Source organism: Brevibacterium aurantiacum (assembly GCF_003932995.1).
Lineage (GTDB): Bacteria > Actinomycetota > Actinomycetes > Actinomycetales > Brevibacteriaceae > Brevibacterium > Brevibacterium aurantiacum.
The window spans coordinates 3,567,797-3,625,467 of record NZ_CP025333.1 but is presented as its reverse complement, the minus strand read 5'-3'; the positions used below and the strand labels follow the sequence as shown (position 1 = coordinate 3,625,467).

Sequence of the window (57,671 nt, the reverse complement as noted above, 5' to 3'; positions counted from 1 at the left end):
TCAGGGTTCTTGAACACGTCGGTGCGGGCATTGATGACCACATGCACTCGCTGCGCATCGGCGGCCCGACGGAGATCACCGATGTATTCGGCATGTTCCTCGGTACTGCGCATCCGACCCTCACTGTGCACCGTGTCCTCGATGTTCACGCCCACCGCTCCCGCCTCGAGGAGGCCAGCAATGAGGTCCGGCGCCGAGGTGTCGTAGCCGGATTCCAGGTCAGCAGAGACCGGGACATCGACAGATCCGCACACACGGGCGATGCCCGCCAACGCTTGGCTCAGGCTCATCGCCTCACCGTCCGCGGCACCCAGAGAATCGGCGAGCGGGTGGGAGCCGATGCTTAAGGCCTCGAAGCCCGCTTCCACCATTGCACGAGCCGACCAGGCGTCCCACACCGTCGGCAGAACGAGGGGACGATTCTGCTGGTGGGCTTCGAGCAGAGTGGAGGCGCGTTCGGCGAGAACAGAGAAATCGGTCATGTCCAACACTGTGGCACCGATTGATGGCTACGATCCAGTAACCTGGCGATTTCACCCGAAGGTTTCAGACTTATTCACCCTGCGTGGACAGCCGGTTTCACCGCCTCGACATGATCACAGCCGTGGCGTGCGGGGAGGCTCCTCACGCCGGTCGCCGGTGGCTTCGAAGGCCGCGGCGAGTTCGATGAGCTTCGTGTCATCCCAGCCGCGGCCCGAGATCGTCAGCCCGATGGGAATGCCGGTGTCGGTCATCGTGCCCATCGGCACCGTCACCGAGGGGATGCCCAGATGCCGGGGCACCAGGTTGCCGTTGGCGACCCAGGTGCCGTTGCGCCAACCCAGATCGGCCGAGGCCTCGTTGACATCCATATCGGCCGGTCCCACGTCGGCCATCGCCGGGTAGACGACGGCGTCGAGTTCGTTGGCGTCCATCCACTCTTCGAGGTCGATCCGTCGTGTGACTTCGAGGCCTCGAACACCGTCTTCGAGCTCAGGGATCTCCGTCACCGAGGTGTAGGGGCGGTCCGCAGCCAGCTGCGGGTATTCGGCGATGTCGTCGTCGAACCCGGTGTAGCGGTCCGGCAGGGCACCGTCCGGGTGGGGGAAGATCCTCGTCCCGTCCACCTCAGCGAGGGAGGACAGCTTCGGGTCACCGTTGGCGGCGAGGAAGTCGTCCCAGGCCCACGCGGAGAGATCATTGATCTCGCGATCGAGGTAGTCGGCGCTGACGATGCCGCGCGTCTTGATGGTCGGAGCACCGTGGCGATCGCCTTCGTAGTTGCTCACGACGGGGAAGTCGGTCTCGACCACCTCTGCACCGGCGGCCTCAAGGTCACGGCGGGCGGTCTCCCAGGCAGCGATCACCGAGGCTCGGGTCTCGACCCGCTGTCCCGTCGGTCCGCCGATGCCGCCCTCGGGGTTCGTTCCGGCCTCGGGGTCCGCGTTGATGTACATCTTCGGGATGCCGAAGCGTTTGCCGGCCAGAGTCGAGCGTGCCGCCTCGGCATCGGTGGGAAGCAGTGTGGCATAGGAATCGGGGCGGATGGCAGAAGCGGCGGGAATCTCGACCCAGGGCTGGACTCGCCAGAAGTCGCCGCGAGTCTCGGTGTCGTCGGCGACGATGATGTCGAGAACCTCGCAGAGGTCGGCCATCGATCGGGTGTGGGGGACGACGACGTCCATTGTCGGCACCAGGGGCCAATTGCCGCGCACCGAGATCACTCCGCGAGAAGGGGTGTAGGCGACGAGTGCGTTGTGTGAGGCCGGAGCCCGTCCCGAGGACCAGGTCTCTTCGCCGAGTCCGAAGGCGGCGAAGTTCGCAGTCGTCGCTGTACCGGAGCCGTTCGACGATCCCGAGGCGAAGGCGCTGGTCAGCCATTCGGGGTTATAGGGGCTTTCGGCTCGACCGTAGAGACCGCGCTGCATGCCGCCGTTGGCCATCGGCGGCATGTTGGTCAGCCCCAGACAGATAGCCCCGGCGCCGCGGAGGCGTTCGACGGTGAAGGCGTCTTTGCCCGCGATGAGCTCCGCGAACGCGGGGGAACCGGCGGCCACAGTCAGGCCGGTGACCATATAGCTGTCCTTCGCGGTGTACGGGATCCCGTCGAGGGGGCCCAGCGCGTGACCGCGGGCACGTCGCTCGTCGGAGGCGGCCGCCTCGGCGAGAGCCTCCGGGTTGGCTACGATCACGGAGTTGAGCTTCGTCTCGGTGTCGGGGCCGTCGAAGGCGGCGATGCGCGCCTGGTAGGCCTCGACCAGCCCCACCGAGGTGGCGGTTCCGTCCTCGAGTGCCTGTCGCAGTGAGGCGATGGATGCTTCGACAACATCGAACTTCGTCATTCGCGATTCCTCCGTGCAATTCGAGCGCTGGTCCGCGGTTGCGGATGTGTTCGTGCCTACCAGTATGTCCCAGAGCTCGCGGGATCTGACTTCGAATTCCGTTGCTCGCCGCCGCGGAACCTGTCATCCACGCGTAGCATCGGGGGTATGACGATCAGCGCGATCATCCTCAGCGGCGGCCGCTCGAGTCGATTCGACGGAGCCCACAAGCCCGCAGTCGAACTCGGCGAGGCGACCGTCATCTCCCGCATCCTCGGCGCTGTCCGGACGCTCGATCCCACCGCGGAGGTGTGGGTTGTCGGATCAGTGGAGGGGCTCTCAGCTGGGGAGGAGAAAACAGTGCATCACATCCGTGAAGAGCCGGAGTTCGCCGGACCCCTCGCCGGTATCGCCGCTGCCGGTGAGAGGATGCATAGCGCGTCGTCGACAGCCGATGCGGTCGACACGAATCCTGTGGCTCTGACGCGATCGCAGCCCTCCCTGGCCCGAGATGCCGCGAGTGTGACCCTCGTGCTGGCGGGCGACATGCCTCTCATCACCCCCGGCCACCTCCGAGAACTCGTCGACTACTGCCGGGGAACCGGGCTGCCGGCGGCCGGAAGCGATGATCGGGGCAAGACCCAGTTCCTCTGCGCCGCGTGGCCGCGCGGGCTCCTCCTCTCACGCCTCGCTGAGGTCGGCGACCCCGTGAACGCGGCGGTGAAGCTCCTATACGCCGGTGTCGAGACAACCAGGGTCCACGTCGACGCGGAGGTCATCGCCGACTTCGACACCGTGGAAGAACTCGACCGCATCCGCGCCCGATTCGACTCAGAGCTCTGAGACGCACTCGATTTGATCAGAATGGGCAGAGTCGAATCAACTCGCCTGCCCCTGTTCTCTGATCTCCTTGATCCGCTCGAGGACTTGTTCGGGCACGGCGTCGGCGGGAACCTCCGAGAACAGTGCCTGAGCGGTCGGGACATCCCCGGATCCGTCCCAGAAATCTGCTCCGACGACCGGAACCGTCGGGATGTCCTCACCAAAGTCCAGTGAGTCTTCCCCTCGATGCCCGATCAGCCAACCATAGTGTTCGGCGGTATTGCGGATCGGCTGGTATGCCTCATCCGTTGTCAGTTCTGTCCGTTCGTCGAAGATGATGCCGGCGATTCTGTGTTCCGCAAAGATGCGTACCCAGTCCGCGTAGTAGACGGCCGCGAATTCGGCCGAATCATCGTCGAAGCTCTTGTCAGAGTCCGGATTGGCCGCGCGATCGGCCGTAATGAGCAGAGCCTTCGGTGACGAGAGATGGAGTAAGACTGGTGCGTTCTGCGTCTTGGACGCAGTGAAGACAAGATCGCGCACCTTTTCTTTGAGCGCCTCGTCGCCCAGCATTGTCCTCGTTGCGTACCCGGTTCGGGTCTTCGCCGCCATCGTCTCGAGCAGTGTCGTGTTGTGCGCCAGCTCGTCCTGTAGCAGCTGATCGATCCGGATGAGGGCGACGTCCGGTTTGAGCAGCATCTGAATGCTAGAGAGGTGATTCGAGAAGGCGGTGGCGTCGCTCCAGGGGACATCTTTGTCTTGGAGCAGAACTCGCTTGGCGTAGTCGGCCGCGTCGAGGAGTAGCCGAGGTGTTTTGTCGTTGCTGGTGAGCAGTGCTGTGAGCCGGTCTGACATCATTCTTCCTAACGCTTGTGGGTGTGACGATGGGTGTTGCAGTGCCTATTGTGGTTGTGGTGATCGGGGATGCCCGGAACCCGACTCTGGAGCAGAGCCGGGTTCCGGGCATCCGTTCCGCTGGTCCACGGCTCTCGATGGGCCAGCGGCCTCAACGAGGCTGGGGTCCCAATGGGCCCGGGCCCGGCGTGCGGGCGTCAGATCCGATGCGGAATGACTTCGTTGTATTTCTCTTCCAGCTCCCTGATTCGGCTCTCGAGGTTGTTGATCTTCACAACGTGCCTGTTCGGCATGAAGATGATCGGTATCTCTTCGAGTCTTCCTTGCACCTGCGTCGCGCCATGATGATCCCAGACCGTGGCGAACAGGTGTTCGTTGTTCTCCTGCCCCCAGGAGCCGAAATAGGGCACATCCGTCGGCGGCTCTTCGGTGACGAACTCCTTGACGAACTCGGCGTAGGGTTTGCTCCGTTTGATCCGGGCCCGACGCTCATCCGCGCGAAGCTGCTCCGTCTGCTCCACGTCGACGACGAAGGTCTCCGGGTTCCACGAGATTCGGTAGATGTCGCGAGCCACCTGTTCCGAGATGCGATCGAGCTGTAGATCCTCGACGACGAGTTCCGGGTCGCGTTCCAGCACATCCCCGTAGCCGCCTCCCGCACCTTGGGCGATCATGTAGAGTTCGCCTTCCTGTGCGATGTCGAACTGCAGGCCCATGTGATAGGTCGAATAGGTCCCACCTTCGAAGGGCTGCTCGTTCATCACCCGTTCCATGGACAGATCGAACTGCGAGGGATCCTTCTTCACGATGTCGAAGATGTTGATTCCTTTGACCATCGCGAGTGGGTAAGTGGGGCATCCGTACCCGCCGAAGAGCCCACACACGGAGGAGAATTTCGCCCCCGAGGTCACCGTCATGAATCCCCAGCTCGGAGTATTGCGGGCCGCGACGATCATTTCGTAGCCCATTCCGCTCCGGTACTTGCCGAACCCCTGGTTGTCACGGACGACGCGCTTGCTCACCAGCTGCAGGAACGGTACTTCCTCTTCCATCACCTCCTGCTCACCGGTATCGGCCATGGCGCAGAACAGCGGAGCGACCGAGTCCTCTCCGTCTTGGAAGGGCTTGGCACCGCCGCTCATGCCGTTGAGATCCGCGCAGAGGTTTCCGACTTGCTCCCCGTGCTGCGTGGTCCCGCCCCAGAGGAAGTCGTTGATCTGGTTGAACCAGGGGGCGAGCACGTTGGAATACTTCTCGGGCACAGAGAATTGGAGCTTGGCGTAGGCAATCTGCAGAGCGCTGAATCCACGGAACGAAGCCTGCAGGTTCTGGCCCGTCGGAGCGTCATAGCTGCAGTCCCCCCAAGTGCCCTCATCCGAGATGATCTCGATGGGGGATAGGGCACCAGTCGAACGCGGCAGGTCGGGCCACCAGTACGACAAAATCGCTTGTGAGACGAAGGCCTTCGTCGACGCCAGCGGAGAATTGATGGCCCGGTTGATGATCTCCGGTCCCGTTCCTCGCAGATCCACGATGAGCCGCTCGCCCTTGACCGTGATCTTGCAGGCGAACTTGATGAGGATGTTCTCCTTCAGGGTCGAATCGACGAACTGGTTGACGGTGACCGTGCCATCGGGCATCTCCAAGACGCGACGGCGCACCTCCTGCTCGACGTCTTCGACCGTCATTCGGATCGAGCCGACGAAGGTTTCGACCCCGAACTCACCGATGGATTGATCGACGATGTCCATCACGCGCTTGACCGCGCCCATCTTGACTTTGATGTCGGCGAGCATGAGCTTCGGATCACGAGTCGAATGTTGAAGGAAGGTGAGCAGATCGCGACGCAGCCTACCTTTTTCGACGATCTTCATCGGCGACCCGCGCAGACCGTCGTCAAAGGGCGTCTCCGAGCCGGACGGCATGCCGCCGGGCTCGCAGGCGCCGTTCTCGCCCTCGTGGATGGTCGCACCGACCCAGGCGATGATTTCACCTTCGCGCATGACGGGAACGAGCATCGACTGGTCGGTGTTGTGCACCATTCCGAAGCGAGCATCATTGTGGAAGAAGCCGTCGCCGGGATTGATACCGACTGAGGGCTCGTCCTTCCAGTACTTCATGATGTGTCGGATCGGATGGTGGAGGACGGCGGAGAATGCGATGACGCCGCGATTCGACATATAGGCAACATCCCCTGCCGCGGTGTATACGGCGACGGAGAGGTCCGCCCACTTTGCGCCCGGTGCGGCACCCATGCTCTCGCACATCTCGAATGCTTCGTCGAGAGCACCGGCCAGGCGCCGGCGGATGCGGTCAGCCACCAGCGGATCGAGATCGTGGGCGAGTATGCGTTCTTCAAGAGGACTTCGCTGCGCGATGCTGTGCTCCCGCATAATCTCCGGATCCGGCCCGATGAACAGCGTTGTGTCGTTCATGAAGGCGTCGACCCACTCCTGCTCTTCGGCAGTCAGATGGGTTTCAGGGGTCGGGTGTGAGTGTGCGTGTGTCTGCTGTGATGATTCTGTGGTGGTCATGGTCATTCTCCTTTATTCGATCGGCGAAGACGGGGAGCCCTGAGAGGCCGACTCATTGAGCAGCCAGACTGCGCCTTGCGGCGTCGGCTCGACGCGCCAACCGCGTTCGACCAGATAGGTGGTGTTCTCTGTGGTGATGACGGCGGGGCCGTGAACGACATAGTTCTCGTGCAGTGCCCCGGCATCGTAGATCGGTGTCTCGAGAGCCTCGTCTTCACCGACGAAGTGGACTTCTCTGTGTTCGACGGACTCTGGAACCGTGCGGTCTCCGCCATACTCGAGATCGTCGAATCGCACGACTTCTCCTTCAATGTAGGAAGCCACCCGCACCGTCTGCACCCGGACTCCTGCCTCGGGAGCTTGGGTGCCCTGTCCATATCGATCTCCGTAGATGTCAGAGAACTTGCGGATCACGCTGAGGACGTCGCCGACGCTGTCGATTCGATTGATCTTGAATGTCACGGCCGTGGTCACAAGCTGGTTTCCATAGCGCATGTCCATTTCGAGACGATGTTTGACTTCGTCGCTTGCATATCCCTGGCGGACCAGATCTTCGCGTCCGCGTCGTTCGAGCTCCTCGATGTAGCCGTTCAAACGCTCATACTCATCGAACAGCGAGCGGGTGATCGGATCGTAGAGCACCACATAGGAGCTGCGTTCGTGAATGTGCAGCGGCTTGAGGTTGCCTGCGCCAAGCGCGGAGAAGACAGACGCGAAGGGTGGGAAGAGGATGCGGGAGATACCGGCCCGGGCGGCGATGCCGCACGCGTGGAGCGGTCCATTTCCTCCGTAAGCCACCATTGTGTAATCCTCAACCGTGCCGCCGCGCGAACGCAGCTCCATCTCGATGCCGATTGCCATCTGCTCGTCGACGGTGCGCTTGATCACCTTCGCCGCGTCGACCGGTTCGAGGTCGAGTTCGTCGCAGAGAGCCTCTTCGATGGCGAAGCGGGACCGCTTCGGATTGAGCTTGATGAAGCCGTTGGCATAGTTGTCTGGATCGAGGTAGCCGAGCAAGAGGTCTGCATCGGTGACCGTCGGCGACAGACCACCTCGGTCGTAACAGGCGGGCCCGGGATCCGATCCTGCGGATTCAGGTCCGACGCTGACGGATTTGTGAATGCGGTCGTAGCTGGCGATCGATCCACCGCCTGCGCCGAGGGTGTTGAGGTGGACCATCGGAACGGAGACAAGCCAACGACCGATCGTGGGTTGGAAGTCATAGTGCTGAACTCCGCCCTCGGGTACGAGCCCGATGTCGAAGGAGGTGCCGCCCATGTCCATGGAGACGACGTCGCCGATGCCCGTGCTTTCCGACAGGTGCTGTGCTCCTCCGACGCCTGCAATCGGACCCGAGTGGATCGTCTGCAGGGCATCAGTCGAGTTCGACTGTGCCATTCCGCCGGAATTATGTATGACGAGCATCGGCTTCTCATAGCCGGCCTCGCGGAGGTTCGCGGACAGTTGGTTGAGCGCGTGGAACATCGTCTGGTGAAGGAAGGCGTCGATGATCGTCGAGTTCGCCCGGACGTATTCGCCCTTCCGGCCCGAGACCTGGCTGCTGAGCAGTACGGGGATGGACCCGAGCTCGTGCGCCGGATAGTCATCGAGGATGACCTCGAGGATCTCCTGTTCGTGTGAGCCGTTCTCGGTTGCATTCGTCAGAGCCACGACGATCGCCTCGGCTCCGTTGTCGACGAGCTCTCGCACCTGCTTGCGCACGTCATCGGGTTGGACGGCGACGAGAACGTCGCCGACGGAATCGACCCGCTCTTTCACTGCTCGCACCAGATTGCGCGGAACGAGAGGTGTCGGCCTCTCAGCGTCGGCCATATCGCCCTGTTTCTGAGGGTCGAGGCCGGCACCGTATCCCTTGGAGCGGGAGATGTGGATGGTGTCCTCAAATCCGTGGGTCACGATTGCCCCGACCCTGGGGCCTTTGGCTTCGATCAGAGCGTTGGTGCCGAGGGTGGTGGCGTACCGGACTGAGTCGACCTCTTGCAGTACGTCTTTGCGGCTGAGGCCTGCAAGGGAGCAGGCGTTCTCAAGCGCGGCGTTGAATCCGAGAGCGAGATTGTGGTGCGTGGTCAGCGCCTTGGACTCGATGTAGTGTTCGTTCCACGCGAAGAAGCAGTCGGTGAACGTACCGCCGATGTCTACTGAGATTCGTTTCATTGTTCGTCTCCGATTCAGCTCTGAGTGGTGCTCGACGAGGATTCTTCGAAACGCGGGCTCAGGTCAGCGAGTGCGTTCTCATCGGGTCCGTAGTTGATGACCTGGATTGCATTCTCTTCGACTTTGGCCCACTGCTCCTTGAGAGAATCGATGTCCCAGATCATGTCAACGGTCGGCGGATGACCCGGCGGAAGATACTCGGCCTCGATCTGCGTGCCGCAGCCCGGGCAGCAGTATTCGAGGATCCGGCAGTAGACCGGATCTGGTGAGAAGGTGTACTGATACTTCTCCCGGTCCAGCAGCGGCGGATGGATCTCCTCCGGATCGCGGTCGTGGACGAGTGTGCCTTCTTTGTAATTGCCTCGGGCATCGCCCAGGTCCTGGGCACAGACTCGGCATTGCCAGCGCTCGCTGTTTAGATCGATGTACAGGTACTCCGTCATGGGTACTTTCATTGGATTGGATCCTTTCGATTCGTCATTGAATTGATTCGATGTGATCAGACGCAATCAGGCGTGATCGGTGAGGATGAGGTCGTTTGTGTCAGAGACGACGAACTCCCACTGCTCCGGTACCCGGGCCGTGAAGAACGGGCCTTCGACGATGGCGGGACCAACCCCTGCAGCGTTCGGTGCCTGGTCCTCGAGCACGTACACGGGAGTCGACTTCCGTTCCCCGTCTGCGGTCAGCACGGAACGGGAGGCCGAGGATTCTGCAGCCCCTTCTGCCACCGGCAATGTTGCTGTCAGTGCCGGATGCGGCAGGGAGTGGCGGGCATCGAGTCGGAGGATCTTTCGCTGTCCGCTCTCCAGAGCGACGGACTCGTCGAGGTCGTGTCGCGAATGTTCGCTGCCATCCTCGTTCTCGACGATGATGCTCCAAACGAGGTCGCATTCGTCAATGGCATAGCCCTCCTGGAACATGTACCGCTCAGCTTGGTCGAGGAAGTCTGTGTGGATCGTGTCGACTTCCGAGGAGCCGAGCTCGGTGATCTCGGCCTCGTAGGACTGCGCGATATCGGAGAAGCTGATGCCGTAAGCGGAGAACACCGCTGCGAGCCGGGGTATGAGCACTTGATTCACCCCGGCCACGCGGGCCGCATGACACGCGCTCATCGGGCCGCCGCCGCCGAATGCGGCGAGCGTCGTCGTCCCATCCGTTCGCACCTGCGAGGAGAACGCCTCGGCGATCTTCTCCGAATGCGCCTGCTCCAGGCGGAGCAGAGCCTGGTCGATGTCAATGTCGAGAGGATCAGCGATGTTCTTCTGGATCACTTGCTGCGAACGTTCTGGATCGAGTCGCAGCTCCCCGTTGAGATAGGTCTCGGGGTCGAGGATGCCCAGCAGCAGATTGACATCGGTGATGGTGGCCTCGGTTCCGCCGAATCCGAAGCATGCTGGCCCGGGTGCCGCACCGACGCTTTCCGGCCCGACTGTGATTTCGCCGTCGACGACTCTGAAGATCGAGCTGCCTCCGACGCCCTTGGACTGGACGTCACTGAGTTCGAATGAGGTCGGAATCCCGTTGACTCGACCCTTTCGATCTGTGGCGATCTGCAGGTCCTCAACAGAACCGACGTCAGTGGTGGTTCCGCCGACATCGATCATGAGGACATGCGGAATGTCGTAGGCCGACGCCAGCGCGCGGGTTCCTTCGAGTCCGCCGCGAGGACCAGAGGAATAGGTCTTGAGCGCCACAGATTTTGCGACGCGAGATGAGGCACCATCATTGCGGTAGATGAGAAGCGGGTTCTTCACCTTGTGCGCACGGAGGCGATGTTCGGCGCTGTAGAGGAAGCGCTCCAGTGTCGGATGAAGGAAGGTATTGAGGATCGCCGACCACAGACGCCTTGTTCGCAGCGAATCCGCGGCGAATTCCCACGAGAAGAGAACCGGCACGGAGCCGAGCAGATGACGGGGGAATCGTTTGAGGAAGATGCGCTTGAGCTTCTTCTCATGTTCCGGATCCGAGATCGCCACCACAAGGCGCTCAGCGCCTGCCGTGGTCAGCGAGTTGACTGCCTGGACTAGAGTGGCATCCATTTCGTCGTCGCCGTCAACCGTGTCGATGACCGACACTCGTGAACCGACCAGCTCGTCGAATAGCGAACTTGTGGCATCGTCGTAGCGGATCTGTTCCATGAAGTCGGGTTCGTCGGTGACGATTCCGATGCTTGGGCCCTTGCGCTCGACCAGGGCGTTTGTTCCCTGGGTCGAGGAATAGCGGATCAAGTCCGTTTTCTGCAGCAGAGCCGAGGCGGTGGATTCGCCTGTCACCTTCTCTGCGGCCTTTGTGATTCCGGTGAAGAAGCACTCGGAGAGGTCTGCTGGCGTCGTCAGCGTCTTCGTATAGAAGAGCCCTTCTTTACCGGCGACGCAGATGTCAGTCAGCGTGCCCCCGTTGTCGATATTGATCAGATAGTCCATGAACTCCTCCTTGAGTATGCGGATCAACGGTGTAATCGGAATAACTGGTGTTCAACCGCTGTGGGGTCGAATCTACTGACCGTCTGGGAGGGCACCACAAGCCGTCCCGGGGGAGGGATACGACCTACCACCCGGGGTGGTGGTCGGACGCAGGGGTGCCCTCCCGGTAGCTGAACGGTAGGATCGGGACGTGAATCGACCGAATCAATGTCGCTTCAACCACGAGGGAGTGTCTTGATGACTCGCATGCCGCCAACAGCTTCTACCCGGTTCCGGCCGCCGACACCGGTCGGTCAGTGGCTGGCGCGTCCGCGTATGAACGCTCTGCTCGATCGGGTGGCGATGCGCAGACTTTCCTTGATCCACGCGCCGGCAGGTTTTGGAAAGTCGACTCTCGCTGCGCAATGGGTCGCAGAGCTCGAGCGACGCGGCAGTCAAGTCGTATGGTTCTCACTCGATTCTGACGACAATCACACTTTGTGGTTTCTCAGCCACCTGCTCGAGTGTCTCCAGCGCGCCCACCCGGAATTGGACCAGAGCGTCTTCCAGATCCTTGAAGAGCGGCCCGAGGACGCCGAACGTCACGTCATCCCCCTGATCATCAATGTGGTCAACAATGCACCGTCTCGCTGTGTCGTAGTGCTCGACGACTGGCACGTGATCGATGACTCACGTACACGGGACGTGCTGGCTCGTCTGCTTGAAGTCTCTGGTGACAAGCTGGGTTTCCTTGTCACCAGCAGGTCCACATCAGGGCTTCCGTTGACGTCCCTTCGCGTCCACGATCAGGTCGTCGAGGTGGCTCCGGAGATCCTGCGCTTCGATGAACGCGAATCACGCCAATTCCTCGTTGATGTCAAGGGGCTCAGTCTCTCGGGAATGGAGCTGACGGAGCTGCATACGACGACTGAGGGGTGGATCGCCGCGCTGCAGCTGACGTCGCTCTCCCTCAAGGAGAATTCCGATGTCACCGCGTTGATCGGCAACTTGGCGAGTCGCCAGCACGGAATCAGTGACTACCTTGCCGAGAACGTGCTCGACCTGCTGGATCCGAAGTTGAGACGCTTCCTTCTCCTCACTTCGGTGCTGACTCGGATCAATGCCGAACTTGCAACTCTGCTCACCGGTGAGGCCAACGCGGAACAGCGTCTCGAGCAGGTGCTCTACGGTGATCTCTTCCTGCAGCGTCTCGACGATTCGGGAGTTTGGTTCCGTTACCATCATCTCTTCGGGGATTTCCTCAAGCAGCGCCTCAAACGGGACTATCCCGACAAGGTCGGCGAGCTTCACTCGCTTGCGGCGCACTGGTTCCACGACCAGGGAATGCTCTCTCCTGCCGTCGACCATGCGATCCTAGCCGGCGAGGATGCGTTCGCCGCCGATGTCGTCGAGGAACAGTCGCTGCGGCTCGTCGAGCATTCTCAGATGGCGACTCTGCTCGCTCTGGTCGCGAAGCTTCCCGACAGCGAACTCAGAGTGCGTCCCTGGCTCCAGCTGGCGATAGCCTGGGCATACTGCCTGCTTCATTTTCCAGACGACGCGTTCTCATCACTCGAACTGCTGGCGACTGCGGCGGAGGCTGACCGTACTCTCACTGCTGCCGACCGATTCCGTCTGTCGCACGAATCACTCGTGGTGCGGGAATGCGTGGCAATGTATCAAGATCGAGTCTCCGACGACCATCGGCTCAAGGATGAGGTACTCGAAGAGAGCGAGCGGCTCCACCCCTGGACGGTCTCCGTTGCAGCGAACGTCGTGACCTTCTTCGAGATCCACCGAGGTCGCGGCCCGGAGGCGGATCGGCTGCAACGGTGGGCGCAGCAGTATCACCGTCAGGTCGTCGGCAGCTTCAGTGAGGTCTATGGTGAATGCTTCGCAGGACTCATAGCGTTTCACAACCTCGACATCGCCTTGGCACAGCATCACTGGGAGAACGCATTCCGGACGGCCTGCGAACGCTCTGGTCGACAATCCCACGCGGCGAAGCTCTCTCTCGGTCTCGTCGGGAAACTCCTCTACCATCGTGGTGAGGTCGACCGGGCCGAGGAGCTCTTCGAAGAGGCGCTGCAGCTGGGGCAACGTGCGGGGGTCGTCGATTTCATGTTCCCTGTCTATGAATCACTGGCCTATATCCGCATTCGCCGGGGAGACGCCGACGGTGCCTGGGACATCATCGAAAAAGGTGAGCAGGCCGGGCTGTCGTTGCAGCTCACTCGGCTGTGGGACCGGATGGTCGCGACCAAGGAACGGCTCGGCTTCGAAGCCAGGCGCCCAAGTCTGCCCTTGGACGCCACGGGCAGGGAGAAGGCCAACATCGAGGGCGAACTGCTTCGCTACGATCTCTCGCATTTGCTGCACACAGAAGATCCAGCAGCCGTGGCCACCATCAGGCCGCAGGCCGAAGCTCTGCTCGTTGAATTGCAAAAGCAGGGGAATCACTTCCAGTCGTTGCGCGATCAGATTCTCCTCGCCGCCGTACTCGAGGTCAATGGATTGACCGAGGCAGCCGACGAGATGCTGCGGGAGGTCCTGCCAGACTGTGAAGCAGCCGGCATCCCACAGCCGCTCGTCGAGGGTGGGCGTCCCATTCAGCGAATTGTGTCTCGGCTCATCGACTCACCCGAATCCTGGCATCCCCGCACACGCACGCTCGACTGGATGCGCAAGCTGTTCCCGACGCACGCCGCTCTTGAGGAGGAACCCTCAGCGGCGGATCCCGAAGCCGGTCGAACCTTTGCCCGACCGGACGAGATCGACAGATTCGCTACCTTGGCCCCGAAGCCCAAATCACTGAGCGAACGCGAGAGGGAGATCCTTCACCTCGTCGACGCCGGGTACACGAATCGTGAAATCGCGGAGAGACTGTTCATCGGCCGCAACACGGTGAAGTGGTACCTGCGCAAGCTCTACCGCACACTTGGTGTCTCGACGCGAGATGACTGCGTCCGACGTGCCAAGAGTCTGAAGGTCCTTCCCTGAGCCATTAATCGCCTCCAGCCCGATCCCACTTCGACCATGGCTGTTGAGACGATCGAAGTTGGATCGAAGTCGGTGATCAGTCGTCGATCTGCGTTTGCTCGATGGCTTCGACCGATTCCTCTGGAGACAGTCGGCAGCTGATGCCGACGTAGAAGACGACGACCGAGAAGATCACCGTGATGATCTCACCCCAGACGAATGCCGTGTTGTCACATTGGATCCAATGGAGCGTGGAATTCACAGGAAGCAATTCCACATTTCGGAGTGTCTCCGCGCGAGATAGTGGTGGATTGCAGTTTGATTGCAATCGGCACGGCGTGTCTCGGGGCAACGGTCGATCCGGGGCTCGGGATCAGTCGTCTCAGGGCAGCAAGCGCACTCTCTGTTGGCCTGAAGCCCGCGCTCTTCCGGCTTGAGGGCGACTAGGCTTCACGGCAGGGGGCGGATGTCTGAGAGGGCATGTCCCGAGAGCGGGTACCTGCCCGAGAGTGGGTACGGTGATGGGCGAAGGAGGTTTGAGCTGTGACACACGATCAGGCGGCCAGCGCCAGAATCGCTGCAGAGCTGAGGTCGCGGATCATCCAAGGCGCTCTCGTTCCCGGAACCAGGATCAGGCAGGAAGAGATCGCCGAGGAGTTCGGTGTGAGCAGGCTGCCGATCAGGGAGACCCTGCGAATCCTCCGGGCTGGTCACCCTTGTGGCATCGACCGGAGCATGGGTTTCCACACTCGATCTTGACGAGTGCCGGGAGATCTATCTGATGCGGGAACGGCTGGAGCCGTTGCTGCTGAGAATGGCAATGCCCACGCACACGGCGGAGTCGTTCGTCGAGTTCGAAGCCAGCGCACTGCGGGTGGAAGCGGCGACCTCGCCGGGTGAGTTCCTCGAGTGCGATCATGACTTCCACCAAGCGCTGATGGCGGGAGCGACGACGATCAGGCTCCACGACACGGTCGATCACCTGTGGAACCTCACCCACTATTACCGCAGGCAGCTGCTGGCCCCGAATGGAGTCACCCGACGCTCTCGCCGGGCAGACATCTTCGCCGAGCACCGCATGATCCTCCGGGCCGTCATCGACGGCGATGTCGAATCCGCCGAGGCGATGTTGGCGTTGCATATCCGCCACACCAGAAAGCTCGTCGAACTCTACCCCGAGGTCTTCACACACAGCCGTGCGGGTGGACCAGAGCGGACATGCTGAGCTCGACTCAGCCCTGACGGGCCTTGAAGCGGGGGTTCTTCTTGTTGATGACGAAGATGCGGCCGCGCCTGCGAACGACCTGTGCCCCCGGCTGCTTCTTAAGCGAACGCAGAGAATTTCTGACCTTCATTGCTGAACTCCTTATTGAGAACGAGTATTATTAACATTAATACTAGGTTCTTCGAGGAAAGGAAGCCAATGCCGAAGATGGAGGCCGACATCGATGTGATCGCGGTGACGGGCATGTGTGTGGAGGAGCGGAGCAGCTACGCCAGGCGTCTGGCGGCGGTGCGCGGATTCGTCCTCGTTCCCGCTGAACAGACCGCCGAGGGCGTCGAGGTGGTGGACCGCACGGTCGACCTCCTCCGCAAGGCATCTCAGGCGCATGGCATCGTGCTGGAATACCCCTTCGAGACGCCGGTGATGGAGATCGTGGGGTCACTCAATGCGACCGGTGTCGACACGCGCCTCATCGACCTTGTCTGCGTACTCGATGTCGCGCACATGCTTGTCGACATATGGTCCCCGGACTATGTCGGCCTGCCGGCCATGGGCGGCGAGTGCGAGGGCGGTATCCTCGCTGCGAGGGCAGAGCTGCTCGTGAGCCAGATCGAGTTTTCCTCAACGATCGCGATCGTCAATTCCGGGGCGCTGGAGACCGCGGAACTCGAGCAGGCTGCCGCTCTGCTCGACCATCTTGCTCCGAGTGCCGACCAGTGTCTCATCGCCGATTCCGACCGCGTCCATGGCGAGGATCGGCGGCCATTTGCGAAGCGGCCGCCGGTTGCGGGCTGGGTCTCGATCCTCAATGGAGAATTCACGCCGAAGTTCCAGTCGCGTGGAGTCGTGGCGTGCCGATATGAGCAGCTGCGACCGTTCCACCCTGGGCGACTTCACCAGGCACTGACCTCGTGCCTCTTCCAGGGGCATTGTGGTCGGATTCTGCGTTCGGCTGGTTTTGCCCGTTTGGCCACCCGGCCGCACATCACCGGCCAATGGGACCAGGTGGGAGGGTTCTTCACGCTCTCACCTCTGGCACTTGATGACAGGCTCAGTGCCGATGGCGAAGTCCTGGCCTTTGGTCAGGACGTGGCGTTCATCGGTATTGGGATCGATGAACCCTTGCTGCGACGGGTCCTCGACAATGCCGCCCTCAGTGATGAGGAGTTGGCGGCCGGACCGATGGTCTGGGCAGACTTTCCGGACCGGTTCCCAGACTGGAGCACGGCGACGATGTGATTCGACGAGGACACTATCTGCTCTGTGCAGATGCGGCGCATTCAGCACAGAGTCCGAAGATCTCGAACACATGTCGGGTGACTTCGAATCCATGAGCTTTGGCTATGGTGCTCATCCAGTCCTCGCTGGGCGGTTCGATCTCGACAGCCTTGCCGCAGTTCTCGCACACCAGATGATGGTGGTGCTCGTCCTGAGCGCAGGCGCGGAACAGCTGCTTTTCCGCGATGGTGATGGAATCGGCATGACCGGATTCGCTTAGGGCGTTGAGCTGCCGATAGACGGTTGCCAACCCGACCGTGTGACCGTGATCTTCAAGTGTCCTGTGGAGCTGTTGGGCAGAGACGAAGCGCTTCTCGTTGTCGAGCGCGGAGCTGATCACGGCCTTCTGCGCCGTGCTCCGAGTCCTCTTGGGTTCCTCAACCGTCATGTCCTTGTGCCTCCGCCTGTGCAGCCTGTGCAATGCAGTTGGTCCTATGAGCATATGCGCATACGTCGATGTGTCCTGAACTTAATGAAAAACGTTACCATTAGCGGGTGAGTGGTGGCCATGCGACTGATGCGGAGGACATGTGAGTAGGAATCAGCCCGCAGGTGCTGTTCCGGTGATCCTCCTGACCGGTTACCTGGGGGCGGGGAAAACCAGCCTCCTCAACCATCTGCTGCGCCACCCCGACGCGCGCATCGGGGTGGTCGTCAACGATTTCGGAGACCTCAACATCGACGCGGGCCTCGTCGTCGGGCAGGTCGATGAACCCTTCTCCATCTCGGGTGGATGCATCTGCTGTCTTGATGACGACACCTCTCTCGAAGACGCCCTCACAGCACTCGCGAAGCCACGATTGCGGCTCGATGCCATCATCGTCGAAGCCAGCGGCTTCGCCGAACCGCTGACCTTGGCGCGAATGGTCACTCGCATGGGCCACCACCGCTTTCACCTCGGCGGGGTCATCGATGTCATCGATGCCACCATGCATGCCGCTACGGTCGATACTGAAACCGCACCCCCGATGCGGTACGCGGCGACGACTCTGGTGCTTGTCAACAAGCTCGACCAGTTGCCGGCAGCGGAACGTGGGTCCGCTGTCGATGCGATCCAGGAGCGGGTTCATCAGCGCAATCCGCGACTGCTCGTCGTCGGCACCAGTTACGGCCGACTCGACCCGGCACTCATCTTCGATCCAGGATCCGGGGCCGGACGAAGCGGCGACGGAACCCAGCCAGGTGCCTGTTCGGGCGAAGAGCCAGGAGCGAACACGGAACCCATCCAGGCTGAACTGCCGATCCGGGACCTCATCCGGCAGGCCTACGTCGAAGCGGCCCAGGAGGGCGTCGACGGCGAGAACGTCCCAGTCCACAGGCACGCACAGTCGGTGACGGTCACCGGTCACGGGTGTGCTGACGCTGGTGCCATACTCGACGTCCTCGAAGATCTGCCGGCCGGGGTCTACCGGGTGAAGGGGTCGATCCTCGTCAACGACAGGGCCCGAAGCAGGAGCTTTGGAATCCAGGCAGTAGGACCGAATGTCTATGTGTCGACGGCTGTGCCTCAGAACTCGACGGCTGTGCCACAGAACTCGACGGCCGTCGCCCAAGACACGAGCTGGGATAGTGTGCTCGTCATCATCGGCGAATCCTTCGACGAAGACGTCGTCAAAGCGAAGCTGGAAGGCGCGTTGCACGGCGGTGGGGACCCGAGTGGCGTCGAGCGACTCCGCCACTACGTCCGCCTGCACAGCTGAAAACAACCCTGCACAGCTGAAGGCAGCTGAGTATCGCCGAATACAGCTGAGAGCACGAAGCAACCATCTGCGTCGACCCAGCGCTGTGAGGCACTGACCTGTCCCGGTGCTGGCATGGAGCGCGATTGTGGTGTTACCGGAACCCGATACGGAGGAAAACACCCGCGCCCGCAGACCACGGCGCTCATATGATCAGATTATGACCGATCTCCCCTGTCGCACTCAGCCTTATGGGGGAGGAGGAAGACAACTTTTGGGGGACGCGCTGTACGGGCTGACCTGAAAGACTGGATTCGTTCCCCTGCCCGGACCATCCCTGCTCGACCAACCCCACCCAGCACCACCGCTGAAGAACCACCGCTGAAACATCAGCGTCACCGAAACGCCCGAACACCCGCCCGCAGCTGCCCTATGCTCGAAACCCGGAGGAACACGTGTCCCTGATCACCAGGATGAGTCTGAAGAACCGCCTCATCGTCGGACTGCTCACCCTCGTGATCGCCGTCTTCGGCGTTATCGCCACCACCTCTCTCAACCAGGAGACGATGCCCTCGGTCGAACTGCCTGGCACCTCGGTGCAGGTCACGGTCCCGGGAGCCTCACCAGAGGTCGTCGAGAAGACGGTGACCGAACCGATCGAAACCGCACTTGAGGGCCTCGGTGACCTCGAGACAGTGAGCACAACCACCTCGGCGGGATCGATGTCGGCCAACATCACGTGGCCCTTCGGCAAGGACGCCGAGGAGATGACGGACTCTGTGCGCTCCGCCGTCGACTCCGCGAAGGCGGACCTGCCCGACGGCGCCGAGGCGGAGGTGCTCTCCCAGCAGATCGACGACGTTCCGGTGGTCATGTTCGCCGTCTCCGGGGGAGAAGATGCACAGAAGCTCGGTGACCTCGTCGAGAACGAGCTTGTGCCTGAACTCCAAGCCGTCGGCGGCGTCGCAGGCGTCGAGGTGGCCGGACAGACCGAGCAGCGGGTCAACATCAGCTTCCGGCCCAACGACGTCAACGACAAGAATGTCGTCACCACCTCGGTGCCAGATGAGCTCACCGCTGCGGGAACCGTCGTCCCAGCCGGACAGAGCGCAACCGGTGACAAGTCTCTGTCGGTCGAGGTGGGCGGCGAACTCGACGCCGTCGACCAGATCGAGAAGACTCCGCTGCGAACGGCCGATGGAACGGTCCTGCTGGGTGAGGTAGCCGATGTTGAGCTCGACTCGGTGGAGAAGACCTCGTATTCGCGTGCCGACGGCAACGATGCTGTGACGGTGTCCGTGACCAAGGGGCAGGATGACAATGTCGTCGAAGTCTCCCACGGCGTCAACGAGGTCCTCGACACGATGGGTCCGAAACTCGGGGACGACATCGCGTTCTCCACGATCTTCGATCAGGCACCAGAGATCGAGAAGTCGATCCACGATCTGTCCGTCGAAGGCGGGCTCGGGCTGTTCTTCGCCATCCTCGTGATCCTGGCCTTCCTCGGCTCCTTCCGCTCCACAGTCGTCGCCGCGATTTCCATCCCGATGTCGCTGCTCATTGCCATGATCGGACTGATGGTCGGGGACTACACACTCAACATCCTCACCCTGGGTGCCCTGACCATCGCTGTCGGACGCGTCGTCGACGACTCCATCGTCGTCATCGAGAACATCCGCAGACGGCAGGGCACGACCGAGCTGACGGTCGATGACATCGTCGCCTCGGTCAAGCAGGTCGCCGGGGCCATCACCGCATCGACGCTGACCACTGTGGCTGTATTCCTGCCCATCGCCTTCGTCGACGGCATCGCCGGGCAGCTGTTCCGCCCGTTCTCCGTGACCGTGACGTTGGCTCTGCTCGGCTCTCTCGTTGTGGCTCTGACCATTGTTCCCGTCTTCAGCTACTGGGTGCTGCGCAAGAGCCCGAAGCCTCTGTCCCCGAAGCGCCAGGCTGCCACCGATGCAAGCTATGAGGCCTGGGCCCAGAAGCATCGTGAGAAGGGCATCAAGCGAGCGGAGCGCCGCCAGAGGAAGATCGAGAAGAAGAACGCGAAGCGCGAGGCCAAGGGCAAGACACTGCTTCCAGCGGCGACTGCCGATGCTCCGGTGGAGCCGATGCCCGGTGACGGTGAGGCCTCCGACCGGGTCGACCGTCTCCAGCAGCGCAGCCTGCCTGCCATTCTCGCGGCACTGAGGCACCCATGGCGGACCATCGTCATCTCTGTGGCGATCTTCGCCGTCACCATGATGATGGCCAGCTTCCTCAAGACCGATCTCCTCGGATCTGCGGGACAGGGCTCCCTCTACATTTCACAGACGTTGCCCGCCGGAGCCTCGCTCGAGGCCAGCGACGAGGCGGCGAAGAAGATCGAAGACGTGCTCGCCTCCGACCCCGACGTCGATACCTATTCGACGACGGTCAATGGGCCAGAAACCGGCGCCGAGAATTCCTTCAACATCACGTTGAAGACCGACTCCGATGCGAAGGCGGCGACGAACCGGATTCGGTCCCAGGTCGAGAGCCTCGGTGAGGATATCGGTGAGGCCGATGTTCAGGACGCCTCCGGCAGCACGAATGAGGACGTCGAGATCAAGCTGGCCGGCTCTGATATGAAGGCCCTCGGCGAGGCCGCTGACGCGGTGACGAAGAAGATGAGTGAGACCGAGGGTGTGACGAACGCCCGCAACGACCTCGCCTCCGATCAGCCGATCATCCATGTCGACGTCGACCGTGAGAAGGCCGCGGACTACGGCTACAGCCAGGCTGAGGTGGGCCAGGCCATCGCCGCTGCCCTGCAGGGCAGCGAGGCCGGCACTCTGACATTGGAGGGCAAGGAGCGAGACATCTTCCTCGCACCGACCCACCCTGATGCGACACCCGATGAGATCCGAGCCTTGGAGCTTCCGGTCACCGAGGTGCAGACGCAGAACGCGCAGGAGGACGCGACCGACGCCGTTGAGGAGAAGACCGATCGCAGGGCCGACGAAGCCAAGGCCAAGGCCGAGGACGACGCGGCCGAGCAGCTCGACTCTGCACGCGAGGCCCGGGACAATGCCGCCGATCAGTTGGAAGAGGCTCGAAAAGCACTGAGGGACGCAAAGAATCCTCCACCGGCACCGAGCCCTGATGATATGGCGGCCGAGCAGGTCGACCAGGCCGAAGAAGGAGTCGAGCAGGCGCAGAAGGGTCTGAACGAAGCCAACGACGCTATCGATGACCTGGTCGATGGCCAGCGTGAGCAGGAGGAGAACCAGAACGAGGAGCAGGACCTCGCCGACGAGCAGGCAGCGATCCCCGACATCAAGGGTGAGCCGATCACGGTCGATGAGATCGCGAACGTCGATGAGACCGAGACTCCTGCCACGATCACTCGTGAGGACGGGGACCGTCAGGTCACCGTGTTCGCCACACCGGCCGAAGGGCAGCTCAATCCCGTATCCGCCGAGGCGAGTGCGCTGACCTCGAGCATGGACCTGCCCGCTGGTGTGAGCTTCGACGTCGGAGGCGCCAGCCAGGAGCAAGCTGATTCTTTCGCTCAGCTGGGATGGGCGATGCTGGTGGCGATCGCGCTGGTCTTCCTTGTCATGATCGCGACCTTCCGCAGCTTCGTGCAGCCATTGGTCCTGCTCGTGTCGATCCCGTTCGCCGCGACCGGTGCCGTGCTGCTGTTGCTGCTGACCGGAACGCCGCTGGGCATTCCCTCGCTCATCGGTCTCCTCATGCTCATCGGCATCGTGGTGACCAACGCGATCGTGCTCATGGACCTCATCAACAAGCTTCGTGAACACGGAATGGGGCTGATGGATGCGATCATCCACGGCACCCGTCTGCGTCTGCGCCCGATCCTGATGACGGCCGCTGCCACGGTCTTCGCACTCGTGCCCATGTCACTGGGGCTCACAGGTGGGGGAGTCTTCATCTCCCAGCCGCTGGCGATCGTCGTCATCGGCGGTCTGACCTCCTCGACCGTGCTGACTCTGATCCTCGTGCCTGCCCTCTACCTCCTCGTCGAGCGACGCAAGGAGCGCCGGGCCGAGCGCCACGACGCGAAGGCCGCGGCGAAGCGCGATGCCGATGAGGCAAGGATCGAAGCGGAGACCGCCGAGGTGGACGCCGGGTACAGGGAGGAGTGACCCTGACCGCGGCGGCAGGTCGATGTCAGCGTCGGCAGGCAGCCAGCCGTCCCCGTCAACCCGCTGCGAGGACGCCCTGCTCGAGCCGGACGACATGATCGGCACGCTCGGCCTGGGCGCGCTCGTGCGTGGCCATGACGATCGTGGCGCCGCGGTTGCGCTCGGAGTCGATGGCCTCGGCGATGTCCACGGCCGCGTGAATATCGATGCCGGCCAGCGGCTCGTCGAGGAGGAGCAGCTCGGGGCGCTGCGCCAAGCCCTGCGCCACGAGAGCGCGCTGACGCTGTCCGCCGGAGAGCGACCCAAGGCGTCGCGAGGCGAGGTCGCTGATCCGCAGACGTGCCAGGCAGTCATCGATGATGCGTCTGTCCTCACCGCCGAGGCGAGTCAACGGCCCGCAGGAGGCCCACCTGCCCATCGCGACAGTCTGCCGGACGGTGATCGGCAGGTGGTCGGGAGCCGTGCTGCGCTGAGGCACGAATGCGATGCTGGCCGGACGGCCGGAGATCGTGCCGCTCGTCGGCCTGAGCAGGCCGGCCAGCGCCATGAGGACGGTCGATTTGCCCGAACCGTTGGCCCCGACAAGTGCTGTGACCTGGCCCGGGACTGCTGTCAGTGACACGCCTTTCACCGCGAGATGGTCACCATGGTGGCAGGTCAGGTCTGCGACTGTGATCGGATTGCCCATTCGATAACAATAATGATTATCATCAGCAAATGGAATTCCTATTCGCGCCCTTCGAGGTGTCCTTCGTCCTCCGCGCCCTCATCGCCGGTGTGCTCGCTGCCGTGCTTTGTGGGTGCATTGGCACCTGGGTCGTCCTGCGCGGCCTGGCCTTCTTCGGGGATGCGATGTCGCACGGGATGCTGCCGGGAGTCGCAATCGCGGCGCTCCTCGGCGGTCAGCTCATGATCGGCGCGGCGGTCAGTGCGCTGGTGATGGCGGCCGGGATCACCTGGGTATCGCGCGAGTCGAAGCTGTCCCAAGACGTCGGCATCGGACTGCTCTTCGTCGGAATGCTGGCCATCGGCGTGGTCATCGTGTCCCACTCCCAATCATTCGCCGTCGACCTCACGGGCTTCCTGTTCGGTGACGTGCTCGGGGTCCGCGGCCAGGACCTGATCATCCTCACAGTCGCAGCCTGCCTCGGAGTGCTGGCCTGCATTCTGTTGCACAGGCCGTTCCTCGCGCTCGCCTTCGATGAGCGAAAAGCCGCAACTCTGGGCATGCGGCCCGGTTGGGCTCATATCGCGATGCTCATGCTCACAGCCCTGGCGGTTGTCGCATCGTTCCAGGTCGTCGGCACTCTCCTCGTCTTCGGACTCCTCATTGGACCCCCGGCCACGGCCTGCCTCCTGTTCGACCGCGTCGGGGCAATCATGGCAGCGGCCTCGGTGATCGGTGTGTTCTCGTGCTTCTTCGGGCTGCTCGTGAGCTGGTATGCCCAGACCTCTGCCGGCGCGACCATTGCGCTGCTCACCGTCCTCATCTTCTTCGCGGTGCTCGTCGCGAGGCGGGTGAAAAGTGCGCTACAATACTTTCAATACAATGAGAACCATTATCAATAGAAAGATCTCATGACGAGGACAACTGCATTCGCCGCACCGAGCGCGGCACTGATCGCACTGCTCGCCCTGACCGGGTGCCAGGGCCAACAAGCGGACAGCGGGGCCAACAGCCCCAGTCAATCGACGGCGCCCCACGGATATGTCGAAGGGGCAGAGGAGGCCGACGAGCCGCAGCTGCGGCTGGCCGTCAGTGATGCGAAGACCGGCGCGGTCTCGGTCATCGACCTGCTCACCGAGGATGTCGTGGAGAAGGTCGAAGGCTCACCATCGACGACCCTGGCGGGGGCAGATTCCCGGTACCTCTACCTCGGCGATGGTGAAGCCGGAACGGTCACAGCCGTCGACACGGGGGCGTGGACGGTCGACCACGGCGATCACAGGCACTACTACAAGGCCGAGGCGAAGACCATCGGTCAGGTCGACGGGGCCGACCCCGCGCACGTCGTCTCGACCCCGACCGAGGTCGCCTTCTTCTTCGACGGCGAGGGCCGGGCGAAGATCTATGACCGGAGCGCCCTCGGCGATGGTGAACTCACTCAGCTCGGCACCGTGAAACCGGGTGCCCACCACGGAGTGACGGTCCCCTTCGAGGATCACTTCGTGTCCACGCTTCCAGGGGACAAGGCCGATGATCTGCCTTCCGAACTCACCGTGTACGACGACAAGGGTCAGGCCTCGCCGATCGATGCGACATGCGAGGAGATCCACGGAGCCGGAGTCACTCGCGACGGGCTGGTCTTCGCCTGCGCCGACGGCGTGATCAGGGTCGATGAGGGCTTCGACGCCGAGGTGCTGCCCTACCCCGAGGACACCGATGAGCGCGCGTGGTCGATCGAGGTCGGTCGAGACCTCGCCGCGGCACCTTTCGATGATGGTGGAATCGGGATCCTCGACGCGTCGACCGATGAATGGATGTACGCCGACACCGACGCCGAGGTGGTCTCCGCCGGCATCGCCCCCGACGATTCCGTGGTCGTGGCCCTGGACGAAGACGGGACCGTCTATTCGCTGGACCCGGAGACCGGGAAGGAGTTGGCGAAGAAGAAACTCATCAAGCCCTTCGACGCCGAGGACCAAGGTCACGGAGCCGGACCCTCGGTGGCCGTGGATAGCGAACGCACCTATGTCAGCGACCCTGCGTCGGGCACAGTGCTCGAACTCGACCCGGCCGATGGGCTGCGTGAGGCACGCAGCTTCGACCTCGGCGGAGCGCCCGCGAGCCTGGCTGTGACGGGACGGTGATGAGCACACGGCACCACCTCACTGCGGTGGCACTCACCCTGGCAACGCTCGGATCACTGACTGCCTGCAGCGGGGGCGACGATGAGCCGTCGATCGTGGTGACGACGAACATCCTCGGCGATGTCGTGAGCAGTCTCGTCGCAGACCACGCGGCGGTCACGGTGCTGATGAAGCCGAACTCCGATCCGCATTCCTTCGGCATCTCGGCGAAGGAAGCCGGGGCCATGGAGAGCGCGGATCTCATCATCGGCAACGGCCTCGGACTGGAAGAGGGGCTCTCAGCCAACCTCGACAATGCGCGCAGCGAAGGGGTGCGTGTCCTCGATGTCGGTGAGAGCATCGACCCCCTCGAATACACCTCGGGCGGCAGCGCGGGCACACCCGATCCGCACTTCTGGACCGATCCCGCGCGGATGATCGCCGCCGTCGACACCATCACCTCGGCGCTGGGGGAGGAGGTCGGCGATGACCTCGCCGAGGCGATCGAACCGTCCGTGGCCTCGTATCGGGGGCAACTGGAGGACCTCGATGCCGAAATCGCAGAGATCGTCGAAGCGATTCCTGCGAAGAACCGGAAGCTGGTGACGAATCATCACGTGTTCGGCTACTTCGCACAGCGCTTCGACTTCGAGGTCATCGGAGCGGTGCTGCCAAGCGGAACCACGCTGGCCTCACCCTCGGCAGCCGACCTCGAGGAGCTCGCGCGCACGGTCGAAGACGCCGGCGTGCCCACGATCTTCGCGGACTCCTCGCAGCCGCAGAAGCTCGCCGAGGCCCTGTCTGAGGAAGTTGACCTCGACGTCGAAGTGACACCGCTGTTCTCGGAATCGCTGACCGAGGCCGACGGTGAGGCCGGAACCTACATCGACATGCAGAGAACCAACGCGAAGGCCATCGCGGACGGGCTCGCATCACCACAGATCACGGACACACCATCATGAGAATAGGGAAGAGAGAAGAATGAGAACACGACACACCCTGATCGCACCACTGGCTGCGACCGCGGCCGTCACCGCCCTCCTGCTGAGCGGCTGCGGCGGCACCGGAGCGGAGGCCGACCCCGACACCGGCGACCAGACAGATGCGGGGGAGCCCTCGGACGCCGAACAGGTCGAAGAAGCACAGTCGCGACTGGTCACCACCTACGACGGCGGCATCCTCACTCTGGATGCGAGGACGCTTGAGGTCATCGACGACACGAAGCTCGAAGGCTTCAACCGGGTCAATCCGGTCGGAGACGGACGGCACGTCATGGTCTCGGTGGCCAGCGGATTCCAGCTCTTCGACGCCGGAGTCTGGACCGAAGAGCACGGCGACCATACCCACAGCTTCGCCGGATCGCCTGAACTCACCGACAAGGTCTACGAAACCGATACCCCAGGTCACGTCGTGCGCCACGGTGGTTCGACGGTGCTCTTCGGCGACGGCGACGGACGGATGCAGATCTTCGACACCAATGCCTTCGGTGACGGCACACCCGAACCCGAGGTCAAAGAAGCAGAAGAGGCACACCACGGTGTGGCAGTGCAGTTGGAGAACGGCAACGTCCTGCACACCATCGGCAACGAAGAAGAACGCTCGGGAGCGAAGGTCATTGACGCCGACGGCAAGGAGATCGCCCGCAACGAAGACTGCCCGGGTGTCCACGGGGAAGCCGCTGCCCAGAACGAGGCGATCGCCGTCGGCTGTGAAGACGGCATCCTCTACTACAAGGACGGAAAGTTCACGAAGGTCGACGCCCCGGATTCATACGGCCGCATCGGCAATCAGGCCGGATCCGATGACTCACCGGTCGTGCTCGGCGATTACAAGGTCGACGAGGATGCCGAACTCGAGCGCCCGGAGAAGGTCACTCTGACGAACACCGAGACCGGGACGATGAAACTCGTCGACCTCGACTCCTCGTACAGTTTCCGTTCCCTGGCCCGCGGACCCGAAGGTGAGGCCCTCGTGCTCGGCACTGACGGCAAGCTCAACGTCATCGACCCGGAGTCCGGCAAGATCACTGACTCCCACCCGGTCACCGAAGCATGGAAGGAGCCCGTGGACTGGCAGCAGCCTCGGCCGACGCTCTTCGTGCAGGGGGAGAAAGCCTACGTCTCCGAACCGGACAAGAGCCAGCTCCACATCGTGGATCTGGCGACCGGCGAGGTGGAGAAGAGTGCTGAACTGCCACACGCCAGCAATGAGGTCACCGGGGTGACGGGCTGACGCCTGCGCTCAGCTGCCTGCCCGGCTCTGATTGGTCAGCTGCGGCAGGGCGGCGGTGGCCGATCGGATGTGATCCTCGGTCAGCTGCACCGCGTGATCGGTGTCGCGGTCGACGATCGCCTGCATGATCGCATGGTGCTCTTCCTGCAGCTGCGCCATCAGAGCGCGCGGATCCTCGACCTCGTGGAAGGCATCGAGGATGGGTCGCCGCAGAGAACCGCGGATGGCTTCCGTGAGATCCGAGAGCAGCTGATTGTTCGAAGCATGGGCGATGGCGACGTGGAAGGCGGTATCGGCATCGTTGAAGGTCTCCAGGCTCACGCCCGGAGTGTCCATGATCGCCAATGAGGCATTCATGCCGGCCAGCGCGTCATCGTGGACCCGTCCCGTCGCCAGCGCGGTGCTTGAGCGCTCCAGCTGGATGCGTGTTTCGATGGCCTCCTCGATGCTGAAGTTCGCCAGAGCCACGTGGAGGCGCAGGAACCGAGTCAGCGCCTCCTTGGGCATAGAGGCGATGAAGGTGCCCGCCGATTTTCCTGAGCCGACATTCGAGACGATGACGCCGAGTGACTCCATGACCCGCAGGGCCTCACGCACCGCCGCGCGACTGACCTGAAGCTTGGCAGCCAGCTCCCGTTCCGAGGGGAGCGGATCGCCGACGGTGAGGGACCCGGAGGTGATCTGCTCCTCGATCGCATTGATGACGAGCTCGTGGGTGCTCGATCGGGCAACCGGCTTCCAGCTCGGTCCCTGAGGCGCATTGACGGTGTGACCTGCGGCGGTGTCGTCGTCCTTGCGGACTGATTCACTGGGCATGAGTACTCACTTTTCGCACCTCGCCATCATCCCATGAGTAGGACCCTGCCTCATCGGGAGCAAATCCTTGACCTGGATCACATTCAGTCCTACACTCACTTTAGTGGTCTGACCACACAAAGGACATACTTAAACCAATCGAGTATGCATGTTCGGGGCGCGTTCATCGTCGAACCGCAGACGCTGGAGTCGAGCACCGACCGTGTAGGAGAAAATATGTACACTCCTGAAATCGCCCCACTTGCAGACAGCCTCATGCGGTCATCGCTGGTTGCGCTGCTGCCGCTGCTGACCATCTTCGTCACCCTCGGGTTCTTGAAGTGGAAGGCCCACTGGGCCGGGCTGGCAGCCGTAATCGTCGCCCTGATCGTTGCCATCTTCGTCTACGGCATGCCGGTCGGACTGGCGGGGCTCTCAGCCAGCCAGGGATTCGCCTTCGGGCTGTTCCCGATCATGTGGATCGTCATCACCGCCATCTGGCTCTACGAACTGACGGTGAAGTCAGGACACTTCGAAGACCTCAGGTTGGTCATCAACGTCATCTCCGATGATCCTCGCGTGCAGGCGATCCTGGTCGCCTTCTGCTTCGGAGGACTGCTCGAAGCCCTTGCCGGATTCGGTGCCCCGGTTGCCATCACCGGTGTCATGCTCATCGCAGTCGGCTTCACCGCCATGCGTGCAGCAGTCGTCGTGCTGGTGGCCAACACCGCTCCGGTCGCCTTCGGTGCGATCGCCATCCCGATCATCACCGCCGGTAACCTCACCGGGATCGATTACAAAGAGATCGGTGCCATGGTCGGTCACCAGACTCCGTTGCTGGCTGCCGTCGTGCCGCTGTTCCTCATCTTCCTCGTTGACGGCAAGCGCGGTCTGCGTCAGCTGTGGCCACTTGCTCTGGTCGTCGGGATCGTGTTCGGAGCAGCACAGTTCGTCTCCGCGAACTATCTCTCGGTCGAGATGACGGACATCGTCGCCTCGCTCATGGGCCTTGCTGCTGCCGTGGTCATGCTCCAGTTCTGGAAGCCAGTCGGCGGCCAGGACGCGCTGGACAAGATGGCAGACGAGCGCAGTAAGGAGAAGGCCAGCGCTCCCGATGCTGGTGGAGCAGCCGCAGCCGTGACGACCACGGTGGACACGAAGGCTGCACCTCTGACCGGCAAGCGCGTCTTCATGGCGCTCTTCCCCTACCTCATGGTCATCGTCATCTTCTCCGGTGCCAAGCTGATCCCAGTCATCGACAAATGGTTGGCCAGCACCGATATCAAGATTCCTTGGCCGGGGCTTGACGGGAACATCATGACCGCTGCCGGAGAGCTGTCGACGAGCACGGTCTACAACTTCCAATGGTTGTCATCACCGGGCACGATGCTGCTGGTCTCAGGCATCATCGTCGCCATCGTGTACAAGATGACCGTCAAGGACGCAGTCCAGGTCTTCGTCGACAATGTCGTCAAAATGCGATTCTCCATCCTCACCGTCGGACTTGTCCTGGCACTGGCCTACGTCATGAACCTGTCGGGCCAGACGATCACAATCGGCACCTGGATCGCCGGGACCGGGGCACTGTTCGCCTTCCTCTCGCCAATCCTCGGCTGGCTCGGCACGGCGGTGACCGGTTCCGACACCAGCGCCAACGCACTGTTCGCGACACTGCAGCAGACGGCCGCGACGAAGGCCGGAATCGATCCCGTCCTGCTGGTGGCCGCCAACAGCTCCGGAGGCGTCGTGGGCAAGATGATCAGCCCGCAGAACCTCACCATCGCAGCCACAGCGGTCGGCCTCCTCGGCCAGGAGTCCTCGATCTTCCGCCGCGTCATCTGGTGGTCGCTGGGCATGCTCGTCGTCATGTGTCTGCTGGTTGGTCTGCAGTCGACCGTCCTGTCCTGGATGCTTCCCGGTGGAGCCTGAAACTCCGTGATCTGAAGCCCGCAAGCTGAAGACAGAACACTGAAACCACCTAGCTGAAAATACGAACTGAAGAGAAAGAGGCAGTGCCCATGGTCAAGAGACAGTTGCCCAATCCGTCCGAGATCTTAGAGCTGATGAAGTTCAAGAAGTTCGAGCTCAATTCCCGGAAGCGTCGTCTCGATGCTGCATTGACGATCGAGGACCTGCGCCAGATCGCCAAGCGCCGCACCCCGGCTGCTGCGTTCGACTACACCGACGGTGCGGCCGAAGGCGAGATCTCGATGGAGCGCTCGGTTCAGTCTTTCCAGGACGTCGAGTTCCACCCCTCCATCCTCAACGATGTCTCGCACGTCGATACGACGACTCAGATCCTCGGCGGCAGTTCGGCGATGCCCTTCGGTATCGCACCGACCGGGTTCACCCGGCTGATGCAGACCGAAGGCGAGATCGCCGGAGCCTCCGCGGCCGGTGCTGCGGGCATTCCGTTCACCTTGTCCACTCTGGGAACGACCTCGATCGAGGACGTGAAGAAGGTCAACCCGGAAGGTCGGAACTGGTTCCAGCTCTATGTGATGCGCGAGCGGGAAATCTCCTATGGTCTCGTTGAGAGGGCCGCCGCAGCAGGGTACGACACTCTCTTCTTCACGGTCGACACCCCGATCGCCGGTGCACGGCTGCGCGATACCCGCAATGGTTTCGCTATCCCGCCGCAGCTGACGCCGAAGACCATTCTCAATGCCATCCCGCGTCCGTGGTGGTGGTGGGACTTCCTGACCACCCAGAAGCTCGAGTTCGCGTCCCTGTCGGAGACCGGCGGAACGGTCGGCGAGCTGCTCAACTCGGCGATGGACCCGTCGATCGACTTCGACGATCTGGCGGAGATCCGCAAGATGTGGCCGGGTAAGTTCGCGGTCAAGGGAGTCCAGACCGTCGCTGATGCGAAGAAGCTGGCCGACCTCGGCGTCGATTCGATCGTCCTGTCTAACCACGGCGGGCGCCAGCTCGATCGCGCGCCCGTGCCCTTCGAACTCCTCCCCGAGGTGGCTCGCGAGATCGGCAAGGACGTGGAGATCATCATCGACACCGGAATCCGCAACGGCGCCGACATCGTCGCGTCCCTGGCCCTGGGCGCGGACTTCACGCTCATCGGTCGCGCCTACCTCTTCGGCCTCATGGCCGGCGGTCGAGCAGGAGTGGACCGGACGATCGCGATACTCAGCGAACAGATTGAGCGGACGATGAAGCTGCTTCAGGTCTCAAGCGTCGCCGAGCTCAACCCGAGCCATGTGACCCAGCTGCGCAGGTTCAGTCGGGATGGTCAGCTGGATGGTGCGAATCCGAGGACCGACCTGTCCTGAGGCCTCGTCATCTCCACTGTGGAAGCGGTCTGCGGAATTCTCCGTGGGCCGTTTCTGCTGTGAGTCATGCGGCACCAGTGGCTGAGCTGCGACGTCAAGTGCCCTGTCGGGGAGCAGCGGAGGGCTGTCCTAAAAACTTTTTCTCCCCCGCGGAATAAACCTTCGCTCCGCAAAGTTGAGTCTAGTGTACGCAACTTTAGTGAGGCTGAGCTTGACTGCTCGAGTCACGAAGATAATACTTGAGTGCAGTTGGCTCAATGTGTGCGGTCGAGTGGGTCCACCGCTCGTCCCCGCAGCAGGAAATGCTGTGGAAGCCCGGTGGTGGATCCGCCCGATCGCACACATTCGAGTCGAGAGTACTCACGATATGTAAGGAGAAACGTTATGGCACGTGCAGTTGGAATCGACCTCGGAACCACGAACTCCGTCGTCACAGTCCTCGAAGGCGGTGACCCTAAGGTCATCGCGAACGCGGAAGGCGGTCGCACGACCCCATCCGTCGTTGCTGTCAACAAGAACGGCGACTCCCTGGTCGGCGAAATCGCCAAGCGCCAGGCCGTCACGAACATCAAGAACACCGTCGCTTCGGTCAAGCGCCACATGGGCACCGACTGGTCCACCGAGATCGGCGGCAAGAAGATGTCCGCTCCGGAGATCTCCGCCCGTATCCTGCAGAAGCTCAAGCACGACGCTGAGGAATACCTGCAGGAAGACGTGACTGACGCAGTCATCACCGTTCCCGCATACTTCAATGACGCCGAGCGTCAGGCCACCAAGGATGCCGGTGAGATCGCAGGACTCAAGGTCTCGCGCATCATCAACGAGCCCACCGCTGCAGCTCTGGCCTACGGCCTCGAGCGCGGCAAGGAAGACGAGACCATTCTGGTCTTCGACCTCGGCGGCGGTACGTTCGACGTCTCCCTGCTGGAAGTCGGCAAGGACGAAGACGACTTCTCCACGATTCAGGTCCGTGCGACCTCGGGCGACAACCGCCTCGGCGGCGACGACTGGGATCAGCGCATCGTCGACTGGCTCGTCGGTGAGGTCAAGAACGGATACGGCGTCGACCTGAGCAAGGACGCAACCGCAATCCAGCGTCTGAAAGAAGCTTCGGAGCAGGCCAAGAAGGAACTCTCCTCGGCCACCAGCACCAACATCTCGCTGCAGTACCTGTCGATGAGCGAGAACGGACCCATCCACCTGGATGAGACCCTGACCCGCGCGAAGTTCGAGGACCTGACCAAGGACCTCCTCGAGCGCACCAAGGCTCCGTTCCACGCAGTCATGAAGGACGCAGGCGTGTCCGTTAACGAGATCGACCACGTCGTGCTCGTCGGCGGTTCGACCCGTATGCCCGCCGTCTCCGCCGTCGTCACCGAACTCACCGGAGGCAAGGAGCCCAACAAGGGCGTCAACCCCGATGAGGTCGTCGCGATCGGCGCAGCCGTGCAGGCCGGTGTCCTCGTGGGTGAGCGCAAGGACGTTCTGCTCATCGACGTCACCCCGCTCTCGCTCGGACTCGAGACCAAGGGCGGCGTGATGACCAAGCTCATCGAGCGCAACACCCCGATCCCGACCAAGCGTTCGGAGACCTTCACCACCGCTGAGGACAACCAGCCCTCCGTGTCGATCCAGGTCTTCCAGGGTGAGCGTGAGTTCACTCGCGACAACAAGAACCTGGGCACCTTCGAGCTGACCGGCATCGCTCCGGCTCCTCGCGGCGTGCCGCAGATCGAGGTCGCCTTCGACATCGACGCCAACGGCATCGTGCACGTGTCGGCCACCGACAAGGGCACCGGCACCGAGCAGTCGATGACGATCACCGGCGGTTCCGCGCTGCCGAAGGAAGACATCGACCGCATGGTCAAGGAAGCCGAAGAGCACGCAGACGAGGACAAGAAGCGCCGTGAGGCCGCTGACACTCGCAACAATGCGGAGAACCTCGCCTACCAGACCGAGAAGCTCGTCACCGACAACGAGGACAAGCTGCCCGAAGAGGTCAAGACCGAGATCAACTCGGACGTTGAGGCTCTCAAGGAAGCGCTCAAGGGTGAAGACGACGATGCAGTGAAGACTGCCTACGACAAGCTCGTCGAGAACCAGCAGAAGATCGGCGAAGCCATCTACAGCCAGCAGGGTGGTGCCGAAGGCGCCGCTGGTGAAGAGACCGCAGCCGGTGCAGATGCAAGCGCTGACGACGATGTCGTCGACGCTGAGGTTGTCGACGAAGAGGACGAGGAGAAGAAGTAATGACTTCCGAGGGCAACGATCCGTCGTCCGAGGAGCCAGGCTTCACCTTCAGCGACAAGCGCCGGATTGATCCGGACACCGGTGAACTCCGCCCAGAGGCCGACTCAGCGTCGGCCTCGGCGGAGACCGGTGAGGCCGATGTCGCGAACGACGCCACCGGTGCCGCAGGCGCCGACGACGTCCAGGGCGCGGAGGAGGATCTGGCTGATGCCAGCGACCTCGGCGTCGACATCCCGGCCGACGCTTCGACGTTGAACGACACCGAGGCTGCTCAGGGCGAAGAGGCTGCCGAACCCGCACCGGGAACTGAGGCTGCAGCGCACCTGGCCGACCTCAAACGCATCAACGCCGAGTACGCCGCCTACCGGATGCGGGCCGATCGCGAACGCGAGCGGGCTGCGACCGGTGGAACGATCAAGGCCGTCGAGGCCCTGATCCCAGTACTCGACGAAGTGCGCCTGGCGCAGGAGAACGGCGACGTCACGGGGCCTTTCGAGACCCACGTGAAGAAGCTGGTCGACTCGCTGAACAAGGTCGGCGTCGAGCAGTACGGTGAAGTCGGCGACGAGTTCGATCCGCGGCTGCACGAGGCACTCATGCAGCAGCCATCGGACGACGTCGAGACTCCGACCGTCTTCCTGGTCATGCAGCCGGGCTATCGCATGGGTGACCGGGTCATCCGTGCGGCACGCGTCGGCGTGCAGCAGCCGGAAGACTGAGAACCACACCCTCGCCGAGGTGGTCCCACCACCGTGGAACCACCTCGGCGGCGGTCCGGATCACCCGGGATGACAATCCCGGGGTTGCGGATTGTGAGGAGACAATTGAATACACTGATGAAGAAGACACGGAAGGAGGTGCCAGGTGAATACCGGTCCTCAGAATGATTGGTTCGAAAAGGACTTCTACAAGACCCTCGGCGTCTCCAAAGATGCTTCCGACGCAGAGATCAAAAAGGCCTACCGCAAGCTGGCACGCAAGTACCACCCGGATGCTAACCCAGGTGACTCCAAGGCTGAAGACAAGTTCAAGGAGCTCGGCCAGGCACATCAGGTGCTGTCTGACAAGGAATCCCGCGCCCAGTATGACCAGGTCCGCGCCATGGGCGGCGGAGCCAGGTTCACCGGTTCCGGTGGACCCGCAGGCGGTTCCGGCGGCGGATTCGACGACGTATTCTCCGACCTCTTCGGCGGAGGCGGACGGACACGGACCCGCTCGCCCTACGGCGGAGGCGGGGGAGACGTGCCCCCAGATCTCGCTGACCTTCTCAACGGCTTCGGCGGAGGAGGCTACGGCGGTGGCGGTTTCGGCGGCGGCTATTCGCCACCGACCAAGGGCGGGGACATCAAGTCCAACACCACCCTGTCGTTCACCGAAGCGATCAACGGAGCCTCGGTGAAGCTGAACATGCCGGGTGGGAAGCCGCTGACCGTGCGTACACCGATCGGGGTCAAGGACGGGCAGAAGATCCGCCTGGCCGGCAAGGGCAAGACCAGTCCGAACGGCGGCGAGCCCGGCGACGTGATCCTCACCGTGCACGTGAAACCGCACCCGGTATTCACCCGTGACGGTGACAATCTGCGCATGGACCTGCCCGTCAGCTTCGACGAGGCGGCCCTCGGCGCTGAGGTCAAGGTGCCGACCCTGGGCGGAACGCCCGTCAAGGTCAAGGTCGCACCGGGGACACCCTCGGGACGGACCCTGCGCGTGCGGGGCAAAGGTGTGAAGACGAAGAAAGGCACCGGCGATCTGCTGGCTACGGTCCAGATCGCGGTGCCGAAGAACCTGTCCAAGGAGGCCAAGGCTGCGGTCGAGTCGTTCAGGACTGCGACCGAGGGTGAAGACCCCCGCGCCGGCCTCCTGGACAAGGCCAAAGCCAGTTGAGGTGATGAAACACAATGCACATGCACATTTCGTCGAGTGCTGCGGTGTATGTCATCTCGGTGGCGGCGGATCTGGCGGGTATGCACCCGCAGACCTTGCGGCAGTATGACCGACTGGGTCTCGTCACCCCCGAGCGCACGGCAGGACGCGGTCGTCGCTACTCCGGTCAGGACATCGCCGAGCTGCGCATGATCCAGCAGCTCTCGCAGGACGAAGGCGTTAACCTCGTCGGGATCAAGAAGATCATCGACCTGCAGAATCAGGTCGATGCGCTCAAGTCCCGGAACGAGGAGCTGGAGACCGAAGTCAGGTCTCGGATGTCAGCGAAGGAACGCGAAGCTCGTGTCTTCGCTGCCGGCACTGCTGGTGACGTCGTCTCGATCTCGCGTGGCAGGCGGCCCCGGGGTCGGCCCGAGCCGGGTGCGATGGTTCTCTACAACAGGTTCAGACGCCGGTAAGCAACTGAGATTGGAGGCTGCCCGCGGCGCAGCCTCTTGTAGTCGACGCCGGCATTCGTCACTACACCGACCGTGCTGTGCCAGAATGTCGTTCATGGACGAAACTGACAAGCTCAAAAGTGCCGCGGACTCGGCCGACGACGCGGCCCAAGAAGCTGCGGACAGCAAGTGGTTCGAACGGGTTGCGCGAGCTGGTTTCGTCGCGAATGGAATCGTGCACATCATCCTCGGAGCCACCGCGGTTGCCGTTGGACTCGGTCGCGGTGGCGAGGCGGATCAATCGGGTGCGGTCCAACAGATGGCCGCACAGCCGTTCGGCATGGTGCTCATCGTCCTGTGCCTGATCGGCTGTGGGCTGATGGCCCTCTGGTGTGTGTTCAACGCCTTCTTCGGTTCCGCCTCTCTGCGCGGAGCCGGCACGAATGCCCCTCAGCATCGGCAGGGACGCCGCAGATGGGTCGAATTCATCAAAACGATCGGTTCCGCTGTTGCCTATGCCGCAGTTGCCCTGACGTTCGCCCAGTCCGTCATCGGCGGCGGATCTGATTCAGGCAAGACCAGCTCTCAGGCATCGACGACCCTGGCGAAGGCCCCGGGCGGCCTGTACATCCTCGCAGCGATCGGGGTTGTGATCGTCATGATCGGCATCGGTTTCTGTATCGCCGGGATCCGCCTCAAATGGATGGACGAGCTGCGGATGCCACGTAAGGCTCCGGTGAGCACGCTGCTGATTGCCACTGGCATCATCGGATATTTGGGCAAAGGCGCGACGCTGCTGGCAGTCGGAGCGCTCGTCGTCGTCTCGGCGATGACCGGTGACCCCGAAGAGTTCACGGGAATTGACGGAGCGCTCAAAGCGATGCGCGACCAGCCGTTCGGCACTGTGCTCATGCTCGCTGTGGGTGCTGGTCTTGTGCTCTACGGAGTCTTCCTCAGTCTGCGTGCTCGGTACGACCGGATGGATTGATGCCTCGGGCACGGCACATCGGCACAATTCCTTATGCCGGGAAATAGCCGCCCAACAGGGATGTCCGAACGTGAATGCAAGAAGAGTGCGAACCCTCCACGGGCTCGCACTCTTCTTACATTGTCATCGCCGCTGCGACGGCCGACTTATCAGATCGCTGAAGGATCCTCGACGGCCTTCTTGCGACGCATGGTCATGGTGACTGCGGCTCCACCGATGAGGAGGAGAGCAGCTCCGCCGACGAGGCCGGTCAGCTCGGTACCGGTGCGAGGCAGGTCGCCGCCACCGTTTCCGTTGCCGTCATCATCGCCGCCGTTACCGCCGTCTGCGTTGCCGTCTTCATTGCCATCTTCGTTTCCGTCGCTGCCGCCGGCGTTGGCGTCATCGCTGACGGTGAAGGCTCCGGTGAGCTCGTCGTCGCCACAGGTGACGGTGACGTCGTAGTCGCCGAGGTAGGCCGATGGGTCATTGGCAGAGGTGCCGTAGACGTTGACGGAGGCATTGCCCTCGTCATCGGCCTTGACGGTGTTGTCGTAGGCGGTGACGTTCGAGTTGCCCTTGGGGGTGACGAGGTAGTGAACGTCCGAGCCTGGCTCGCAGTTCTCGACTGCCAGGGTGACACCCTTGTTCTCCACGACGAAGTCAGCGGCCTCAATGGTCTCAGGCGAGACCTTCAGCGTGGCTTCAGCGGCCGGAGTGGTGGGCTTGGGCTCTTCGGTCTCGTCTGCGGTGACGGTGAACTTGGCAGAGTTCGAGACTTCTTCGCTTTCGGCGTCGACTGCGGAGACCGAGTAGTCGCCTGGTTCGAGGCCATCTTCTGGTGCCTCGACGGTGGTGCTGATCTTGCCGTCTTCGTCGGCCTTGACCTCTTCCTGGAAGAAGGGCGACTGAGTGGCGTTGCCCAGCACAGTCACTGCGCTGTCGGGGGTGAAGCCCTCGCCGGTGACTTTGAGGCCGTCCTTTTCGAAGTCCGAGGCGGAGATCTTCTCGGTGTTGAGGGAGACCTTCGGGTCGACTGCGGGTGCTTCTGGCTCTTCGGCGTCGCCGGTGACCTTGAAGGTAGTCGTGGCTGAGTCTTCGGCGTCTTCTGGGTTAGTCACAGTCACGGTGTAGCTGCCTACGAACGCGGGGTTGGGTTCTCCTACGCCTTCGACTGCCGTCTCAAACGCACCACTTGCGTCAGTGGTGACGGTCGTTTCATATGGGTTGACGGCCTGTCCATCGGCAGGGGTTACAGCGAGTGCGTACTCGGTGTCTGGGGTCAGTCCTTCGCCCGCGATTCCGACGCCGTTTTCGGCGAATTCTTCGACGGTGACGCTGTCGGCGGAGACTCCGATGGTTCCGGCCTGAGCGTCCGCTGAAGTTGCGCCAGAGACTTTGGCCTTCTGGAGTGCGCCAGTCTGTGATGTGGGCTGTGTCTGAGCGGGGGTCTCAGGTGCAGCCATTACTGGGGATGCGGCAAGGCCGGTGATGGCCAGGGCCACTGCGGGGGCGAGTACAAGCTTCTTCATGATGTCCTTCGTTTAAGCAGCTGAGGATGATGTCCTACGAAGGTAACAATAATGAAATATTTACAACGAGCATAGTTGTGGTCGTTTTGTTCACAGTTGTCGTACAGATCAGTCACAGGCGTCGTTGACCAGTTAGAGCAATGGGCGTGTTGGACATGGGTGCGGCCCCGACCGAAGCCGGGGCCGCACCCAGTTGCAGGCTCAGATGCTCACCTATTTGAGTTGATCATCTGCAGTGTTCATCAGAAGTCGGTAGGTGACTGTCCGACCTTCTTGCGACGACCGGTCATGGCGATTGCGGCTCCACCGACGAGGAGGAGCATCGCTCCCGAGGCAAGACCACCAAGGTCTGCACCGGTGCGTGGCAGCTGGCTGCCATCGTTGCCGCCGTTGTCGCCGCCGTCGCTTCCGCCGCCATCTGCGCCGGCGGTGACTGTGAATGATTCCTTCATCGAGTCATCGCCGCAGGTTGCGCTGGCGGTGTAGTCGCCGACATAAGCTGAAACGTTGTCAGAGGTGCCGAAGACATTGACCGAAGCCTTGCCCTCGTCGTCGGCCTGGACCGTGTTCTCGTACGCGGTGACCTGGATGCCCTTAGGGGTGACTTCGAAGTGCACATCCGCGCCGGGTTCGCAGTCCTCGACGGCCAGGGTGACGCCCTTCTTGTCGTTGGCGAAGTCCGCTGCTTCGAGCGTCTTCGGCGAGACCGTGAACGATGCTTCTGCTGGCGCTTCGGGGGTATCTCCTCCGTCGCCGTCGTCGCCGTCTTCTTTGTCTTCGGCGACGACGGTGATGTTGCCATTGAGTGTCTCCGACTCGGTGCCTTCGCGGTCGATGGTGACCGTGAACGGAACCTTGCCTTCTTCGAGGCTGTCGGGGTTGCCCTGGTAGTAGAGGTGGAGTTTGTAGTCGCCGTCGGCCTCGGCTGTCTCGGTGTCTCCGGTCAGCGAGTCGGTGATCTTGTCACCCTTTTTCACGCCGGTGACGGTGACGGTGACGCCCTTGTCCTTGTTGGCGAGATCCGCTGCGGTGATCTCCTTGGGGTCAACCTTGAGCGATGCATCGATCGCCTCAACGGCGTCGTCCTCGGTGACGGTGACTTCGACCGGGGCGCTCTTTTTACCGGTCTCATCGTCGATGAAGGTGAGCGAGTACTTGCCAGCTTCGATCGATTCAGGCGCGGTCACAACTCCGCTGACATTGCCATCCTCGTCGGCAGTGGCCTTGTCAGCCTGTGGTGCGGCACTCTGTGCCGAAACGGCTTCGCCCTGGACACTGACGGTGCCGTTGGGGCTGAAGCCCTCACCGGTGAACTTGAGTCCATCCTTCTTGAAGTCCTCGACCGAGATCTCATTGGTTGAGAGCGAGACCTTCGGGTCAACGTCGGAGACCTCGTCGACGACGTTGATCTCTCCTTCGAGGGTGACCGAATCTTCGCCTTCGCGATCGATGGTGACTGTGAACGACTTCTTACCCTCGGCGAGATCTTCAGCTGCACCCTGGTAGTAAAGGTGTAGCTTGTAGTCGCCGTCTTTTTCGGCGGTTTCGGTATCTCCGGTCAGGGAGTCTTTGATCTTGTCGCCCTCTTTCACGCCAGAGACGGTGACGGTGACGCCCTTGTCCTTGTTCGCGAGATCCTCGGCGGTGATCTCCTCGGGATCGACAGTGAGCGAGACCTTGGGGTCAACGTCGGCCTTAGTGACCTTAACCTGAGTCTGCAGGCTCTCGGCCGAGACGCCTTCGCGCTGGACCTTGACGGTGAGGGCCTTCGAGCCTTCGGTGAGGTCTTCTGCATCGCCGTTGTACTTGACGTTGAGAGTTGCGGTCGAGCCGGAGGCCGTCGTGGCCGGTGCGCTCAGGCCGGAGGTTGAGAGCTTGTCACCCTTCTCCAGTCCGGTGACCGTGACCTTGACTCCCTTGGTGGCGAGATCTTCGGCCGAAACCGACGAGGCGGCGACCTTCAGCTGAGCGTTGATCTCCTCGACATCGTCCTTGTCGTCGGAGTCGTCCTTCTTCGGCTCGTCATCCTTCGGCGCAGGCTTCTTCGCGTCCTTGGCATCATCGCCGGACTTCTTGTCTGCCTTGTCGTCAGCCTTCTTCTTATCGTCGGCTGCTTTCTTGGCTGCGGCCTTCTTGTCAGCAGCCTTCTTCTCGGCTGCGTCCTTCTTCTCCTGCTCAGCCTTCTCTTTGGCTTCCTTCTCAGCAGCGGCCTTTTCCTCGTCGGCCTTCTTCTGCGCGGCCTCTTCCTTGGCGAGCTTGTCGGCCGCTTCTTTGTCCTTCTTGTCCTGCTCGGCCTTTGCTTCAGCCTTGGCAGACGCGGAATGGGTGGAGGGGGTCTCGGCGGCGGCGACTGGGGCGGCCACCAGACCTGTGAACGCGAGGGCCACGGCCGGCGCGAGAATGAGCTTCTTCATTGTCAGTGCCTTCAATCTAGAGAGTGTGAGGGGGTGCACATCTGAAACTCATACTAGGTTCGAAGGATTCTCTAAACTATTTGCGTAAGTTTTGTTCAGTGGTATTTGCAGTAACACTTTGGTGAACAAAGGGTGCGCAGTGAAACACTCCCGTGATGTAACTATTCGGTAACTACCGGGCCTTTGCCCTCAGATGGGCCAGGCCTCGGCTCGGATCTGCTTGCGCTGCTCGACCGTCGGCACACGAACGGTCAGCGCTGCGGGCATGACCTCCATCGCCAGATATCCTGACTGGCCGATCGGATCTCCGTCCAGCTGCACATCGAGTTCCTCGCCGGATTCGATGACGACCTTCTGGCACTTGCGAATGTCCGTGTGCAGACCCTTCGAGGTCTTCCGGCCCAGCACGGAGGCCAGGACGCCGACCCACTGGCCCAGGTTCTTCGGGCTGACGATGAGGACGTCGAGCATCCCGTCATCGATGACAGCCTGGGGCAGCAGCTGAATGCCGCCCTGCAACTTTCCGCAGTTGCCGCCGAGGACCGAACGCACGCGGGCCGAGACCCGATAGTCGTCGTCGAAGGTCACCTTCACCTGGCTGGGTCGACCGACGAGCTTCCGGGACCCGGCTTCGACATAGGCCAACCAGCCCAGGCGGGACTTGAGGTCGGAATTGGTGTCGGCCATGACGGCCGCATCGAACCCGAGTCCCGTCATCACGGTGAACACGTGAGTGTCCCCATCCTCGGCGGTCTTCGCGGTTCCGACGTCGATCTTCCGGTTGCGGCCCCACAGTGCGATGCGCAGCGCCCACTCGGTCTTGTCGAGGACGATGTCGAGGTTTCGCGACAGCAGATTCCCCGTTCCCAGTGGGACGATCCCCATCGGTGTCTCTGACCCGGCCAGCGCCGAGGCGACTGCGCGGACCGTGCCATCACCGCCGGCGGCGATGACGACGTCGACCCCCTCATCGAGTGCGCGGGAAGTGGCTCCCTCACCGGAATCCTCTGGTGTGGTCTCGATGACCAACGGCGGGTTCCAGCCTTCGAAACGGCAGATCGCCTCGGCGGTCGAGGATAGTCTGCTGACATCGGCCTTGGTGGGGTTGACGACGAGGGCGGCCCGGTAGCGACTGGAGAGCTCGATCTCAGTCGACTCAGAGTCAGTGCCGCGGGCATACTGTCGAACTCGGCTCAGCGCACGACGCGTCCCGATGCGGTGGCCGACGAAGAACGCGACGATCAGCACAACGATGATGCCGGCGACGACGAACCACGTCATCATGGGGTCTAAAGCAATGGTCATGCCCCAAATTTACAGTGCCCAACTCGGGTGGGAGTTGCTCACCCACCTCTGGCGCGCCGCTGACCCTCCTACGAGCCCGCCGAATATCGAAAAGACTCCCATACCGTTAAGCTGAGAGGGTGATCGATCTAGTGCTCCTCAGAGAAAACCCGGACCTGTTCAAGGCATCGCAGGAGGCCCGCGGCTCGTCCGTCGACCTCGTCGACGAAGTCCTGGCTGCGGACTCCGCACGCCGTTCTGCCATCACCGCGTTCGAGGACGCACGCGCAGATCAGAAGTCCTTCTCCTCCCAGATTGCGAAGGCACCCAAGGACGAGAAGCCTGCCCTCATCGCCGCAGGCAAAGAGAAGTCGGCCAAGGTCAAGGCGCTGCAGGCCGAGTCAGAGGAAGCCACCTTCGCGTTCGACAAGCTCGCGTCCAAGCTCCCGAACCTCATCGTCGAGGGAATCCCCTCCGGCGGCGAGGAGAACTTCGTGACCCTGAAGACCGTGGGCGAGCCCCGCGACTTCAGCAGCGACGGCTTCGAGCCTGCCGACCACCTCGAGATCGGTGAGACGCTCAAGGCCATCGATACCGCCCGCGGCACCAAGGTCGCAGGTTCGCGCTTCCACTACCTCACCGGATTCGGCGCCAAGCTGGAGATGGCCCTGCTCAACCTGGCCCGCGATGTGGCCGAAGAGGCCGGTTTCATCCCGACCATCACACCCACGCTGGTCAAGCCCGAGGTTATGCGCGGCACCGGCTTCCTCGGCGAGCACGCCGACGAGGTCTACCGACTCGAAGCCGATGACCTGTTCCTCGTCGGCACCTCCGAAGTGCCCCTGGCCGGACTCCACATGGACGAGATCATCGACCTGAGCGACGGTCCGCTGCGCTACGCCGGAATCTCCTCCTGCTACCGCCGCGAAGCCGGTTCCTACGGCAAAGACACCCGCGGAATCATTCGCGTCCACCAGTTCCAGAAGGTCGAGATGTTCGCCTACGTCGAGATCGAGAACGCCGAGGCTGAACACGAGCGCATGCTCTCTCTGCAGGAGAAGATGCTGGGCCTGTGCGAACTGCCCTACCGCGTCATCGACACGGCAGCCGGTGACCTCGGCGACTCCGCGGCACGCAAGTTCGACTGCGAAGCTTGGGTACCGACTCAGGGCACCTACAGGGAACTGACTTCGACCTCGAACTGCACGACCTTCCAGGCACGTCGCCTGCAGGTCCGCGAACGCTATGACGGAGCCACCCGCCCCGTCGCCACACTCAACGGAACCATGGCCAACACCCGCTGGCTCGTCCCGATCCTGGAAAACCACCAGCAGGCCGACGGCTCGGTCACGGTTCCCGCGGCACTGCGCCCCTACCTCGGCGGCATGACCGCACAGGGACCAGAGGGCCCGCGTTACTGAAGCCACGATCCTCACGCTTGGAGAGAAATTGCCCGAACACCTCATCGCGCTCGACATCGACGGCACCGTCGTCAACTACGACGGCTCCCTGTCCGAACCCGTCCGCCAGGTGCTGACCCAGCTTGTCGACGCCGGTCACCATCTCGTCATCTCCACTGGACGGGCGCTGCCCGGAGCACTTGAGGTCGTGCACGCACTCGGCCTCAAGGAAGGATTCGTCGTCTGCTCGAACGGATCCGTCGTCGTCAAACTCGACCCGGCCGCTCCGCTGGGGTGGGAGATGCACCACGTGGTCTCCTTCGATCCCAGGGACGCACTGGAGAAGATGCACGAGGCACTGCCCAGCGCACTGTTCCTCGTCGAGGACCCAGACCTGCACCGTTGGGCCTCGGGACCGTTCCCCATGGGTGAGCTCGCGGAATCGGACACGCTCGACATCGTCGACTTCGACCAGCTCCTGGAGAAGCGGGCCACTCGCATCGTGATGCGTGAGGTGAACGGCACTGCAGAGGAGTTCGCCGAGGCGGTTGACCGTCTCGGACTCCACGAAGTCAGCTATTCGGTGGGCTGGAGCAACTGGCTCGACATCGCCCCCGACGGTGTCTCGAAGGCCAGCGGCCTCGAACTCGTCGAATCTGAACTTGGAATCGACCATGAGCTGACCATCGGCGCCGGTGACGGACTCAATGACATCGAAATGATCGAATGGGTCCACCACGGGATCGTCATGGGCCAGTCGAAGGACGTGCTCAAGCAACATGCCTCAGTCGTGACGAAGTCTGTCGACGACGACGGCCTGGCCGTTGCCCTCGTTGACTACTTCGACCTCGACGCCAAGGTGCTCTCATTCACCGGTTCCCGCGCCACCCACGGCTGACGCTCAGCGCGAGGTGCGGGCGTCGAGCACTGCGTTCAGGTAGCGGGCGACGCCGTCCTCATCGACTGAGTCGGTGACGGTGGCCGCGCAGTCCTTGACCGACTGCAGTGCATTGCCCATGGCCACACCGTGGCCGGCCCAGGTCAGCATCTCGATGTCGTTGGGCATGTCCCCGAACGACATCACCTGCTCGCGTGCCACGCCGAGGTGCTTGCACAGTTCTTCGAGCGTCTTGGCCTTCGTCACCCCAGCCGGCGCGAGTTCGACGAGTCCGTTGACCGGGTCGGAGAACGAGGCATGGCAGTTGGCGGCGACAAGTGGGTCGAGCAGATCGTGGAGGGCTTGCGAATCGTCGGAGCCGATGCTGACGAGGATCTTCACGACGTCCCGTGTGGCCAGCTCCGACAGGTCCTCCATGACATGGGCCTGGCGCGGATTGCGTGAGATGAAGTTCTTGTCGACGAGGCCGCCGGTCAGTGTTTCGAACGCGAAGTGCGCCTCCGGGTGGGAGGCTGTGATCGCGGCGATGATCTTCTCCACCTCGGTGAACTCGATGGTGTGAGCCGAGACCACACTCGCCGAGGCGATGTCATAGACAACTGCCCCATTGAGGCAGATGACGCGGCCGAGGTCGGGGATCTGTTCCGCGATCGCTTCCAGCCATCTGATCGGCCGGCCGGTGACGAGGACGAAGGGGATGCCCATGTCCTGGCAACGATGGATCGCATCGATCGTCGCGTTGGAGATGGGTTTCCAATCGAGCAGGAGCGTGCCGTCGATATCGCTGGCCACGAGGCCCACGTCGAAGCCCTCCGGCGGTGTCATCGTTGCCTTCGTCATGCTTCGTGGCCTTCGTCGATGGCGGCCTGGGCACGTTCGAGCAGCTGTGCGGCATCGGAGATGAAACGTTCGGTCGCCTTGGCACTCGGTTCGATTGGTCTGCCGGCGATGATCTCTGTGCGGGCCATCGAGGCCGCCAGCACCGCCTCGGCGACCTTCGATGAGGCCTTGGTCAGCAGTTCGGGGGTGTCGCCGACAGCGTTGCGGGTGTGGCTGGGAACGACCTGACCGGTGACCGGATGGTGGGCGTGCAGCCACGCGGTGACCTCGTCGACGACGGGCACCAGATCGTTGAGGCGCTGCGTCCCATCGACGATCGTGTTCGCGTCGGCGGAGGTGCCCTGACCGTCGCTGGGCAGCTTGTGGATGGCCACGGAGGTGGTGTAGTAGCGGTCGACGGCGCGGATGAACCTGTCGCGGTTGTGCCGCCAGAGTCCGGTGCCGAACTGTTGGTCAGGGCCCTTGCGCGATGAGGAACCGGCCGACTTTTCCCGACGGGAGAAGATGTTCTTCACAGGTAGTTGCCTGGGCGAGGAACGTCGGAATCGTCGTGCTTCTGCTCGTTCTCGGCTGCGCCGGGAGCCGCGCCGGGGGGCACCACTCCCGGTGGCAGTTGGCCATGGCCCGCGATTCCCTGTTGTGCCATGGCCTGCTGCGCCATGATCGCGGTCTGGATGCCGTGGAAGAGTCCCTCCAGCCAGCCGACGAGCTGGGCCTGGGCGATGCGCAGTTCGGAGTTGGTCGGAGGTCCGTCACTCGTGTCGAAGGGCAGGTCAAGGCGTTCGAGTTCGTCGATGAGGTCCTTGGAGAGCCCATCTTCGAGCTCGTCGATCGACCGGCGGTGGATCTTGGCCAGGCGTTCGCGGCCCTTCTCATCCAGATCGGTGCTGCGGACCTCTTCGAGGAGCTGCTTGACCATAGTCCCGATCCGCATCACCTTCGCAGGGGAGGACACATCGGCCTGGGACGAAGACTGTGCCACGGAGTCGCCTTGCTGCTCGGATGCACTCTCGGACTGATCAGGACTGTTGATCATGATCGGATACCTTCTTCCTGCGCGGGGGCTCAGGCGAACTGGGCCCCAGCCTCAACGAACCTCAGACGCTCTGTGCCGACTTCGCGTTCTGTGCTGACTCGTCGGCGATGAGCAGCACCTTCCCGATGCTCGTGCCCTCTTCCAGCGCGGTGTGGGCCTTGGGAGCCTCGGACAGCGGCATCGTCTCATGGATGATCGGACGGATGTCACCGGAGATCACGGCCGGCCACAACTCTGCGGCCACCTCGGCGACGATCTCGATCTTCTGTTCCTTGGGACGTGCTCGCAGCGTCGTTCCCGCCACCGATTTGCGCGGCTGCATGAGGGAGGCGATGCTCAGCTCGGCCTTCGCCCCGCCCTGCATGCCGATGATGACGAGGCGTCCGTCGGTGCCCAGGGCCTTGACGTTGGACTTCAGGTACTTCGCACCGATGATGTCGAGGATGACGTCGGCGCCGGTGGAGCCGTCGGGGCGCACGCAGATCTCGTGGACGCGTTCGACGAAGTCCTCTTCGCGGTAGTTGATGACGGCATCGGCACCGAGGTTGCGGCAGAATTCGGCTTTGCGCTCGGATCCGACGGTGACGACGATCTTCACGCCGAGGTGCTTGGCGATCTGGATCGCGGCCGTGCCGATTCCCGATCCGCCGCCGTGGACGAGCAGCCATTCCCCGGCCTGGATGTTCGCGTTGCCGACGATGTTGGAATGCACGGTCGACAGAACCTCGGGCAGGCCCGCAGCCTCGGTGAGGTCGAGACTGTCAGGGACTGGAAGCAGCTGACCTGCGGGGACGGGAACCGACTCGGCGTAGCCTCCGCCGGAGAGGAGGGCGGCGACTCGGTCGCCGACCTTCCAACCGGTGACCTCGGAACCGAGCTCAGCGATCGTTCCGGAGACCTCGAGGCCCGGGATCAGAGTGGCACCGGCCGGTGGATCGTAGAATCCCTGACGCTGCAGCAGATCGGCGCGGTTGACGCCGGCAGCGTGGACGGTGACGAGGACTTCGTCGGCTGCGATGTCCGGCGTCGGCTCCTCGGTGATCTGGAGAACGTCGGGGCCGCCTGGTTCAGAAATCGTGATTGCTCGCATGATTCCACTCTAGTGGTTTGCCCGACGATCGGCCCGGGCCGCTCTGTGCTGCGAGACAGCGCTGAGTCCCGAGGCCCTCAGGCACTGAGTCCCGAGGCTCTCAGTCGAAGAACCTCAAGCGAAGAGACGGAACATCGGCGAGTTCTGGTGCACGCGTTCGATCTCGATCTGTGAGGCGTCCATGCGTTCGAGCAGGTTCGGCAGGTCCTCGGCATTGCCGAGTTCGATGCCGACGAAAGCAGGGCCGGTCTCGCGGTCGGAGCGTTTGACGTACTCGAACATCGCGATGTCGTCCTCGGGGCCGAGGATCTCGTTGAGGAAGCGCCGCAGAGCGCCGGGCTCCTGTGGGAAGTCGACGATGAAGTAGTGCTTGAGGCCCTCGTGGACAAGTGAGCGTTCGAGGATCTCGGGGTAGCGGGAGATGTCGTTGTTGCCGCCGGAGACCAGACACACGACAGTCGATCCCGGTTCGATGGTGATCGGCTTGGCAGTCCCGGGTGCCCCGATGGCCGCCGAGGCGATGGCACCGGAAGGCTCGGCGATGATGCCGTCGACCTGGTACATGTCGAGCATCTCCGTGGCGACGGAGCCCTCAGGCACGGGGCGGACATCGACGTTGAGTTCGGAGACGATGTCGTAGGTCAGGGCGCCGGCGCGTTTGACCGCGGTGCCGTCGGCGAAGGGGTCGATGTTCTCCAGGGACACCGGTCGTCCGGCCTTGAGGGCCGCGATCATCGAGGCAGCACCTGCGGGTTCGGCGCCGATGACGGTGGTGTCGGGAAGGTGCTCGGCCGCGTAGGCGGCGATGCCGGAGATCACTCCGCCGCCGCCGACGGGCACGATGATGTAATCGGGGGCGGCTTGGAGCTGGTCGGCGATCTCCACAGCCACTGTTCCCTGGCCGGCGATGGTGCGCAAGTCATCGAAGGCGGAGACGAGGAGGGCGTCATTGCGTTCGGCGTACCGGTGGGCCAGTGCCGATGCATCGTCATAGGTGGAGCCGGAGATTTCGATGGTCACCCGGTCGCCGCCGAAGTGGCGTACGCGTTCGATTTTCTGCCTCGGCGTGGTCTTGGGAACGAAGATGGTGCCCTGGATGCCCAGTTCCTTGCACGCGCGGGCGAAGCCCTGGGCGTGGTTGCCCGCCGAGGCGCACACGACGCCGCGGGCGCGCTCGGTCTCATCAAGCTGGAGCATGAAGTTGAAGGCGCCCCGGATCTTGTAGGAGCGCACCATCTGCAGATCCTCGCGCTTGAGGTAGACGGTGGAACCGGTGGCGGCGGAGAGCCGCTCCGAAATCTGCAGGGGAGACTTAATCACGGAGTCGGCAATTCGCGTCGCGGCCGCTTCGACCTCGTTCGCGAGTGTTTGCTGCTGGGGTGATTCGTCTGTTTTCAACACGACTCCATTGTGCTCCTTCTGTCTTGCGCTTGTGCAAGTCGTTCCGAGATAAGGACACTTGGCAGGCCGCTGACCGGTACGGGGACAGTGGTCTGCTGGTGCGCTGAAGGGAAGGAAAGTGGCGCTGAGTTGATGATTTCTGGTGCGCCCTGAACAGCGCGAAGGTCGTAACATGATTGGATGGAGATGCCCGTAATTCCTTCAAGGAGGCGACATGGCCATCAGCAGTGAGCTGGAGCAACTGTTAGCCGGCTGGATACCTCGGCAGTCGTGGTTTCCCAAGCTCGCCGCAGACTTCGGAACCGACCCCGATATCACCCCGATGTCGGTGGCTCGCGCCTTCGTATACAAGGCCGAGGAGCTCGGCGGTTTCGCCGGCCTCGTGACCGTGATCTCTGTCGGTGACGGACCGACCCTGCGCCGGCTCAACATTCCGCTCTCACTGCGCGGAGTCGAAGACATGCACCTGCGCAAGTCGCTGATCGGTCAGATCGACGACCTGGCCCTGGGCCACGTCTACGTCTACGACGGCGCGGCAGACCCCGTCTTCGTCAACCTCATGGCCGACGCGATCACCAAGCGCAAGGTCTTCGACGGCGGCCAGCTGAGCACCGAATCCCTGCGGCACAGCCAGGAGAAGGCAGAAACACGGGACACCCTGCCCTCCCAGTCGCCATCGACTGCCCATAGCGGTTCCCCCGCCGAGGTGGTTCCACCGAAGCCATCGAAGGCTGCCCTGGTCGCCGATACCCGTGAAGAGCTGCCCGTCGACATCCGACCCATCGAGGTCGCCGACGCCGGTGCCTCCAAGTCAACGGTCATCATCCACGACGAGTACGAGCCGATGGAGCTCAGCTTCTTCCGCGTGCTGGAGAACGGGATGCCGTCATCGCTGACGATTCCAGTCCTGCTCACCGAGGCTGGCTCCCGCAGCGTTCCCGAGGTCATCGGCTGGGGCTCGGGCCGGTGGTACGACATGTTCGAAGTCACCGAGATGGAAGCTCCGATGGCGCTGCTGTCCCATGTCGACGTCGACGCCGAACCCGCTTGGCGCGAGGCTGTCGACATCGTGTGCGCCGTTGACTCCGGTTCGATCGGTGCCTACAACGCTCAGGCCGCGGAGATGGGTCGCCGCATCGGCGAACTCCACTCGGACATGGCTGCCGAATTCGGCATCGTCGAAGGCCGTGGAGAACCGACGAAGCAGCTGGCCAAGAAGTGGATCGAACGCATCGACTGGGCGTTGGGCCGTGCCCCGCTGGCCCTGGACTCTCTGGTGCCCGAGCTGCGTGCCCACCGCGCGAAGCTGCAGTCACTCGAGACGATCGGTGTGCTGCAGAAGATCCACGGTGAGCTGACGCTCGATCACGTGGTGAGTTCCGGCACCGACGGCTATTCGGTCGTGAAGTTCACGGACTCGACGAACTCGGATCCCAAGCCGGTGGCACTGGACCTCGTAGCCCTGCTGCGCAGTATTGACTATGCCGCTGGTTTCGCTCGCCTGCAGCGGACCGGCGAGCTCGAATCCGAAGACGGCGGGCTCGTCGTCAACGGCTTCGGCAATGACGCCTCCGCGCTGCGGACCATCTACGACTCTCCGGAGTTCCTGTGGGCATCGCAGGTGCAGAACTCGCTGCTGAGCGGATACTCCCGTGCCCGGGGCGAGAGCCTGGGCCTCGGCGATCCCGTGCTGCGCGCGGCCCTCATCGACAGGCTCCTTGTGGAGGTCGTCACCGAGCTGCGCAACCGGCCCAACTGGCTCTCGGTTCCGCTGTCGACCCTAAGTCTCGTCCTCAAAGGCAAACCGGCTCGTTCCGGTGATGCCCCCGCCGAGGCTGATTCGCCATCCGAGCCTGTTTCGCCAGCTGTCCCTGCGCAGGCCCCTGCGGCTGCCGCCGACGTCGCTTCCGACGTCTCGGCTGAGGCCGATGATTCGGCTGAGCCCGACTCCGACTCTTCATCCGAGGTTGAGGCTGTGGATTCTGACAAGAAGAAAGCAGAGAAGCCTGCTGTAGTGGTCGAAGCCGACGACGCTCTGACCGACGCCGACACCACCTCGGATGCCGACACCACCTCGGTGGTGGACGACGCGGTAGAGCCGGAGACCTCGGACGACGCAGAGCCCGCCGAGCCTCAGTCGCGCCCTACCATCGAGCAGGAGCCGGCAGCACCGTCGGTCGGTGCTTCCAGACAGAGCAAGATTCGCCGTCAGAGCCCCGCTGAACTGGCTGACTCGGCCGAAGAGGAGTTCGAGGACGAAGAAGACGAATTCGTCGTCTCACCCGTGCCCGCGACCTTCGCTGCCCGCGGTGCCGCCGCGGAAGATTCGGATTCGACAGGTCGTCACATCGTGCAGGAGGGAAAGCACGAGAAGCCACAGCCTGAAGGTTCCGACAAGTCGGCGACCGATGATTCTGAGCAGTTGCCCACCGAAGTTTCTGATCAGGACACCAGCACGGGGAAGCACTGACTCCAGTCCTGCGGGAATCGATTAGCAGAAGACAATCGGTTTATGAGAAACTGTTGTGGCTCAGCCTCGCGCTGAGCAGGCCGTGGTTCATTGCGAACCATTGGAAGCGTGTCCGAGCGGCCGAAGGAGATGGTCTTGAAAACCATTGTGCGGCAACGTACCGTGGGTTCGAATCCCACCGCTTCCGCAAAGTGAAGGCCCCCGTTCGCATCGTGAAAACGATAGCGAGCGGGGGCTTTTCGCATCCCTACCCTCAAACAGACTCTGGTTTGGCCTCTGGCTCTGGTTCGGCCTCTGGTTTGGCCTCCGGCTCGGACATCTCGGCATCGGCCTCAGGATCGTCGAAGCTGCGGACTGTCCGTTTGAAGCCGCGGGTCAGCACCGCCAGGTAGATGACGCCGATGGCCAGCCACACCACTCCGCCGATGAGAGCGGTCTCGTGCAGGCTCACCCACAGAATGCCGGTGAGAATCGCACCGATGGCCGGCAGCACCACATAGTTGAATGCTGACTTGACGTCGACGACCTGCCTGGTGCGGAACGCGAAGTGCGCGATGACCGTGAGGTTGACGAAGGTGAAGGCGATAAGCGCCCCGAAGTTGATCAGCGCGGAGATGAACTCGAGGCTGAACGACATCGCCAGCAGGCAGACCGCGCCGACGAGGATGATGTTGAACATCGGGGTGTGCGCCTTCGGGTGGATGTAGCCGAAGGCCTTGCGCGGGAGCACCCCGTTGCGTCCCATCACCAGCAGCATGCGGGAGACCGAGGCATGGGAGGCCAGGCCAGAGGCGACCGTGGCAGCAAAGGCAGCGGCCAGGAAGAAGCCCATGAAGACAGGGCCGCCGGTGAGGAGTCCGATCTCCGGCAGCGGATCGTCGACGACATTGAACTGCGAATTGTCGGGGAAGAGCTGCTGGGCGAAGTAGCTGGCGACGAGGAAGATGGCGCCGCCTGCGAGGACTGTCAGCAGAATCGCCTTGGGCATGAGGTTCACATGCTTGGCTTCGTTGGTGTACATCGTCACGGCGTCGAAGCCGATGAAGGAGAAGCAGACGACGGTGGCGCCGGTCAGCAGCGCGGACATGTGCACGCCCTCGTGCATGAAGGGTTCGGCGCTGAAGACGATTCCGGATCCATCGCCGTTGGTCAGGTTGACGACGGCGACAATGCAGAAGAGCGTCACCATTGTGACGGCGAAGACCAGGAGAACACCGTTGAGGTTGGCTGTTCCGCGCATGGAGACAGCAACAATGGCGGTCATGATCACGGTGTAGAGGACCACCCACACCCACGGCGGAGCGTCGGGGACCAGGGACTCCATATACAGCCGAGCGATGAGGCAGTTGACCATCGGCAGCAGCAGGTAGTCCATGAGTGAGGTCCAGCCGACCAGGAAGCCGAGGCCGGGACTCATGGTCTCTCGCGTGTACGTATAGGCCGAACCCGCTGTGGGGAAGACCTTGACCATCCTGCCGTAGCTGAATGCAGTGAACACCATGACGATGAGTGCGATGAGATAGGCCGACGGTACCGCCCCGTTGGTTTCATCCGACACGATTCCGAACGTGTCGAAGACCACCGTCGGCGTCATATATCCAAGGCCGAGCCCGACGATGGACCACAGCCCGAGGTTGCGTTTCAGTGAGCCTGACGCGGCCATATCAATCCTCCACAATGAGTCTTGCTAGATGGTGCAGCGATCGGATCCGGACCCGTGTGAGCACAGGAATGGAAGTGATCTGCGCCATAGATGCTATCCCGTGTGCAACCGAAAACGCAATCATTCTCACGAAATGAAACGATAACTTCACCTGTATCGCGCCATTCGCAACGAATCCAGTAGCCCAGGTTGCTGATTTCCGGGCGACCCTTCACACAGGGCCTCAAGCCCATCCCGACGCCGAGGTGGTGCTGCCCCACCGCTCCTCCCTGTCCCGCCTATCGAACGACTTTTCAGTGACTGTGGAAAGAGAGTAGGTTGATCAGCATTGGCAATGATGCTCGACGAAGAGAAGGCAAGGTCGAACAATGGCGATCGAATCACTCAGCTCCGCACAGTCGAAGGCGTGGAAGGACAGAGTCCTGCCCGAAGTGGAGAACGTTGCCGAAGGTGTCTGGGCGATTCCCGTCCCGATCCCGAACAACCCGCTCGTCTACACCTACTGCTACGCCGTCGCCGACGGTTCGGGTCTGATCCTCATCGATCCCGGTTGGGATGGCAAGGACCAGTACCTGGCGCTCACCTCGGCGCTGGGATCCCTGGGATTCACTGTCGCGAACGTCCACGGGATCGCGATCACCCACTACCACCGCGACCACATCGGGCTGGTTCCGGCACTGCTGCACAAGAACCCCGACATGTGGGTCGCCATGCACGGCGAGGACCTGCGCTCGATCAAGAAGTTCTTCTCCAAGAGCGTGGACCTGGGCACCGGAGTCGACCCGAGCATCAACATCGCCCGCGCCTACGGAGTGCCCGAGGATCGCTGGGACGAGGTCGAAAGCCTCCAGGTCGGCAGCAAGAAGGGCAAGGGCGAGGCCGGGTCGAAGAATGACTTCGCACTGCTGATGAGCAATATGCCCGACACCGTGAACATCCTCGAGGACGGCTCCGAACTGCCGCTGGAGTCCGGATCGCTGCGGGCGCTGTGGACCCCTGGCCACACCTACGGGCATTCGGTGTTCGTCCGCGACGAGGGCCAGCTGCTGTTCTCCGGTGACCATGTGCTCCCGACGATCACCCCGAACATCGGACTCGACAGCGGCGCGATCACGCACAGCCTCGGCGACTATCTCGGTTCCCTGGACAAGATCGGTAAGCTCGACGCCGAGGTGGCGGTCCTGCCCGCACACGGCTTCCGCTTCCAGGGTCTCCACGATCGCCGACGCGAACTCGTCGAGCATCACCAGCAGCGTCTGGACGAGATCACGGAACGCATGGACGCCACCGACGATCACAGCGTCTACTCGATCGCCCAGGGCCTGCACTGGTCGCGCGGATTCGACTCCCTGCACAACTTCAACCTGTTCGCCGCCCTGGCCGAAACGGCCGCTCACATGCACTACCTGGACATCGACGTCGGAGTGGGGTCACTCGTCCCGCAGTCGTGAGACGAACGAGCCCGCGCGAGAAGAGGAATCGACAATGAGCACCGAATACGTTCCCGCAGCCGAGGTCAGGCCCGAGACCTTCATGGTCCGAGCCTCCGACCACCTCCGGCGCGGCACCCAGCGCGGGCGTGAGCTGCGCACGGGCATCGAGTCCGCGATCGCCGGCTACCGGCGCTACTTCGAATTCCTGTCCATCGCCGAGGCGGATGTCCGTGCCGCGGCCGCGTCGAGTCTCGCGCGTCTCCAGGCCTGGTCCCCGGAGGCCGCCGAGGAGGTGGCAGCCGTGGCGCAGGGAGCTGAGATCCCCGTCGAGGAACTCATGGAGGTCATCGCCCGCACAGAGATCATGACCCTGGCGCCGGCCTCGGCGACGGAGTGCTCGACCGTGAGCTTCACCCGCCCCGGAAGCTCGCTGGCCGCACAGAACTGGGATTGGGCCGCCGACTTCTCGACACTGTGGCACATCAACGATGTGGGTGCCGTGCCCGGGCAGCTGCGCCACGTGGGCATCGCCGAATACGGGATGCCAGGCAAGATCGGACTCAACGAGGCAGGCGTCGGCGTCCTGCTCAACATTCTCAAGCATGAGGGCGACGGGGCCGGGGGAGTGCCCATCCACATGATCCTCGAGCGGGTCCTGTCGACGGCGAGCACTCTTGCCGAGGCGCTCGAGATCATCCACTCGGCACCCACCACATCATCGTCGATCATCACGGTCGTCACCGCCGACGAGGTGGTCCAGGTCGAGATCGCCAACGCCGAGAAGCGTGAGCGTCGAGCCGGTGCGGGATTCCTGCTGCACACGAATCACTTCCTGCACCCCGAGCTCATCCCCGGCAGCCTCGAGCTCAATGCGACCTCGACCTCCCGTGCCCGTCACGCTCACCTCGAGCAGCGACTCGAGGACTACGCCAAGCAAGTGGGAACATCCGGCGGCCCCGAGTCGACGGCCGACCTCACCGACCTTCTGACCACCGGTCCGGGCGAGGCGCCGGTGTCCTGCACTCCGGATCCAGGTGCCACCTATGGGGATCGCTCGGCGACTCTGGTCACCGTGCAGATCGACCCGAAGCGCAAGCAGTTAGACCTGGCTCCGGGTTCACCGGCGGACGGGATGCAGGGCAACCGTCGCTATCAGCTCTGAGCTGTCAGCCTCAGGCCTTGTCCGTCTCGGCGCTGCCTTACTTGGTGCCGTCTGGCTCAGCGTCGTCTGACTTGGCGCCGTCACCCTCGGCGGCTGCTTCGTTCGCGGCTTCCTCTTCGCGCATCGAGATGATGGTGTCGAGGCCCGAGGCGATCGAGTTCGAATCCTCAAGCGCCGTCTGGGCTAAGCGCCAGGGCACCATGTCGAGGTTTTGGTCGCCGACGCGGAAACGCACAAAGGGCTGCCTGCTGCGGGGATCATCGGGTTCGAGGTCGGCACCGTAGCGCCACTGTCCGAAGCCGATGCGCCGAATCGTCTCACCGATGAAGCGCATCGCTCCGGCGACGAACTCGGTCTCCTCTTCCGTCATCATCTCGTCACGCGAGTCGTAGCGGGCCTTGAGCTGCTTGCCCAAGCGCACCAGCGCCTCGCGCCCGAACTCCCACGAGGACGGGTCGGCCTGTTCCTGGGTCCAGGCGGCGATGCCCGGTTCCACGGTGCCGATGAAGCGGGTGAGGAACTCGACCTCTTCCTCGCTGGAGTTCTCAGCCGTGAGCATCCCCATCGCCAGACCGGTGCAGCTGCGCTTCGGCTCACCGTCACCGCCGAGATTCTCGCGAGCCTTGCTCAGGACTGCCGTGAAGACCTCGGCAGTACGGGCGTCGACCGCGGCGAGGATGATCGCCAGAATCGGGATGGGCTCACCCTTCAGCGGCCCTTCCTCGGTATCCGGACGGATGAACGGCATCCCGTTTCCGGTCTCTTCGTCGTGGTCCCAGGCTCCGCCGATCGCACGGAGATAGGTCTCGCCGAGGTAGCGGATGAGGCCTTCGACGAATCGGCGGTTCTCCGGGTCGATCACATCGTCGGGAGTGGGGAAGCGGGAGAGGACGAAGAGTTCGAGCATCGGCAGGGATTTGGGGCCGAAGTCCTTGGGGAACTTCACCGTCTCCCCGTCTTCCTTGTCGAAGGTCTCGGGCAGGTCGGCGAGGACGAACGCGCCGAGGCGGACGTCCATGTTGTTGATGAAGGCGTAATATTCGCGCTGTAGTTCATTCACGCCAACCACCTTAGTGCCTAGCGGCCGGTCCTGGGGCTGACTAGAGGTTCAGTAGGCCGAGAGCCCGGGCTGTCGGGAGGCCAGGACGCTCAGGGCTTCTGCGAGAAGTCGAGCAGTCGGTTGAGGATGCGCACCATCTGCGTGGAATCGATCTCGACGACCTCGTGCAGATCCTTCCCCGCAGCTGCGCGCAGGGATGACTGCGTGTGGATGGCGGTGAGCGCCTCGATGAGGTCCTTGAGTGGAATTGTCGAGGCGGCTTTCGCGAAGCCGATGGCGTTCTCGATCAGCGATTGGATCCGCTGGACCTGGAACGAGCTCAGTTCCGCGTACCTGGGGTAGAGCTCAGGTGTGCGCAGACAGTACAGCTGGATTTCCTGCTCAGCGATCACCTCGGCGGCGGTGGACCTCTTCTGACTGAAGGTGTCGTCGATGAACTCCGTGAGGAAGCCTTCGATGTTCTCGGGTCGACTGGAGTTGAGGCGATCGCGCCAGCGTTCGATGGCGGCGTCGAGCATGTCGAGGTCGCGGGAGGTGCGCTGTTCGATCGTGGCCAGAACCAGATCGTCGCGGCTGGAGAAGTTCGAGTAGAACGCGCCGCGAGTGAACCCGGCGGCCTCGCAGATCTCCTCGATCGAGGCGCCATCGATGCCTTTGTGGGCGAAGACGGACATGCCCGCCTCCACCAAGGTGGATCGGGTCTGCCGTCTGCGGGCGCTGAGATTGTCTGTATTCATCGAACATTTCATCGTCGGGGTGGTCGCGGTGCTGGTGTGGCTGTGGTGCTGTCGCACAGGCTGTGCTGTGTCGGTCCGTGCGGGTCTCTGTCGGCCTGGGCATCCGATGAGAATCTTCACGAAACTCCTGATGCATTTGCGCTGAGGGCACTGAGTCAACAACAATACAATACTGTATCCAATACACTTTTGTATCGAGGTCTTCGTGTCAACATTCCTGT

At 62.7% G+C, this 57,671-nt stretch carries 47 protein-coding genes and 1 tRNA gene (2 of these 48 running past the window's edge); 25 read left to right on the top strand and 23 right to left on the bottom strand.

What is annotated here, in order from left to right; all coding sequences use genetic code 11:
• Both CXR25_RS16735 and CXR25_RS16730 read right to left on the bottom strand, forming a co-directional pair.
• Window positions 1-482, bottom strand: the 5' portion of a protein-coding gene (locus CXR25_RS16735; RefSeq protein ID WP_096146252.1) for an isocitrate lyase/PEP mutase family protein. The gene continues 292 nt to the left of window position 1, outside the view; 482 of the gene's 774 nt are visible here — the first part of the coding sequence; it begins with the start codon at window positions 480-482; its stop codon lies beyond the left edge, outside the window.
• A gap of 114 nt (window positions 483-596) precedes the next feature.
• Window positions 597-2,321, bottom strand: coding sequence for an amidase (locus tag CXR25_RS16730; RefSeq protein ID WP_096146253.1), 1,725 nt, complete (start codon window positions 2,319-2,321; stop codon window positions 597-599).
• Between the two features lie 147 nt (window positions 2,322-2,468).
• On the opposite strand from CXR25_RS16730, the gene mobA reads away from it, so the two are divergent.
• Window positions 2,469-3,143 (top strand): molybdenum cofactor guanylyltransferase, encoded by a 675-nt coding sequence (gene mobA / locus CXR25_RS16725; protein ID WP_069600980.1) that lies wholly within the window; start codon window positions 2,469-2,471, stop codon window positions 3,141-3,143.
• A 36-nt stretch (window positions 3,144-3,179) separates the two neighbouring features.
• Here the strand turns inward: mobA and CXR25_RS16720 are convergent, their stop codons facing one another.
• The 5 genes from CXR25_RS16720 to CXR25_RS16700 all read right to left on the bottom strand — a co-directional run bounded on the left by CXR25_RS16720 (window position 3,180) and on the right by CXR25_RS16700 (window position 11,112).
• On the bottom strand, window positions 3,180-3,980 hold the full coding sequence (locus CXR25_RS16720) for a hypothetical protein (protein ID WP_125178419.1): 801 nt from the start codon (window positions 3,978-3,980) through the stop codon (window positions 3,180-3,182).
• Between the two features lie 194 nt (window positions 3,981-4,174).
• Window positions 4,175-6,511, bottom strand: coding sequence for a hydantoinase B/oxoprolinase family protein (locus CXR25_RS16715; protein ID WP_206430638.1), 2,337 nt, complete (start codon window positions 6,509-6,511; stop codon window positions 4,175-4,177).
• 12 nt (window positions 6,512-6,523) lie between these two features.
• Window positions 6,524-8,686, bottom strand: a complete 2,163-nt coding sequence (locus CXR25_RS16710) for a hydantoinase/oxoprolinase family protein (RefSeq protein ID WP_069600978.1) — start codon at window positions 8,684-8,686, stop codon at window positions 6,524-6,526.
• 14 nt (window positions 8,687-8,700) lie between these two features.
• Complete coding sequence (locus CXR25_RS16705; protein WP_069601453.1) at window positions 8,701-9,141, bottom strand: acetone carboxylase subunit gamma; 441 nt, start codon at window positions 9,139-9,141, stop codon at window positions 8,701-8,703.
• Between the two features lie 54 nt (window positions 9,142-9,195).
• Window positions 9,196-11,112 (bottom strand): hydantoinase/oxoprolinase family protein, encoded by a 1,917-nt coding sequence (locus CXR25_RS16700; RefSeq protein ID WP_096146257.1) that lies wholly within the window; start codon window positions 11,110-11,112, stop codon window positions 9,196-9,198.
• Between the two features lie 207 nt (window positions 11,113-11,319).
• Here CXR25_RS16700 and CXR25_RS16695 point away from each other — a divergent pair, with 207 nt between their 5' ends.
• A complete protein-coding gene (locus tag CXR25_RS16695) occupies window positions 11,320-14,091 on the top strand; it encodes a winged helix-turn-helix domain-containing protein (protein ID WP_101583054.1) in 2,772 nt (923 codons plus the stop codon).
• Between the two features lie 76 nt (window positions 14,092-14,167).
• Here the strand turns inward: CXR25_RS16695 and CXR25_RS18720 are convergent, their stop codons facing one another.
• A complete protein-coding gene (locus CXR25_RS18720) occupies window positions 14,168-14,332 on the bottom strand; it encodes a hypothetical protein (RefSeq protein WP_164513993.1) in 165 nt (54 codons plus the stop codon).
• Window positions 14,333-14,613: 281 nt separating this feature from the next.
• Between CXR25_RS18720 and CXR25_RS16690 the strand changes: the two genes are divergently transcribed.
• Together CXR25_RS16690 and CXR25_RS16685 are read left to right on the top strand one after the other, a co-directional pair.
• The gene (locus CXR25_RS16690; RefSeq protein ID WP_083248857.1) at window positions 14,614-14,829 is read left to right on the top strand and encodes a GntR family transcriptional regulator; all 216 of its coding nucleotides are present in this window, start codon (window positions 14,614-14,616) and stop codon (window positions 14,827-14,829) included.
• Between the two features lie 22 nt (window positions 14,830-14,851).
• Window positions 14,852-15,295 (top strand): GntR family transcriptional regulator, encoded by a 444-nt coding sequence (locus tag CXR25_RS16685; protein WP_083248856.1) that lies wholly within the window; start codon window positions 14,852-14,854, stop codon window positions 15,293-15,295.
• Between the two features lie 7 nt (window positions 15,296-15,302).
• Here the strand turns inward: CXR25_RS16685 and ykgO are convergent, their stop codons facing one another.
• Window positions 15,303-15,425 (bottom strand): type B 50S ribosomal protein L36, encoded by a 123-nt coding sequence (gene ykgO / locus CXR25_RS16680; protein ID WP_069600974.1) that lies wholly within the window; start codon window positions 15,423-15,425, stop codon window positions 15,303-15,305.
• Window positions 15,426-15,493: 68 nt separating this feature from the next.
• Between ykgO and CXR25_RS16675 the strand changes: the two genes are divergently transcribed.
• Window positions 15,494-16,534 carry a GTP-binding protein gene (locus CXR25_RS16675; RefSeq protein WP_096146259.1) on the top strand — a complete coding sequence of 347 codons (1,041 nt, stop codon included), beginning with the start codon at window positions 15,494-15,496 and terminating at the stop codon, window positions 16,532-16,534.
• A gap of 13 nt (window positions 16,535-16,547) precedes the next feature.
• Here CXR25_RS16675 and CXR25_RS16670 read toward each other — a convergent pair whose 3' ends face one another.
• Complete coding sequence (locus CXR25_RS16670) at window positions 16,548-16,961, bottom strand: Fur family transcriptional regulator (protein ID WP_069600973.1); 414 nt, start codon at window positions 16,959-16,961, stop codon at window positions 16,548-16,550.
• A gap of 142 nt (window positions 16,962-17,103) precedes the next feature.
• On the opposite strand from CXR25_RS16670, the gene CXR25_RS16665 reads away from it, so the two are divergent.
• Together CXR25_RS16665 and CXR25_RS16660 are read left to right on the top strand one after the other, a co-directional pair.
• Window positions 17,104-18,273 (top strand): CobW family GTP-binding protein, encoded by a 1,170-nt coding sequence (locus CXR25_RS16665; RefSeq protein ID WP_069600972.1) that lies wholly within the window; start codon window positions 17,104-17,106, stop codon window positions 18,271-18,273.
• Window positions 18,274-18,725: 452 nt separating this feature from the next.
• Window positions 18,726-22,388 carry an efflux RND transporter permease subunit gene (locus tag CXR25_RS16660; protein ID WP_164514030.1) on the top strand — a complete coding sequence of 1,221 codons (3,663 nt, stop codon included), beginning with the start codon at window positions 18,726-18,728 and terminating at the stop codon, window positions 22,386-22,388.
• 55 nt (window positions 22,389-22,443) lie between these two features.
• On the opposite strand, the gene aztA is transcribed toward CXR25_RS16660, so the two are convergent.
• Window positions 22,444-23,076 carry a zinc ABC transporter ATP-binding protein AztA gene (gene aztA, locus CXR25_RS16655; RefSeq protein WP_096157623.1) on the bottom strand — a complete coding sequence of 211 codons (633 nt, stop codon included), beginning with the start codon at window positions 23,074-23,076 and terminating at the stop codon, window positions 22,444-22,446.
• Between the two features lie 29 nt (window positions 23,077-23,105).
• On the opposite strand from aztA, the gene aztB reads away from it, so the two are divergent.
• From aztB to aztD, 4 genes are read left to right on the top strand one after another with little or no spacing between them, the layout of a single operon-like run.
• Window positions 23,106-23,957, top strand: coding sequence for a zinc ABC transporter permease AztB (aztB, locus tag CXR25_RS16650; RefSeq protein WP_096146262.1), 852 nt, complete (start codon window positions 23,106-23,108; stop codon window positions 23,955-23,957).
• A 9-nt stretch (window positions 23,958-23,966) separates the two neighbouring features.
• On the top strand, window positions 23,967-25,199 hold the full coding sequence (locus CXR25_RS16645) for an outer membrane protein assembly factor BamB family protein (protein WP_096146263.1): 1,233 nt from the start codon (window positions 23,967-23,969) through the stop codon (window positions 25,197-25,199).
• A complete protein-coding gene (aztC, locus tag CXR25_RS16640) occupies window positions 25,199-26,140 on the top strand; it encodes a zinc ABC transporter substrate-binding protein AztC (protein ID WP_096146264.1) in 942 nt (313 codons plus the stop codon). The genes CXR25_RS16645 and aztC overlap by 1 nt, the downstream gene beginning before the upstream one ends.
• A 19-nt stretch (window positions 26,141-26,159) precedes the next feature.
• Window positions 26,160-27,410 (top strand): zinc metallochaperone AztD, encoded by a 1,251-nt coding sequence (aztD, locus tag CXR25_RS16635; RefSeq protein ID WP_096146265.1) that lies wholly within the window; start codon window positions 26,160-26,162, stop codon window positions 27,408-27,410.
• Window positions 27,411-27,419: 9 nt separating this feature from the next.
• On the opposite strand, the gene CXR25_RS16630 is transcribed toward aztD, so the two are convergent.
• Window positions 27,420-28,226 (bottom strand): FadR/GntR family transcriptional regulator, encoded by an 807-nt coding sequence (locus tag CXR25_RS16630; RefSeq protein WP_096146266.1) that lies wholly within the window; start codon window positions 28,224-28,226, stop codon window positions 27,420-27,422.
• Window positions 28,227-28,442: 216 nt separating this feature from the next.
• Here CXR25_RS16630 and CXR25_RS16625 point away from each other — a divergent pair, with 216 nt between their 5' ends.
• From CXR25_RS16625 to CXR25_RS16595, 7 genes are all read left to right on the top strand, one after another.
• A complete protein-coding gene (locus CXR25_RS16625; protein WP_096162012.1) occupies window positions 28,443-30,134 on the top strand; it encodes an L-lactate permease in 1,692 nt (563 codons plus the stop codon).
• A gap of 89 nt (window positions 30,135-30,223) precedes the next feature.
• Complete coding sequence (locus CXR25_RS16620) at window positions 30,224-31,492, top strand: alpha-hydroxy acid oxidase (protein ID WP_096146267.1); 1,269 nt, start codon at window positions 30,224-30,226, stop codon at window positions 31,490-31,492.
• Window positions 31,493-31,876: 384 nt separating this feature from the next.
• Window positions 31,877-33,742, top strand: coding sequence for a molecular chaperone DnaK (dnaK, locus tag CXR25_RS16615; protein WP_101583051.1), 1,866 nt, complete (start codon window positions 31,877-31,879; stop codon window positions 33,740-33,742).
• Window positions 33,742-34,461, top strand: coding sequence for a nucleotide exchange factor GrpE (locus CXR25_RS16610; protein ID WP_096178397.1), 720 nt, complete (start codon window positions 33,742-33,744; stop codon window positions 34,459-34,461). Before dnaK ends, CXR25_RS16610 begins: the two co-directional genes overlap by 1 nt.
• Window positions 34,462-34,606: 145 nt before the next feature.
• Window positions 34,607-35,626 carry a DnaJ C-terminal domain-containing protein gene (locus tag CXR25_RS16605; RefSeq protein ID WP_101583050.1) on the top strand — a complete coding sequence of 340 codons (1,020 nt, stop codon included), beginning with the start codon at window positions 34,607-34,609 and terminating at the stop codon, window positions 35,624-35,626.
• Between the two features lie 14 nt (window positions 35,627-35,640).
• A complete protein-coding gene (locus tag CXR25_RS16600; RefSeq protein ID WP_009882590.1) occupies window positions 35,641-36,084 on the top strand; it encodes a heat shock protein transcriptional repressor HspR in 444 nt (147 codons plus the stop codon).
• A 94-nt stretch (window positions 36,085-36,178) separates the two neighbouring features.
• Window positions 36,179-37,051 carry a DUF1206 domain-containing protein gene (locus tag CXR25_RS16595; protein WP_009882589.1) on the top strand — a complete coding sequence of 291 codons (873 nt, stop codon included), beginning with the start codon at window positions 36,179-36,181 and terminating at the stop codon, window positions 37,049-37,051.
• A gap of 149 nt (window positions 37,052-37,200) precedes the next feature.
• Here the strand turns inward: CXR25_RS16595 and CXR25_RS16590 are convergent, their stop codons facing one another.
• From CXR25_RS16590 to CXR25_RS16580, 3 genes are all read right to left on the bottom strand, one after another.
• Window positions 37,201-38,562 (bottom strand): COG1361 family protein, encoded by a 1,362-nt coding sequence (locus tag CXR25_RS16590; protein ID WP_009882588.1) that lies wholly within the window; start codon window positions 38,560-38,562, stop codon window positions 37,201-37,203.
• Between the two features lie 242 nt (window positions 38,563-38,804).
• Window positions 38,805-40,991: a hypothetical protein gene (locus CXR25_RS16585; protein ID WP_125240796.1), complete on the bottom strand. Its 2,187-nt coding sequence runs from the start codon at window positions 40,989-40,991 to the stop codon at window positions 38,805-38,807.
• A 174-nt stretch (window positions 40,992-41,165) separates the two neighbouring features.
• Window positions 41,166-42,281, bottom strand: coding sequence for a diacylglycerol/lipid kinase family protein (locus CXR25_RS16580; RefSeq protein ID WP_029416838.1), 1,116 nt, complete (start codon window positions 42,279-42,281; stop codon window positions 41,166-41,168).
• Between the two features lie 119 nt (window positions 42,282-42,400).
• On the opposite strand from CXR25_RS16580, the gene serS reads away from it, so the two are divergent.
• Window positions 42,401-43,681 (top strand): serine--tRNA ligase, encoded by a 1,281-nt coding sequence (serS, locus tag CXR25_RS16575; protein WP_101583046.1) that lies wholly within the window; start codon window positions 42,401-42,403, stop codon window positions 43,679-43,681.
• 28 nt (window positions 43,682-43,709) lie between these two features.
• On the top strand, window positions 43,710-44,558 hold the full coding sequence (locus tag CXR25_RS16570) for an HAD family hydrolase (protein WP_101583044.1): 849 nt from the start codon (window positions 43,710-43,712) through the stop codon (window positions 44,556-44,558).
• A 3-nt stretch (window positions 44,559-44,561) separates the two neighbouring features.
• Here the strand turns inward: CXR25_RS16570 and CXR25_RS16565 are convergent, their stop codons facing one another.
• The 5 genes from CXR25_RS16565 to ilvA form a co-directional block, all read right to left on the bottom strand.
• A complete protein-coding gene (locus CXR25_RS16565) occupies window positions 44,562-45,398 on the bottom strand; it encodes an HAD family hydrolase (protein ID WP_241211301.1) in 837 nt (278 codons plus the stop codon).
• The gene (locus tag CXR25_RS16560) at window positions 45,395-45,913 is read right to left on the bottom strand and encodes a hypothetical protein (protein WP_096159837.1); all 519 of its coding nucleotides are present in this window, start codon (window positions 45,911-45,913) and stop codon (window positions 45,395-45,397) included. Before CXR25_RS16560 ends, CXR25_RS16565 begins: the two co-directional genes overlap by 4 nt.
• Window positions 45,910-46,434: a proteasome activator gene (locus tag CXR25_RS16555; protein WP_101583042.1), complete on the bottom strand. Its 525-nt coding sequence runs from the start codon at window positions 46,432-46,434 to the stop codon at window positions 45,910-45,912. The genes CXR25_RS16560 and CXR25_RS16555 overlap by 4 nt, the downstream gene beginning before the upstream one ends.
• Window positions 46,435-46,495: 61 nt before the next feature.
• The gene (locus tag CXR25_RS16550) at window positions 46,496-47,524 is read right to left on the bottom strand and encodes an NAD(P)H-quinone oxidoreductase (protein ID WP_101583041.1); all 1,029 of its coding nucleotides are present in this window, start codon (window positions 47,522-47,524) and stop codon (window positions 46,496-46,498) included.
• Window positions 47,525-47,638: 114 nt separating this feature from the next.
• Window positions 47,639-48,925 (bottom strand): threonine ammonia-lyase IlvA, encoded by a 1,287-nt coding sequence (ilvA, locus tag CXR25_RS16545; protein WP_101583039.1) that lies wholly within the window; start codon window positions 48,923-48,925, stop codon window positions 47,639-47,641.
• A gap of 214 nt (window positions 48,926-49,139) precedes the next feature.
• Here ilvA and CXR25_RS16540 point away from each other — a divergent pair, with 214 nt between their 5' ends.
• The gene (locus CXR25_RS16540; protein WP_101583037.1) at window positions 49,140-51,395 is read left to right on the top strand and encodes a maltokinase N-terminal cap-like domain-containing protein; all 2,256 of its coding nucleotides are present in this window, start codon (window positions 49,140-49,142) and stop codon (window positions 51,393-51,395) included.
• Window positions 51,396-51,497: 102 nt separating this feature from the next.
• A tRNA-Ser gene (locus CXR25_RS16535) sits at window positions 51,498-51,582 on the top strand.
• A gap of 66 nt (window positions 51,583-51,648) precedes the next feature.
• Here the strand turns inward: CXR25_RS16535 and CXR25_RS16530 are convergent.
• Complete coding sequence (locus CXR25_RS16530; protein WP_101583035.1) at window positions 51,649-53,058, bottom strand: APC family permease; 1,410 nt, start codon at window positions 53,056-53,058, stop codon at window positions 51,649-51,651.
• A 368-nt stretch (window positions 53,059-53,426) separates the two neighbouring features.
• On the opposite strand from CXR25_RS16530, the gene CXR25_RS16525 reads away from it, so the two are divergent.
• Window positions 53,427-54,509 (top strand): MBL fold metallo-hydrolase, encoded by a 1,083-nt coding sequence (locus CXR25_RS16525; protein ID WP_069600953.1) that lies wholly within the window; start codon window positions 53,427-53,429, stop codon window positions 54,507-54,509.
• A gap of 34 nt (window positions 54,510-54,543) precedes the next feature.
• Window positions 54,544-55,653 (top strand): C45 family autoproteolytic acyltransferase/hydrolase, encoded by a 1,110-nt coding sequence (locus CXR25_RS16520; protein WP_101583034.1) that lies wholly within the window; start codon window positions 54,544-54,546, stop codon window positions 55,651-55,653.
• A 37-nt stretch (window positions 55,654-55,690) separates the two neighbouring features.
• On the opposite strand, the gene CXR25_RS16515 is transcribed toward CXR25_RS16520, so the two are convergent.
• Together CXR25_RS16515 and CXR25_RS16510 are read right to left on the bottom strand one after the other, a co-directional pair.
• Complete coding sequence (locus tag CXR25_RS16515; protein ID WP_096146279.1) at window positions 55,691-56,713, bottom strand: hypothetical protein; 1,023 nt, start codon at window positions 56,711-56,713, stop codon at window positions 55,691-55,693.
• Between the two features lie 89 nt (window positions 56,714-56,802).
• On the bottom strand, window positions 56,803-57,450 hold the full coding sequence (locus CXR25_RS16510) for a TetR/AcrR family transcriptional regulator (protein ID WP_009882568.1): 648 nt from the start codon (window positions 57,448-57,450) through the stop codon (window positions 56,803-56,805).
• 205 nt (window positions 57,451-57,655) lie between these two features.
• Here CXR25_RS16510 and CXR25_RS16505 point away from each other — a divergent pair, with 205 nt between their 5' ends.
• Window positions 57,656-57,671: the 5' end (the start) of an MMPL family transporter gene (locus CXR25_RS16505; RefSeq protein WP_101583031.1), read on the top strand. Its footprint extends 2,846 nt past the window's final position; only the first 16 of its 2,862 coding nucleotides appear in the window; it begins with the start codon at window positions 57,656-57,658; its stop codon lies beyond the right edge, outside the window.

Coding starts and splice junctions, on each gene's coding strand:
- CXR25_RS16730 (WP_096146253.1), bottom strand. CDS start 2,321: ATGACGAAGTTCGATGTTGTCGAAGCATCCATCGCCTCACTGCGACAG.
- mobA (WP_069600980.1), top strand. CDS start 2,469: ATGACGATCAGCGCGATCATCCTCAGCGGCGGCCGCTCGAGTCGATTC.
- CXR25_RS16720 (WP_125178419.1), bottom strand. CDS start 3,980: ATGATGTCAGACCGGCTCACAGCACTGCTCACCAGCAACGACAAAACA.
- CXR25_RS16715 (WP_206430638.1), bottom strand. CDS start 6,511: ATGACCACCACAGAATCATCACAGCAGACACACGCACACTCACACCCG.
- CXR25_RS16710 (WP_069600978.1), bottom strand. CDS start 8,686: ATGAAACGAATCTCAGTAGACATCGGCGGTACGTTCACCGACTGCTTC.
- CXR25_RS16705 (WP_069601453.1), bottom strand. CDS start 9,141: ATGAAAGTACCCATGACGGAGTACCTGTACATCGATCTAAACAGCGAG.
- CXR25_RS16700 (WP_096146257.1), bottom strand. CDS start 11,112: ATGGACTATCTGATCAATATCGACAACGGGGGCACGCTGACTGACATC.
- CXR25_RS16695 (WP_101583054.1), top strand. CDS start 11,320: ATGTCGCTTCAACCACGAGGGAGTGTCTTGATGACTCGCATGCCGCCA.
- CXR25_RS16685 (WP_083248856.1), top strand. CDS start 14,852: ATGCGGGAACGGCTGGAGCCGTTGCTGCTGAGAATGGCAATGCCCACG.
- ykgO (WP_069600974.1), bottom strand. CDS start 15,425: ATGAAGGTCAGAAATTCTCTGCGTTCGCTTAAGAAGCAGCCGGGGGCA.
- CXR25_RS16675 (WP_096146259.1), top strand. CDS start 15,494: ATGCCGAAGATGGAGGCCGACATCGATGTGATCGCGGTGACGGGCATG.
- CXR25_RS16670 (WP_069600973.1), bottom strand. CDS start 16,961: ATGACGGTTGAGGAACCCAAGAGGACTCGGAGCACGGCGCAGAAGGCC.
- CXR25_RS16660 (WP_164514030.1), top strand. CDS start 18,726: ATGAGTCTGAAGAACCGCCTCATCGTCGGACTGCTCACCCTCGTGATC.
- aztA (WP_096157623.1), bottom strand. CDS start 23,076: ATGGGCAATCCGATCACAGTCGCAGACCTGACCTGCCACCATGGTGAC.
- aztB (WP_096146262.1), top strand. CDS start 23,106: ATGGAATTCCTATTCGCGCCCTTCGAGGTGTCCTTCGTCCTCCGCGCC.
- CXR25_RS16645 (WP_096146263.1), top strand. CDS start 23,967: ATGACGAGGACAACTGCATTCGCCGCACCGAGCGCGGCACTGATCGCA.
- aztC (WP_096146264.1), top strand. CDS start 25,199: ATGAGCACACGGCACCACCTCACTGCGGTGGCACTCACCCTGGCAACG.
- aztD (WP_096146265.1), top strand. CDS start 26,160: ATGAGAACACGACACACCCTGATCGCACCACTGGCTGCGACCGCGGCC.
- CXR25_RS16630 (WP_096146266.1), bottom strand. CDS start 28,226: ATGCCCAGTGAATCAGTCCGCAAGGACGACGACACCGCCGCAGGTCAC.
- CXR25_RS16625 (WP_096162012.1), top strand. CDS start 28,443: ATGTACACTCCTGAAATCGCCCCACTTGCAGACAGCCTCATGCGGTCA.
- CXR25_RS16620 (WP_096146267.1), top strand. CDS start 30,224: ATGGTCAAGAGACAGTTGCCCAATCCGTCCGAGATCTTAGAGCTGATG.
- dnaK (WP_101583051.1), top strand. CDS start 31,877: ATGGCACGTGCAGTTGGAATCGACCTCGGAACCACGAACTCCGTCGTC.
- CXR25_RS16610 (WP_096178397.1), top strand. CDS start 33,742: ATGACTTCCGAGGGCAACGATCCGTCGTCCGAGGAGCCAGGCTTCACC.
- CXR25_RS16600 (WP_009882590.1), top strand. CDS start 35,641: ATGCACATGCACATTTCGTCGAGTGCTGCGGTGTATGTCATCTCGGTG.
- CXR25_RS16595 (WP_009882589.1), top strand. CDS start 36,179: ATGGACGAAACTGACAAGCTCAAAAGTGCCGCGGACTCGGCCGACGAC.
- CXR25_RS16590 (WP_009882588.1), bottom strand. CDS start 38,562: ATGAAGAAGCTTGTACTCGCCCCCGCAGTGGCCCTGGCCATCACCGGC.
- CXR25_RS16580 (WP_029416838.1), bottom strand. CDS start 42,281: ATGACCATTGCTTTAGACCCCATGATGACGTGGTTCGTCGTCGCCGGC.
- CXR25_RS16565 (WP_241211301.1), bottom strand. CDS start 45,398: ATGACGAAGGCAACGATGACACCGCCGGAGGGCTTCGACGTGGGCCTC.
- CXR25_RS16555 (WP_101583042.1), bottom strand. CDS start 46,434: ATGATCAACAGTCCTGATCAGTCCGAGAGTGCATCCGAGCAGCAAGGC.
- CXR25_RS16550 (WP_101583041.1), bottom strand. CDS start 47,524: ATGCGAGCAATCACGATTTCTGAACCAGGCGGCCCCGACGTTCTCCAG.
- CXR25_RS16540 (WP_101583037.1), top strand. CDS start 49,140: ATGGCCATCAGCAGTGAGCTGGAGCAACTGTTAGCCGGCTGGATACCT.
- CXR25_RS16530 (WP_101583035.1), bottom strand. CDS start 53,058: ATGGCCGCGTCAGGCTCACTGAAACGCAACCTCGGGCTGTGGTCCATC.
- CXR25_RS16525 (WP_069600953.1), top strand. CDS start 53,427: ATGGCGATCGAATCACTCAGCTCCGCACAGTCGAAGGCGTGGAAGGAC.
- CXR25_RS16520 (WP_101583034.1), top strand. CDS start 54,544: ATGAGCACCGAATACGTTCCCGCAGCCGAGGTCAGGCCCGAGACCTTC.
- CXR25_RS16510 (WP_009882568.1), bottom strand. CDS start 57,450: ATGAATACAGACAATCTCAGCGCCCGCAGACGGCAGACCCGATCCACC.